The 57,142-nt window shown below is 42.6% G+C and carries 44 protein-coding genes and 3 tRNA genes (1 of these 47 running past the window's edge); 32 read left to right on the top strand and 15 right to left on the bottom strand.

Annotation, left to right across the window (positions count from 1 at the left end; genetic code table 11):
- Nucleotides 1-18: 18 nt before the first annotated feature.
- The 20 genes from ABYU67_RS02675 to ABYU67_RS02580 all read left to right on the top strand — a co-directional run bounded on the left by ABYU67_RS02675 (nucleotide 19) and on the right by ABYU67_RS02580 (nucleotide 21,736).
- Nucleotides 19-95: transfer RNA gene (locus ABYU67_RS02675), tRNA-Pro, on the top strand.
- Between the two features lie 94 nt (nucleotides 96-189).
- Nucleotides 190-266 (top strand) — tRNA-Arg (locus tag ABYU67_RS02670).
- A gap of 39 nt (nucleotides 267-305) precedes the next feature.
- Nucleotides 306-381: transfer RNA gene (locus tag ABYU67_RS02665), tRNA-His, on the top strand.
- 438 nt (nucleotides 382-819) lie between these two features.
- On the top strand, nucleotides 820-1,755 hold the full coding sequence (locus ABYU67_RS02660) for an AraC family transcriptional regulator (RefSeq protein ID WP_372843471.1): 936 nt from the start codon (nucleotides 820-822) through the stop codon (nucleotides 1,753-1,755).
- Between the two features lie 281 nt (nucleotides 1,756-2,036).
- The gene (locus ABYU67_RS02655; protein ID WP_372843470.1) at nucleotides 2,037-3,092 is read left to right on the top strand and encodes a hypothetical protein; all 1,056 of its coding nucleotides are present in this window, start codon (nucleotides 2,037-2,039) and stop codon (nucleotides 3,090-3,092) included.
- A gap of 79 nt (nucleotides 3,093-3,171) precedes the next feature.
- Nucleotides 3,172-4,374, top strand: a complete 1,203-nt coding sequence (gene gspF, locus ABYU67_RS02650; protein ID WP_372843469.1) for a type II secretion system inner membrane protein GspF — start codon at nucleotides 3,172-3,174, stop codon at nucleotides 4,372-4,374.
- A 479-nt stretch (nucleotides 4,375-4,853) separates the two neighbouring features.
- Nucleotides 4,854-5,321, top strand: a complete 468-nt coding sequence (gspG, locus tag ABYU67_RS02645) for a type II secretion system major pseudopilin GspG (RefSeq protein WP_372843477.1) — start codon at nucleotides 4,854-4,856, stop codon at nucleotides 5,319-5,321.
- Nucleotides 5,322-5,650: 329 nt separating this feature from the next.
- Nucleotides 5,651-6,211 (top strand): protein-disulfide reductase DsbD domain-containing protein, encoded by a 561-nt coding sequence (locus tag ABYU67_RS02640; RefSeq protein WP_372843468.1) that lies wholly within the window; start codon nucleotides 5,651-5,653, stop codon nucleotides 6,209-6,211.
- Between the two features lie 59 nt (nucleotides 6,212-6,270).
- Nucleotides 6,271-8,472 carry a protein-disulfide reductase DsbD domain-containing protein gene (locus ABYU67_RS02635; RefSeq protein ID WP_372843467.1) on the top strand — a complete coding sequence of 734 codons (2,202 nt, stop codon included), beginning with the start codon at nucleotides 6,271-6,273 and terminating at the stop codon, nucleotides 8,470-8,472.
- 460 nt (nucleotides 8,473-8,932) lie between these two features.
- Complete coding sequence (locus ABYU67_RS02630; RefSeq protein WP_372843466.1) at nucleotides 8,933-10,351, top strand: phospholipase A; 1,419 nt, start codon at nucleotides 8,933-8,935, stop codon at nucleotides 10,349-10,351.
- A gap of 42 nt (nucleotides 10,352-10,393) precedes the next feature.
- Nucleotides 10,394-11,185 carry a ComF family protein gene (locus ABYU67_RS02625; protein WP_372843465.1) on the top strand — a complete coding sequence of 264 codons (792 nt, stop codon included), beginning with the start codon at nucleotides 10,394-10,396 and terminating at the stop codon, nucleotides 11,183-11,185.
- 302 nt (nucleotides 11,186-11,487) lie between these two features.
- On the top strand, nucleotides 11,488-11,979 hold the full coding sequence (locus ABYU67_RS02620; protein ID WP_372843464.1) for a Tfp pilus assembly protein FimT/FimU: 492 nt from the start codon (nucleotides 11,488-11,490) through the stop codon (nucleotides 11,977-11,979).
- The gene (locus tag ABYU67_RS02615) at nucleotides 11,976-12,545 is read left to right on the top strand and encodes a prepilin-type N-terminal cleavage/methylation domain-containing protein (protein WP_372843463.1); all 570 of its coding nucleotides are present in this window, start codon (nucleotides 11,976-11,978) and stop codon (nucleotides 12,543-12,545) included. Before ABYU67_RS02620 ends, ABYU67_RS02615 begins: the two co-directional genes overlap by 4 nt.
- Nucleotides 12,545-13,645, top strand: coding sequence for a PilW family protein (locus ABYU67_RS02610; RefSeq protein ID WP_372843462.1), 1,101 nt, complete (start codon nucleotides 12,545-12,547; stop codon nucleotides 13,643-13,645). The genes ABYU67_RS02615 and ABYU67_RS02610 overlap by 1 nt, the downstream gene beginning before the upstream one ends.
- A 49-nt stretch (nucleotides 13,646-13,694) precedes the next feature.
- Nucleotides 13,695-14,543 (top strand): hypothetical protein, encoded by an 849-nt coding sequence (locus ABYU67_RS02605; protein WP_372843461.1) that lies wholly within the window; start codon nucleotides 13,695-13,697, stop codon nucleotides 14,541-14,543.
- 84 nt (nucleotides 14,544-14,627) lie between these two features.
- Nucleotides 14,628-18,572 carry a hypothetical protein gene (locus tag ABYU67_RS02600; protein ID WP_372843460.1) on the top strand — a complete coding sequence of 1,315 codons (3,945 nt, stop codon included), beginning with the start codon at nucleotides 14,628-14,630 and terminating at the stop codon, nucleotides 18,570-18,572.
- A gap of 1 nt (nucleotide 18,573) precedes the next feature.
- Nucleotides 18,574-19,146, top strand: coding sequence for a type IV pilin protein (locus ABYU67_RS02595; protein ID WP_372843459.1), 573 nt, complete (start codon nucleotides 18,574-18,576; stop codon nucleotides 19,144-19,146).
- Complete coding sequence (locus ABYU67_RS02590; protein ID WP_372843458.1) at nucleotides 19,146-19,619, top strand: type IV pilin protein; 474 nt, start codon at nucleotides 19,146-19,148, stop codon at nucleotides 19,617-19,619. Before ABYU67_RS02595 ends, ABYU67_RS02590 begins: the two co-directional genes overlap by 1 nt.
- Nucleotides 19,620-19,938: 319 nt before the next feature.
- Nucleotides 19,939-20,334 carry a prepilin-type N-terminal cleavage/methylation domain-containing protein gene (locus ABYU67_RS02585; RefSeq protein WP_372843457.1) on the top strand — a complete coding sequence of 132 codons (396 nt, stop codon included), beginning with the start codon at nucleotides 19,939-19,941 and terminating at the stop codon, nucleotides 20,332-20,334.
- Nucleotides 20,335-20,425: 91 nt separating this feature from the next.
- The gene (locus tag ABYU67_RS02580; RefSeq protein WP_372843456.1) at nucleotides 20,426-21,736 is read left to right on the top strand and encodes an O-antigen ligase family protein; all 1,311 of its coding nucleotides are present in this window, start codon (nucleotides 20,426-20,428) and stop codon (nucleotides 21,734-21,736) included.
- 43 nt (nucleotides 21,737-21,779) lie between these two features.
- Here the strand turns inward: ABYU67_RS02580 and ABYU67_RS02575 are convergent.
- Nucleotides 21,780-22,945, bottom strand: a protein-coding gene (locus ABYU67_RS02575; RefSeq protein WP_372843455.1) for an IS3 family transposase whose coding sequence is annotated in 2 segments (ribosomal slippage) — nucleotides 21,780-22,690 and nucleotides 22,690-22,945 — 1,167 coding nt in all. Because the reading frame shifts where the segments join, the coding sequence is not laid out codon by codon here.
- 253 nt (nucleotides 22,946-23,198) lie between these two features.
- Here ABYU67_RS02575 and ABYU67_RS02570 point away from each other — a divergent pair.
- Nucleotides 23,199-23,576 carry a prepilin-type N-terminal cleavage/methylation domain-containing protein gene (locus tag ABYU67_RS02570; protein WP_372843454.1) on the top strand — a complete coding sequence of 126 codons (378 nt, stop codon included), beginning with the start codon at nucleotides 23,199-23,201 and terminating at the stop codon, nucleotides 23,574-23,576.
- A gap of 106 nt (nucleotides 23,577-23,682) precedes the next feature.
- Here the strand turns inward: ABYU67_RS02570 and fdxA are convergent, their stop codons facing one another.
- Both fdxA and mutS read right to left on the bottom strand, forming a co-directional pair.
- On the bottom strand, nucleotides 23,683-24,006 hold the full coding sequence (gene fdxA / locus ABYU67_RS02565) for a ferredoxin FdxA (protein ID WP_057758216.1): 324 nt from the start codon (nucleotides 24,004-24,006) through the stop codon (nucleotides 23,683-23,685).
- 92 nt (nucleotides 24,007-24,098) lie between these two features.
- Nucleotides 24,099-27,200: a DNA mismatch repair protein MutS gene (gene mutS, locus ABYU67_RS02560; protein ID WP_372843453.1), complete on the bottom strand. Its 3,102-nt coding sequence runs from the start codon at nucleotides 27,198-27,200 to the stop codon at nucleotides 24,099-24,101.
- 360 nt (nucleotides 27,201-27,560) lie between these two features.
- On the opposite strand from mutS, the gene secA reads away from it, so the two are divergent.
- Nucleotides 27,561-30,341 (top strand): preprotein translocase subunit SecA, encoded by a 2,781-nt coding sequence (gene secA / locus ABYU67_RS02555; RefSeq protein ID WP_372843452.1) that lies wholly within the window; start codon nucleotides 27,561-27,563, stop codon nucleotides 30,339-30,341.
- Nucleotides 30,342-30,523: 182 nt separating this feature from the next.
- Entirely contained in the window at nucleotides 30,524-31,045 is a 522-nt protein-coding gene (locus tag ABYU67_RS02550; RefSeq protein ID WP_372843451.1) for a hypothetical protein, read from the top strand.
- 84 nt (nucleotides 31,046-31,129) lie between these two features.
- On the opposite strand, the gene ABYU67_RS02545 is transcribed toward ABYU67_RS02550, so the two are convergent.
- The 5 genes from ABYU67_RS02545 to ABYU67_RS02525 form a co-directional block, all read right to left on the bottom strand.
- The gene (locus tag ABYU67_RS02545; RefSeq protein WP_372843450.1) at nucleotides 31,130-31,783 is read right to left on the bottom strand and encodes a YsnF/AvaK domain-containing protein; all 654 of its coding nucleotides are present in this window, start codon (nucleotides 31,781-31,783) and stop codon (nucleotides 31,130-31,132) included.
- Between the two features lie 211 nt (nucleotides 31,784-31,994).
- Nucleotides 31,995-32,843 (bottom strand): DUF2382 domain-containing protein, encoded by an 849-nt coding sequence (locus tag ABYU67_RS02540; protein WP_372843449.1) that lies wholly within the window; start codon nucleotides 32,841-32,843, stop codon nucleotides 31,995-31,997.
- Nucleotides 32,844-33,220: 377 nt separating this feature from the next.
- The gene (locus tag ABYU67_RS02535) at nucleotides 33,221-34,402 is read right to left on the bottom strand and encodes an acetyl-CoA C-acyltransferase (RefSeq protein ID WP_372843448.1); all 1,182 of its coding nucleotides are present in this window, start codon (nucleotides 34,400-34,402) and stop codon (nucleotides 33,221-33,223) included.
- 73 nt (nucleotides 34,403-34,475) lie between these two features.
- Complete coding sequence (locus ABYU67_RS02530) at nucleotides 34,476-35,822, bottom strand: homoserine dehydrogenase (protein ID WP_372843447.1); 1,347 nt, start codon at nucleotides 35,820-35,822, stop codon at nucleotides 34,476-34,478.
- 204 nt (nucleotides 35,823-36,026) lie between these two features.
- Nucleotides 36,027-36,887, bottom strand: coding sequence for a DsbC family protein (locus ABYU67_RS02525; protein WP_372843446.1), 861 nt, complete (start codon nucleotides 36,885-36,887; stop codon nucleotides 36,027-36,029).
- A gap of 423 nt (nucleotides 36,888-37,310) precedes the next feature.
- Between ABYU67_RS02525 and ABYU67_RS02520 the strand changes: the two genes are divergently transcribed.
- Nucleotides 37,311-38,234, top strand: coding sequence for a DUF808 domain-containing protein (locus ABYU67_RS02520; RefSeq protein ID WP_372843445.1), 924 nt, complete (start codon nucleotides 37,311-37,313; stop codon nucleotides 38,232-38,234).
- A 138-nt stretch (nucleotides 38,235-38,372) separates the two neighbouring features.
- Here ABYU67_RS02520 and ABYU67_RS02515 read toward each other — a convergent pair whose 3' ends face one another.
- On the bottom strand, nucleotides 38,373-42,596 hold the full coding sequence (locus tag ABYU67_RS02515) for an Rne/Rng family ribonuclease (protein WP_372843444.1): 4,224 nt from the start codon (nucleotides 42,594-42,596) through the stop codon (nucleotides 38,373-38,375).
- A gap of 1,224 nt (nucleotides 42,597-43,820) precedes the next feature.
- Between ABYU67_RS02515 and ABYU67_RS02510 the strand changes: the two genes are divergently transcribed.
- Nucleotides 43,821-44,837, top strand: a complete 1,017-nt coding sequence (locus ABYU67_RS02510; RefSeq protein ID WP_372843443.1) for an RluA family pseudouridine synthase — start codon at nucleotides 43,821-43,823, stop codon at nucleotides 44,835-44,837.
- Between the two features lie 131 nt (nucleotides 44,838-44,968).
- Entirely contained in the window at nucleotides 44,969-45,676 is a 708-nt protein-coding gene (locus ABYU67_RS02505; protein ID WP_372843442.1) for an HAD family hydrolase, read from the top strand.
- Between the two features lie 100 nt (nucleotides 45,677-45,776).
- On the opposite strand, the gene yihA is transcribed toward ABYU67_RS02505, so the two are convergent.
- Complete coding sequence (yihA, locus tag ABYU67_RS02500; RefSeq protein WP_372843441.1) at nucleotides 45,777-46,562, bottom strand: ribosome biogenesis GTP-binding protein YihA/YsxC; 786 nt, start codon at nucleotides 46,560-46,562, stop codon at nucleotides 45,777-45,779.
- Nucleotides 46,563-46,978: 416 nt separating this feature from the next.
- Between yihA and ABYU67_RS02495 the strand changes: the two genes are divergently transcribed.
- The 4 genes from ABYU67_RS02495 (at nucleotide 46,979) to ABYU67_RS02480 (ending at nucleotide 50,065) form a co-directional block, all read left to right on the top strand.
- The gene (locus ABYU67_RS02495) at nucleotides 46,979-47,314 is read left to right on the top strand and encodes a cytochrome c5 family protein (protein WP_372843440.1); all 336 of its coding nucleotides are present in this window, start codon (nucleotides 46,979-46,981) and stop codon (nucleotides 47,312-47,314) included.
- 346 nt (nucleotides 47,315-47,660) lie between these two features.
- Entirely contained in the window at nucleotides 47,661-48,329 is a 669-nt protein-coding gene (locus ABYU67_RS02490) for a cytochrome c (RefSeq protein WP_372843439.1), read from the top strand.
- Between the two features lie 231 nt (nucleotides 48,330-48,560).
- Complete coding sequence (locus tag ABYU67_RS02485; protein WP_372843438.1) at nucleotides 48,561-49,703, top strand: hypothetical protein; 1,143 nt, start codon at nucleotides 48,561-48,563, stop codon at nucleotides 49,701-49,703.
- Nucleotides 49,691-50,065 carry an RnfH family protein gene (locus ABYU67_RS02480; protein ID WP_372843437.1) on the top strand — a complete coding sequence of 125 codons (375 nt, stop codon included), beginning with the start codon at nucleotides 49,691-49,693 and terminating at the stop codon, nucleotides 50,063-50,065. Before ABYU67_RS02485 ends, ABYU67_RS02480 begins: the two co-directional genes overlap by 13 nt.
- 52 nt (nucleotides 50,066-50,117) lie before the next feature.
- On the opposite strand, the gene ABYU67_RS02475 is transcribed toward ABYU67_RS02480, so the two are convergent.
- Nucleotides 50,118-50,534 (bottom strand): outer membrane protein assembly factor BamE, encoded by a 417-nt coding sequence (locus ABYU67_RS02475; RefSeq protein ID WP_372843436.1) that lies wholly within the window; start codon nucleotides 50,532-50,534, stop codon nucleotides 50,118-50,120.
- 322 nt (nucleotides 50,535-50,856) lie between these two features.
- Here ABYU67_RS02475 and fur point away from each other — a divergent pair, with 322 nt between their 5' ends.
- On the top strand, nucleotides 50,857-51,291 hold the full coding sequence (gene fur / locus ABYU67_RS02470; RefSeq protein ID WP_372843435.1) for a ferric iron uptake transcriptional regulator: 435 nt from the start codon (nucleotides 50,857-50,859) through the stop codon (nucleotides 51,289-51,291).
- 103 nt (nucleotides 51,292-51,394) lie between these two features.
- Here fur and ABYU67_RS02465 read toward each other — a convergent pair whose 3' ends face one another.
- Nucleotides 51,395-52,516, bottom strand: coding sequence for a PilT/PilU family type 4a pilus ATPase (locus ABYU67_RS02465; RefSeq protein WP_372843434.1), 1,122 nt, complete (start codon nucleotides 52,514-52,516; stop codon nucleotides 51,395-51,397).
- Between the two features lie 158 nt (nucleotides 52,517-52,674).
- Nucleotides 52,675-53,727 (bottom strand): type IV pilus twitching motility protein PilT, encoded by a 1,053-nt coding sequence (locus tag ABYU67_RS02460; RefSeq protein ID WP_372843433.1) that lies wholly within the window; start codon nucleotides 53,725-53,727, stop codon nucleotides 52,675-52,677.
- Nucleotides 53,728-54,078: 351 nt separating this feature from the next.
- On the opposite strand from ABYU67_RS02460, the gene ABYU67_RS02455 reads away from it, so the two are divergent.
- On the top strand, nucleotides 54,079-54,831 hold the full coding sequence (locus tag ABYU67_RS02455; protein WP_372843476.1) for a YggS family pyridoxal phosphate-dependent enzyme: 753 nt from the start codon (nucleotides 54,079-54,081) through the stop codon (nucleotides 54,829-54,831).
- A gap of 84 nt (nucleotides 54,832-54,915) precedes the next feature.
- On the opposite strand, the gene ABYU67_RS02450 is transcribed toward ABYU67_RS02455, so the two are convergent.
- Both ABYU67_RS02450 and ABYU67_RS02445 read right to left on the bottom strand, forming a co-directional pair.
- Nucleotides 54,916-56,193, bottom strand: a complete 1,278-nt coding sequence (locus ABYU67_RS02450) for a hemolysin family protein (protein WP_372843432.1) — start codon at nucleotides 56,191-56,193, stop codon at nucleotides 54,916-54,918.
- Between the two features lie 296 nt (nucleotides 56,194-56,489).
- A protein-coding gene (locus tag ABYU67_RS02445; RefSeq protein ID WP_372843431.1) for an NAD+ synthase crosses the window boundary here: on the bottom strand, nucleotides 56,490-57,142 show its 3' portion. Its footprint extends 1,051 nt past the window's final position; the window shows 653 of its 1,704 coding nt (coding positions 1,052-1,704); its start codon lies beyond the right edge, outside the window; it ends in the stop codon at nucleotides 56,490-56,492.

Here is a 57,142-nt window from a genome sequence, read left to right as displayed (position 1 = left end):
TCGTGATAATAGAAATTTCGGAGTGTGGCGCAGTTTGGTAGCGCATCTGGTTTGGGACCAGAGGGTCGTAGGTTCGAATCCTATCACTCCGACCATCTATTTTTAAGAGCCTTACAGGCTTTTTTTTATGTATAATGGTTTGGTTTCTGCTATCATAAACCGACCAAGTTATATAAAAGTCCTCTAAGAGCGCCTGTAGCTCAGTTGGATAGAGCATCTCCCTTCTAAGGAGGTGGCCGCAGGTTCGAATCCTGCCAGGCGCACCATTTAGCCTGAAAATCTTGCCTCATCAGGCAATAGTTATGGCGGTTGTAGCTCAGTTGGTAGAGCCCCGGGTTGTGATCTCGGTTGTCGTGGGTTCGAGTCCCATCAGTCGCCCCATATTTTATTCTGCATTATCCTCTTCTGGTATTACCTCATTAAAAAACCTTATTTCAAATAATACTTGCCATTTTTGGCTTTTCTTTGTGCCTGTGCCTGTATTGTATGGTGGGTTTTATCTCTTTTATCCTCGTTAATGAAAATTTTTAGATGTATCAGCATCTTTGATGCTCTATTAATATACTGGTCTTTTGTCTCATTTATTTTTATCATGGTTTCTTTTTCTAACAACTGGCTATCTCCGTAAGTGCTTTGCTAGTCTTTTACTGCTTTTATATGGCATCATAAAGCCAATATTGGCAGTGACGCATTATCATAAGGGCTAAAAGTCAGTTAAAACATACAATGAATAGATTAAGTAAGTCTAAGACGGTAGTAGGGATGCGCGTTTGTCTGAAATACGCTGCTACGGATCTTATATTATTGAGGATGTGATTAATGGATGCATTGAGCGTATTGCTACAAAACGTGCATTTGTTTGAAACCAAGTATTATCGTTTGAATGGGGCTGGCAATTGGTCTTATTCCCTCACTAGGCAAGATACGATTTTATTTTATCTCGTGATGTCTGGAAGTTTTTGTATCGATGTCGGCAATGGTTTGCGACAGGCACATGCTGGCGATATGATTATGATTCCAAGTGCCCATAAGCATGTGAGCTATGCGCTAGATCATCATGGTGATGAGGCGCTACCATTAGATGAGTTGCTGACTGACTGTAAGGAGAATACCCTTGATATCGATGGTGACGGGGATCCTAACTCATCTTTGGTACTGATTGAGTGTAAGTACGATAAAGAGATGATACGTCCTTTACTGTCTGTATTGCCTCCGATTTTGCCTGAAATAAATGATGAGTCTGATGGTCGGTTTGAAGTCATTGATGTCGAGATTAAATTACTGACCTTAGAAGCTGAGCGTGAGCGTATGGGCAAGACTGCGGTCATCAATCATTGGGCAAGTATTATGATGATTGAATGTTTGCGGGTTTATATAGAAAGTTTGCCTGAGGCCACAGAAAATTGGCTAAAAGCCATGAAAGACCCGTTTTTGACCAAGGCCTTAGCAGCGATGCATCAAGCGCCCAATCAAAACTGGACCCTTCATAATCTGGCTGAGGTGGCAGGGATGTCACGCTCAAGCTTTGCGCAGCGATTTAAAGATACAGTTGGTATGCCGCCATTGACCTATTTAATTGATTATCGCTTGCGCTTGGCTGCCCGATATTTACGCTTGCAGCAAAACAGTATCGGTCGAATTAGTGAGCTGGTTGGATACGCTTCAGACTCAACTTTTAGTCAAGCCTTTAAGCGCATTTATGGTGTATCGCCCAAAGTCTACCGCCAACAATATCAAAAACAAAACATCGCTTAGCATATCGTGAATATGCTCAAAAAGCGTTAAGGTTGCCATTAGCTCCTTAACGCTTTTTTTGTTTTTGCAGGTGGAGTAAAAGAGAATTATAAAGGTGTCTTATCTATTTTTGACAAGGAGTATTTTGACGATGGGCAGCTGACAATGTGCTTGCGTTCAGGTACTATGGAATAATGAGTCATCGAGGCGCAAACGCTTGTTTTTGGCGTAAGATATGTCACTGTATAGTAGTCATATCGTTTGGTCTAGGTGATGTTTATTTTTGCTGCTGATGGTATGTTATGACTGAACCGACCGCAAAGCCACGCGCAGGAGCCAAGAGTCAATCAGGCTCTGCTGTGTCCGCCAAAAAACCAAGCAATATCCATTCAAACAACGTCAAGCGTGGTCTAAAAGACAAGGCAGATGCGCCACTTGATAAAGCGATGTTATTGGCACTGTTTACACTCCCAGATCTTGAAGAAGCAGTTGCTAAAGGGCCAGTTGTTAAAGCCACTACGGATGAGTTGTCTATCAGCCATAGTGCCGTACAACAATCTACTATTAGCGAGGTTAATATTGCCGAGCAACGTGTGGCACTGTACCGTACCCAGTATGAGCGCACGCGATTACTATATATGGCATCTGCTGCCACGCGACCGACTTATTTGGTACAAACCCTCAAATCACAATTCGCCGAACATCAGCAGTATTTGCTCGCCCAGCAGCTCGATAAACGCGGCTTGATGGATACTGATGGGTTAGAGCGTCTTTGGCAACAGCTGCATGTGGTCGATGATATTATTGAAGATATTGTGCGCCATATGCCAGCTCAGCAGCCCGCAGGTTGGCAGCTAACCACTCAGGATGGGCATAATCCATTATGCTTTGCCACCGTTGGTAAACTAAAGCACAATAAGCCTATCCGCGATCAAGGCAGTCTAAATAGCTATGTACTTGGCCACTTTGGCGTGAGTAGTTTTACCTATGACCGCGGCTATTATATCGGACATGTGATTGGCTACTTATTCAGCTGTTATTTTTGCGCCCATTTATCCATTACCTATGGCGTGACAGCCCTCGCTCAGGATGTGGTGAGTGATTACGATTACGCCACTCTTGAAACCCCGCATATGGTCAGATTGTTACAAGGGCTGGATGGCTACTGTAAAAAACGCATTTATCAGTTGGCGGTTATTTGTGCAAGGTTGAGCGTCTTTGCCAGTGATAAGCGCATTGAGCGTATGCTAATCGCTGAAGTTAATGATTTTGATAAAAAATTGCAGCAGCAGCATTTGGATGTTTTATTATTGCAAGGTTTAATGCCCGATAGCAGTGATTCTACGCCGCTCTTCTAAGATATTAATTCTCTATCATTTATGTTAAAACGTCGATTTATCATCCTTTTTAATTGACCTTTTTAGGATACTCGCTGCTATGCCCGCTTATCATTATAAAGCGTTAGATGACCATGGCAGTGTGCAAAAAGGCTTGCTCGAGGGCGATTCTGCACGGCAAGTTCGCCAGCAGCTGCGTGATAAACACTGGACGCCCGTTGAAGTTACAGCCGTCAATGATAAACAAAGCCAACATAAAAACCGCTATAAAAAACCCTCTGCCTATGAGCTAGCATTGCTGACCCGTCAATTATCGGTATTACTGGCCGCTGGTATTCCCTTAGAGGAAACACTGGCCGCTGTCGCCAAACAATCACCAAAAACCCACATCAAATCACTTATGCTTGCCGTACGCTCGCATGTACTAGAAGGTTTGAGCTTAGCTCGGGCGCTACAGCAAGCCGCCAGTTTTCCACCACTATATATCGCGACCATTGCAGCAGGGGAAAAGTCAGGTCACTTGGATTTGATTTTAAATCAATTGGCAGATTACACCGAAAACCGTTTTGCATTGCAAAAGAAAATCCAAGGGGCGATGGTGTATCCGATTGTGCTGATGGTGATGGCAGTCGGAGTGATTATGGGCTTGATGAGCTTTGTAGTGCCCAAAATTGTCAAAGTCTTTGAGCAATCTGAGCAAGCGCTACCGCTCATCACCCAAATCGTCCTTAGCTTATCCAACCTTATTACTCAGTGGTGGTGGCTGATGCTGCTCGTGCTGGGTGGAATGGCGCTTTTGATTTATCGCTTTGCCCAAACTCAGGCAGGTAAATTGGCGATAGACAGTATGGTGCTAAGATTGCCAATATTGGCACGTTTATCAAAAGGACTAAATGCAGCGCGCTTTGCCAGCACACTTGCGATATTGGTACGCTCGGGGGTACCGTTGATTGAGGCGCTGCATATAGGCGCGGCGGTGACGACCAATTTACACATTCAAAAAACCATCATCACCGCAGCTGATAGGGTGACCGAAGGCTCAAGCTTATCGAGTCAATTAGAAAAGTCGCTATACTTTCCGCCGATGATGGTACAGATGATTAAAAGTGGCGAAAATTCAGGCGAGCTTGAAAACATGCTCAGCCGCGCCGCTAATATGCAAGAAGCAGAAGCGACCAACTTTATCAGTACTTTGCTATCGCTACTTGAGCCGCTGATGCTGGTCTTGATGGGCGTGGTAGTGATGATTATCGTGATGGCAGTGATGCTGCCGATCGTTAATATGAATGATCTGGCAGGGTAATGTACGATTAAATACTCTAAACGGATGTGCCTTCTATTTCTATTGTCGTCATCTTACGAAATCTTGCGTTAGGTTTCTTAATATTTTCTTACTGTTGTAGATTGTTGACTGAGGGCTGGTTTTACTAGGGTAAAACCAGCCCTCAAGCTATAGTAACCATCAGTCAAAGGTTATCCTAATAAACATCACGCATCATACCGTGGTTCATATTAAGGCTTATATAAGTAAAGGCGCATCACAATATACTGGCGGCGCTGGATAAAAATAAAATCATGGTTTATAGTGATAATCGTTTCAGTGCTCATTAATACGCCGATCATTACTGTGAATTGAGCGCCACTTTTCCTAGTTACATCACCCTGATGCCAAAAGCGATGACAAAATCGATGACTATAATTGATAAAATTCAAGTAAAGCCTATGTCAACAAGTGCTATGCCGATAAGTGCTATGAATGTTGACCAGTTTCAGGCAAGTAATATGAGTGCCAATAAATCAGCTTCTATGAGAGCCAGTCAGACACTGGGTATACGTCATAACCAGTCTGGATTTACGCTGATTGAAATCATGGTAGTGATTGTGATTTTGGCAATTCTTGCGGGTTTGGTGGTGCCAAAGGTGGTTGGACAAAGTGATAAAGCACGCATTAAAACCACTGAGACGGCGCTATCAACAGTATCCAATGCGCTGGATATGTATAAAGTCGATAACTCGCGCTATCCAACGACAGCTCAAGGTTTAGAAGCACTGACCACGCCTCCTGCTGATGCTAAAAATTATCCAGATGGTGGCTATATTAAAGGCGGTTATCCAACAGATGGTTGGGAAAATGAGCTGCAATACGTTGCCCCAGGTAGCGACGGTCGACCTTATGACTTATTTTCGCTCGGTGCGGATGGGGAGCAGGGCGGAGAAGGGCAGGATGCTGATCTCTATGCTCAGCTATAAGCTGTCGCCTAGCCAGCTATCAAGGTTTTGTTCATAATCTATACTGTAATAGATTCCTTAGAGCACGGTAGCTTTAATAATAAGGTAGCTTTAGTAACAAGATTTCTTTGATAAGAACGTTTATTTAATAAGAAGTTCTCTTTGAAAAGAAAGCTGCTTGTTAAGACCAATATATCAACCAATAACGCCTTATTGGTTGATATTTTTTATGAGTATTACTCATTGTAAATCCAGATAGAGGCTGCAAGACACTTATCCCAGTTTCGCTGTATCGTTTTAATAGCGATGGTAAAAAAACAGCTGTTCTTCAAGTAATCCGAGGTAATCATATGTTTGTCAAAACATCAACATCGAAAGCCATTATTATGAATAAACGAGCTACTAAAAAGCCTTATTTGCTGGCTATAACAACGACTGCTTTGATAACAGCTTTGTCAATGACGTCGGTTGCGTCTCAAGCTGCCGGTCTGGGGGATTTGTTTAGCAATAACAGTGCTCAGCAATCAAAATTCTTGCCCGTTGATAAGGCCTTTCAAGTGACCAGCAGTACCAAAGCGGTGGCTAAAGGTACGCAGTTATCAATCGCCTTTGATATCACACCGGGTCATTACGTGTATAAAGATAAGCTGACATTGAGCTTTCCAAAAGGTATCAGTGCTGCGCCATTTACCTTTAGCCAATCGCCAGTTTCTATTGATGACCCAACCTTTGGCAAGGTACCAGTATTTACGCAAAAAACTGTGGTAGCAACGACCATACTGTCAACCAAAAATGGCAAAGCGGCGAAAAATGTGCCGGTTGTGATTGGCTGGCAAGGCTGTTCGAAAGCTGGACTGTGCTATCCGCCAGAAAAGATAAAAACCACGTTAAATATTGCAGTCAAGCGTTAGTCATTTATAGATAGCGTCAGTAAGTTGATTTATAAAGTTGTTATAACAGGTAGTCCCTTATGTCCATCAAGACAGTAAAACGTATCTCGTCAGTTAAAGTGGTATCGACAAAAAAGCGATCCTTAGATCATTCGCCAGCAGTTATTAGTAAAGTGCCAAAGAAGCCCTATTTACTGGCATTGACGCTTGCAAGTAGCTCATTGTTTGCAGGATTGGCTGTGACGGCTGTGGCGCCTACGACGACGCAGGCGGCAGGACTGGGTGATCTTTTTAGCAGTAACCAAAGCGCTGAGCAGTCAAAATTTCTGTCAGTGGATAAAGCCTTTCAAGTTACGAGTAGCAGTAAAGCTGTCAAAGCTGGCACCCAGCTATCGATTAATTTTGATATCACTCCAGAGCATTATGTTTATAAAAATCAGCTGAAACTCACTTTGCCTAATGGCGTTAGCGCAGCACCATTTACCTTTAGCCAAACCCCTGTCCTCATTGATGACCCCACTTTTGGTAAAGTGCCCGTATTTGATCAAGCAAATATGGTAGCCACCACTGTGCTAAGTAGTAGCAAAGATATCGATAATGCAGCGCTGGTGATTGGTTGGCAAGGGTGCGCCAAAGCAGGACTTTGTTACCCACCTGAAAAAATAAAAACGACGATTGATATCGCAGCTACAACGCCGAAAATGACAGGAAATAGTAGCAGTACTTCTGAGCAACAGGCTGCTAATACCAATAGTCTGACCGATAATGAAAACATCGCCGAGTCAAATGCAGCGGCTGCTGATAGTCTGGCAGCAGAACAAGCGCCGACTGATGATGAAGTGATTGATTATGCGCTATTAGATGATGAAGCTTTAGATGCAGAGCTTGCTACCACCAGTATGATTTCTGGTGCAGATAATCAAGCCATCGATGACCCTGCAACAGGTGAAGTTTCTGCGACAACCAATGGTGCCGTTGCTGGAAATGATGCCACGGATAGTGATCCGTTTGGTTTAGCTAAGCATCCTTGGCTGGCATTAGGATTGCTATTCTTGGCAGGGCTTGGCTTAGCGCTTACGCCATGTGTTTTACCAATGCTTCCCATTGTCGCCAATATTGTTGCCCGTCAGCAAAACCCAACCGTTAAAAAGGGCGTTATTTTAACGACAAGTTATGCCGTAGGGGTAGCGATTGCTTATGGGATACTGGGAGCCGTCATAGCCGTATTTGGTGAGTCACTCGGCATCATCGGCTGGTTACAAAATCCCATTATTCTTATTAGTTTTGCAATCGTTTTTGTTTTGTTAGCGCTTTATATGCTAGAAGTATTTACGATTCGTCTGCCATATTTTATCAGCAGTAAAATGCAGGGCTTAAGCCAAGTAGGCGATAGTAAGCTTGGTAGCGCAGGCGGCAGTTTGGTCGCTGGTTTCTTATCGGCGCTAGTAGTATCGCCTTGTGTATCAGCACCCTTATTTGGCGCGTTACTGGCTGTCTCAACGATAGGCAGCCCGCTATTGGGCTTTGCTGCCCTCTTTATGCTGGGCTTTGGCTTATCAGCGCCACTGATTTTGATTGGTGCGACCCAGGGTAAAATTATGCCAAAAGCGGGCGAGTGGATGAACTGGGTTAAGCAAGGTTTTGCCTTATTATTATTTGCTGTAGCATTACTATTAATAGAGCGCCTCTTTATCTCACCTGTGATGCTGCTGGTATGGGCATTGTGGTTTATGGTTGTGGCCACATGGGCGTGGAGCTGGCATGGTAAAGGCCGCATGCTATCACAAGCCATCGGTTTGATTGTTGGTATCTGGGCTACTACGTTAGTGATTGGCGCCGCGCTTGGTAATGATGATAGCCTACATCCGCTGGCTTCATTAAGTGCTGCTCCTACGTTGTTACAGTCAGCTGATGCTCTAGCTGGTGTTCAGAGTAGTGCCACCAATAACACAGATAAGCATATCACTACCTTGGCAGAATTAGACCTTATCACTGCTGCCAATCCTAAGGTTTTGGTCGATTTAACCGCTGATTGGTGTATTGAATGCCGCATTATGGATAAAAACCTGTTTACCAATCGCCCCGCACAAATGCAGGACTGGCAATTGGTCCGACTTGATATTACTGAAACCACAGCAGATTCTAAGGCGATCTTAGCGCGTTATAAACTGTTTGGACCGCCAACCTTGCTCTATTATCAAGACGGCGAGCTGGTGCAGAAGCAAGTAGGTGAGATAGGTCGTGCAGAGTTTGAACAGACGTTGACGGCCTTAAATAAATAAGTGCCGTAGCGCAAATCTTTGTTTTAGCCTTTTAAACACCTTAATACGATATAAAAAAGCCAACGTACTAACACAGTAGGTTGGCTTTTTTGCGTTGGTATCAGTAGAACAATATCTTAGTATTATTTCGCGCTAAATAGAGGGGTTTTACTTTGAAAGCTTTATCAGTAAGATACCTAATAAATGATGCCTCTTTTATTTTATACCTATTATAAGCATTTGGTTTTACGCGACTTATCGTTATTTAGCCGTGTTTTATATGGCAATAAAGCTAGTATAGTGTGTACATTTTCATTACAATAAAGCAACATTGCTAAATGCGTCCTATACAGCATGATAGCAACTCTTTAGCGCCAAGTTATATTGATTTTTTGTGTCCGATTAGCGTCGATGCTAATGGTTATATCAATCACCTCATATATTCTATTGACAGTAATGATCAGTGGAATAAAGGATATTTATGTTTTCCCATATTACTTTGCAGCGCCCATCGGTAGATAAGCTTGAAATTTTAAAAAAAACAACACTGCAAACGACTAAGTGCTCTTTACATATCGCCGTTGGCGCCGCCCTCACTTTTTTTACCATGCAAGCACAGGCTGCGGATGAAGATCAGACGAAGAGCTTACCGCCTATCAATACCATGATCGCTGAACAAAATGGCAATGCTGTAAGCGAAGATTTTGTCGCTCAGCAGACCGCATTGTTCTTTGAATGTACTCAAGTACAAGTCAGCGCTGCCCGCTTGGCATGCTTTGATAAGGTTGCAGAACAAGGCAAGACACCAAGCTATGTCACAAGCAAACAGCCAGTAGATTTGGCAAAAACAGTGATCAGTACGCTGTCAGGTAAACCGCAAGTCATACTCGCTGAAGAAACCAGTACCATTACTGCCAATGGCAATGTCATTGCTAAAAAGGTTTCAAGCAATTATCCACAAGATAGTGAGACAACTGCGCCCGCTGAAACCGAAAGTTTAGATACAGTTGGACTGACGCAAAGAGAAGCAGAGGTATTAGAAAGTGTTGGGGTGACTCAGGCCGATATTGAAAAATATACGCCGCTAAGCTTGGCATATGATCTTGATAAAAACAGTGAACGGGGGACATGGACGGTCAGACCTTATCGTCCAACTTATCTTATGCCGCTGTTTTATACCTTTGATCCCAATTTAAGCCCAAATACACCTACTAGACCTCAACCAGAAAAACCTTTTACGTCTAATGACACTCGTAATACGGATTTAAAGTTTCAATTGTCATTAAAGACCAAAGTTGCAGAAGATTTGTTTAATACCAATGCTGACTTATGGTTTGGTTATACGCAAGAGTCGCATTGGCAGGTTTATAATGAAGACAATTCACGACCATTTCGAGCAACCGATTACCAGCCAGAGATATTTTTGACTCAGCCTGTGACAGCAAATCTGCCTTTTGGTGGACGACTACGTATGCTCGGAGCAGGGGCTATACACCACTCAAACGGTCAAGATGATCCATTATCGCGCTCATGGAACCGTGCTTATGTGATGGCAGGGGCAGAGTGGGGCAAGTTATCTGTCATACCACGCCTATGGGCGCGCGTAAATAACGAAGACAGTAGCAGCGAAGACAATCCAGATATCGAAGATTTTATGGGTTATGGTGATATCAAGTTCTTATATGATTTGCCGAGCCAGCAAAGCCTAAGTGGTACGCTTCGCTATAATCCAGGCACCAATAAAGGCGCGGCGCAAATCGATTATATTTATCCATTGACCAAAAACGTTAATGGCTTTGTACAGCTGTTCCAAGGGTATGGCGAGTCTATCGTTGATTATAACCATGAGAATACCGCTATTGGCTTTGGTATTGTACTCAATGATTGGAAAGGGCTCTAATATTAGCGTTCTAAACAAGGGTGTCTATAGTGGCAGCAAGTCATGCATCACTTAGCCCCTTATCAAGCCGGACTATGGCTGGCAGAGTATCTCAATATACGCTGCCAGTTATGTGCCGTTTATCGTAGTACCCCGCAATCGAAGCTCTCACCAACTCAATCATTATTACGTCCTTCCTTATCAGATCAGCATTCATCTTTTACCAAGATCATTGAGCAATTTCATCAACGCTTTAGTAGCGGACTGCTATGCACGAGCTGCCATAATAGTATTACATGGTTGCCTAAACCATTCGAAGTGGATATTACTGCTGGTAGGACGCTTACCATTCGAGCAGCGACCTATTACGATTATCCAATACGTCAAGCTATTAGAGCCTTTAAACATCATGAGGATATGACCAAACTGCCGTTATTGTTGCATGTGCTGCGTCAGCTACCACGGCCTCATGGTTGCCATCATGATAATAGTGTGATTGTCGCTATGCCAACGACCGATGAGCGTCTTATCAAACGTGGTTTTGATCCTGTCAGTATTTTAGCCGCGCATTTATCTAAGCACTGGGACATTCCTCTATGGAAAGGTGTCAAGCGCATTGATAATACCGTCAGTCAACAAGGACTCACCCGTGCTGAGCGTTTAAGTAATCTAGACAACGCCTTTACCTTATCAGCACCTGCTGCCGTTAAACGCCTTATCTTATTTGATGATGTGGCAACGACGGGGGCAAGTCTACAAGCTTTAGCTCGCACTCTGTCAAATGATCCTTCAATATCTTCTAATAATAAATATCATCTATGGGCTTATGCGCTAGCGCATGGTAGTCAGTCATAGATGCTAATAAAGCTTATTGGCAATGACTATTATGTTGCTATTATGTTGCTAATGATTTACTCCCGCGTTATATTAACTATGACATAGATTATAAACATAGGTTGCCTATAGCCGTTAACTAGCCTGATTTACGGGTATAGCAGTAAAGCCTTTGCGCTGACTAGACAACTTACTTTGTGGAACAAAAATTGCATGGCTATAGTTAACTATTTTATATTAAAGCCTGCTTAACTCTTAGGTAGCCATTACGACTGTAAAGTCAGTCCTGATTGAACATGCCAGCAGCTATATAGGGATTTGACGTGAACGCATCGGGTAAGTATCTACCACAAAAATTACGTATGACTGACTCAGGGTTTACCCTCATTGAGCTGATGGTAACGGTTGCTGTGCTTGCTATTATTGTCGGTATTGCTGCGCCTAGTATCAGTACTCAGCTTGCGAATCAGCGAGTTAAGTCGACGGCTTCAACCTTAGAAAATGCACTGAAAGAAGCGAAGGTAGAGAGTATTATTCGTCGTCAGCCATTAACAGTAATCTTAGATGTTAGTAAAAAGACAATTAAAATTCAGCATGTAGTTTCTAGTGAAGTAAAAAGCACTCTCTCAAGCTATAAATATAGTATCAGAAGCACTGTCAAATCAGATAGCAGTACCACCCAATTTAAGCCAAATAAAGTTGCAAACGCTACTGTCTATACTATCTGCGATAGCAGTACTGCTGCTAGCCCTTTAAAAGTAGTAGTAAGTGCTACAGCAGTTATTAGTATTAAGTCAGAGGGAACATGTACATGAATATGTTTACTAAACAAAGTGGCGTCGGATTGGTTGAGGTTATGGTAGCTTTGCTACTGTTGGCAGTTGCTGTCTTAGGTTTTAGCGCATTAAATATGGTGTCAGTGAAAGCCACAGACGATAGTGTATTGATTGCAAATACTAATACGGTGATGCGCGGACTATCTGAAGATTTACGACTAAACCCCAATAATATATCAACTTATCAACAGGATATCCAAAGTGTTTTAGGCAAAGTATCTGCTTCAAAGACTTATTGTATAGCTGTCCAAGAATACAGAGCTGGTAGTGCTACAAAAAACTGTGATAGTGAGTCATGTACGGCAGAACAGTTGAGTAAATACAATAGCTGGAATGCCATGCGACAGGCTTGTGATAATAGTGTCTTATTGAATATGGTTACTTGCCCAAATACCTTAAACAAACAACTGCGTCAATGCATTATTACTTCATGGAATGGTACGCAGCCAGTTTTAGGGACTAGCTCAGATAGTAATAAAACTTGTGCTGATGCATCTGGTATTTACCATGCAGGTTCTGACTGTTTGATTATGGAGTCATACTAATGCAGCCAAAACATATCCAAAATGGCTTTTCATTAATTGAACTTATGATTTCCCTAACCTTGGGTCTTCTCATCTCAGCGGCAGTAATGCAGGTTTATTTGACAAGTATAAAAACCAGTAGCATACAATCGGGCGGTTCAGATATATTAGAAGCGAGTATTTTCGGTATTCAAAATATTGAAAAAAGCATCAGGCTTAGTAATTTAGGAATGGCGGATAGCAATAATCCTCTTACCCCTTTAGCTGGTGTGGTTATGACCAGCGATACCAGTCTTGTGAATCCAGCCCAAACAGACAAATCTAAAAACAATATGAACGGCATTAAAATGGGTGGTACAAAAACCTCTGCCGGTAGTCTTGATATTACAGATCAATATCTAACTAAAAGTGGAATCCAAACCAGTAATATTGTTGATATAAAAAGCTCGCAATTAACTATCCAATATGAAGCTCCACAAGATATGTATGACTGTGAAGGGACTTTAGTTCGAGGTCCTATAGAGATAGATCGTGATGGTCGTTTAGAGATAATACCTGGACAAGTTATTATTCAAAGATATTTTTTGAGTGAGGTAGCTCAGGGCGATAAGGCTAAATATGAATCTAACATCAAAAGCTATCAGCTGCGTTGTGATGCAGGAAGATATGTAAAAGAGAGTTTAAACTCAGCAGAGCTGACTCTGCAAAGCGTTGATGATAATGCGATATTGAAGGATAGTAGAAATATAAGGGATTTTGGAGATGCGGGAGAAGTGGTTATTCCGAGAGTGGATCATTTTGATGTCCTATTAGGTGTGGAAGTTGTAAATACATCAACTCCTTCAGTTGCTTTAAGATACTTTACGCCTGAACAATACATAATATTTTTAAAGAGTTTAGCAGTTGACTCAGCCATTACGACGAACATTATATCTGTAAAGCTATCTGCTCTAGTACGAGCAGAACGTCCACTAACAGGAGAAGCTGGGTCGTCACAATTTGAAATTTTTGGCGTCAAACGAGCTTTATCTTCGAATACCTCTAACGCTTTTATTCGCAGAGTATATGAATCAAATATAATGTTAAGAAACTCAAGAGCTATTAAAGAAAATGCCATATGAGGTATCTAGTATGTTTAGTGTGTAAGCTAACTGAAAGAGGGTTAATGAGATGAGTAAAAAATCACAGGAAGGCGTTACTCTTATCGTCGTACTATTATTCCTAATGCTGATTACTTTGGTAGGTATCATAGCGGTTAAGAGAAGTACAACTGACCTAAAAGTGGCCACAGCTGATCAAGTAGATACCTTTCTATTAAACTCATCGGATAGTGCTAATAAACGTATTGAGAAAATTTTCGATAATGATACAGATCAGGATTATAAGGATGCAGTCATCAAAGGTAGTGGGATGTTTGGTTACTATCTTTCTGAAATCGGTAGTACAAATCGAGACGACCAGTATGTTTTTTGTTATAACCCGCGCCTAGCTAGTTTTGCTCAATTGAGCCAAGCCAGTATCGTAAAGCCTAATGGTAATCTGGTTATGACATCAAGTAGCGGCTACTGTGACATATCAAAGTCCGAGAGCTATGCTAGTGCCCGCAGTAATGTGGTCACACAGGTCAATATCACTCGTCCATCAAGAGCAGTCGTAGGTCAAGGGGGGTTTAAGTCAGTGACACAAGGATCTGGCATACAGGCTAATAAGCCTGCAAATCAATCCGCTGTTTTTGATATTCGTTCTACATCCATATTACCCAGCATATCGAACGCTAGTAAAAGTCAGATAAATAACTGTTTGAAAAAGCCCATTGCTCCTAATGATGGTGGCAATACTAAATCTATGGATGAGTGTATGAAAGATGAAGGTATCGCTGCCAAAACACTAGTACAGCAAGCTTATGTAAAGAATGTCATTGATAATACAGTTTGTTATGGATTTGGTGTAGGCAACGGCAAAATAGATGAAGGCTGTCAAAAGTTAGTAGGTGTTGATGTTAATGGTAGCCCTAAATAGGGTAGGGCTGATGAGAAAAATCAGTCATAGATAGCTTGGACACTTAATCACTTTAATATCTGTTATTAAAAGAGAGTACTCATTATGATTTTAAAAAATAATATAAGCCAACAGTTACGGTGCTCTAAACTTAATCAGATTGTTAAGCCTTTGATGTTGCCGTTATGCTACGCAGTTGCGCTCTCCCTGATCACCATACCTGTCAACGCTGGTAGAAATAATCTTGGGGATTTGGAGATATATAAAGCAGCAGAATCGGGCGGTGCTGTGCTGACTCTGATGCTTGATACTTCAGGATCTATGAGTACGGTAGATTTTGGTACGCAATCTCGTCTCACTATCTTGAAAAACTCTTTAGTCGAACTGCTTGAAAAAAAAGATAGTAATCAAAATTATATATTATCAAGCAACAATATGATTGGCTTGGGTCAGTACTCTGTTGATAAAGACGGTGATGGAAGTGTCGATGGTAAAGCAGGTAGTATTCTTGTACCAGCACGTAAGCTTGATGAGGCTCAACGTAGTTTACTGATTAATGCTATAAGAGGTTTTAGGGCGAGTGGTAATACACCAGCTGCCAATGCCTATGCAGAAGCAGGGGCTTATATGATGGGTACAAGTACGATTACTAGTGTAGAGGGTACGCAAAATGTCTATAAAGTGCTGGGAAGAATAACCAAGATTAGAGGAACATATGTTATAGAAAAATGTGATAGCAACTCTTCTAATGTAACAACCCTTACTTCCAAAAGTACCACTGCCACTATTCCTATTCTTAATTGTAATGAGGGCAGCTATACCGAACTTAGTGCTGCCATAGATCAAAGAGATGAATCATCCGTAGCTAACGATAATATGGCTAAAAGTATCATACCTGGAGGGGTTGATGACTTTTGGACAGAACAGAACCATGTCCGTTATTACCTTAAAAAGAATCAGAAGGTCACCGTAGTAAAAGATACTGCTGAGAGTGGCTATATAGCGTCAGCTCAAAATACTAAAAACTCAGACAATAATTTTCTTAATTATAAAGCACCTATCTCAGACTCACAATGCAGCGGTTATGGTATTTACTTTTTAACTGATGGTGTGCCTAATGCTTCATCAAATAAGATCTCCTCTGATTTGATGAATTTAAGTCTTACAGGAAACGGTAGCTCATTAAGACTAGATCAAAGCTGTTCTGGAGGCTTGTCGAATACTAATGCTAATAGCGCTTGGTCATGTATGGGAGAATACTCTAAGCTACTACGTAATGTTAACAACCCTGCCAAGCGTTCCATATTGACTGCAACTGTAGGCTTTGGCAAAGAGTTTGCTGGAATTAAGACCTCAGTAGATAGCGCCGGAAAAACAGTTTACTATTGTGATACGCCTGAGGTTCCTGGAAACAGTCTCTCTAATGACGTAAAGAATTTATGTAAGTTGGGTAGTGAAGCATACGGTGGTGGTGGCTTTTATTATACGACAGATGCAGACAGCCTCGCTGCCAGTGTAACTAGTTTTGCGGCTAAATTGACTCAAATCATAGAGACTGCTCCATCAGGCACTATCACTATTCCTAACGATCCGCTCAGCTCTACCAATCTACAGCCTTTTGCTTATCTACCTATGCTTGAGCCAAAAATAGCAGACTCAAAATACGTCTGGCCTGGTAATTTAAAGAAATATAACGTCTATCAAGGTACTTTATATGGTAAGTCCACATTCCCATTTACAGAGTCTTCTAGATTGTATGTAGATGAAGATAATGATGGCTTCCCAGATGACTTGAGTAAAACAGCTCAGGATTTATGGAGTAATCAAGATTATAAAAATGATAAAGGCGCTAGCGTCAACAATGCGATTTATGCAGGGGGTGCTTATGCACGCCTAAAAGCACCAACTGCTGGAACTAATGCTAATAGTACCCGTAATGTATATGTTGAAAGCGGTACTGGCAGCAGTGCTAAGTTGGTTAATATCAAAGTAGAGAACGGTAATGTACAAGGGTTTGAGCAACTAGATAGTGATTATGGTGTTAAAGAAAAGTTATATTTGTTATCTTTTTTGGGTTATAACGTCCCAGTAGATGCTGAATCAACTATTACTGCTTTGACAACAGTAGCTACACAAGCAGCAGCGTTTAATACCATCGTGAAAACTCCGCCAACGCAAGAAGTAAAAGTACTAGGTGGAGTAGTGCATTCAAAGCCAAAACAGGTATCTTATGGCGCGACATTTGACGATAATGGAGAAATATCCAATGATGAGTCTAAACGTGATGATTACATCATGTTTGGTTCTATGGATGGTGCATTGCACTTAGTATCCGCAGAAAAAGGCGAAGAAGCATTTGCTTTTATTCCTAAAACTATCATTAAGGAACAGCTAAAGGCACTCAAAGCAGATAGTGAAGGGGCTGTAGGTAGGACGGTATTTGGTGTTGATGCACCGTGGACGAGTAGCTCAGTGTTAGAGTATGACTTTTCAGGCACCACGAAAAAAGTAAAAGCAATATCTGTAAAGGCTTATGGCGGTCTGAGAATGGGTGGCAAAGGAATATATGGCTTAAATCTTAATGCATCTGATAAACCCACATTTTTATTTGCTAAAACCCCAAGTAACTCTGGGTTTTCTCGTTTAGGTCAAGTATGGAGTGAACCTACGGTTGCAAAAATTCGAGTCAAGAAAGGAACGAAATATGAGTCTAAAGAGGTGGTTATCGTCGCTGGTGGCTACGATATGTGCTATGAGAATCCAAGTTTCACATTAAGAACTAATGGCAATAACACTAGCTGTGATTCTAAAAAACAGGCTGAAGGCAACGCAGTTTATATATTAGATGCTAGTGATGGCAGTATCATATCGTCTATCTCAGGTAGTAGTGATGACACTGGTTCAAATCATACCAAGGTTGCAAGTATGAATCATAGTGTAGTTGCTGGAGTCACTGCCTTAGATCGCGATGATGATGGCAATATCGATCATCTCTATTATGCCGACTTGGGCGGTAGTGTTTATCGTGTTGATCTGAATACAGGTGTGGCGAATGCTAGTCTGATTAAACGAGTGGTCAGAGTACTCGATGCGAGTTCTGGACAGACACTGCCTTATCGATTTTATGAAAGACCCATTGTTAGCTTCTACACCAGCCCTTACCAAGAGATATTTGCGTCGGTGACAGTAGCATCGGGGGATCGGAGTACGCCGCTATCTATGTTAAGAAATACAACCACTCCTAATTATCTGTTCAATTTATTTGATTATGATATTGCTCAATCTGGCTTATTTAGATATACCGATTCAGAACTAATTACAAGAGAAAAAACAGCTAATGATTTGCTCAGCTTACCTTTTAAACAAAATAATACGCTGAAAAATTTGACAAATCGCAAGACAGTGCTTGAGACAATCGCTAAGGGTACATATAACACTACTAGTAAACGTTATCTTTATGACAATGCAGGTTGGCGCTACCCCCTGACGAATTTCGACGGCTATAGTAACTTATCAGGTATTAAATCGGTCGGAGAGCCTTTAGCTTATGGTAATCGCTTATATACCACAGCCTTCAGTCCTGAAATGGTTTATGATCAGACTGACAACTGTTCTGCTAGAGTAGTGGGAGGGTCAGAACGACAAGTATACTGTATGCCTTATGGAGTATGTGAAGATGAGAAGTCACTTGATGGAACGGCAGGATATACGCGTGCTGGCAAAGGAATACAAGAGCTAACATTGGGTGCTTATAGTAAAGACAAACGCAACGTGAAAATGCTCATCGGCAACCAGTCGTTAGAGGAACAGGTCAAAGTGGCAAATCGTAATGATTATGATGCTGGTTCGGGCGGGCTTAATCAAACTAATAAAGCAGGTCTACAAGTTACTAATAATACAATAGTAAATGATGGCACGACAGGAAGTGGTGGTAAATCCAATAATGTAGTCGCTACTAACGGTAAAGCAACGAGTGATAGTACGCTTGGATATGAGAAGTACAAGTTTATACCGAAAAGATGGTATGAGATGTACGAAAAGGACAAGTAATATGAAAGCGTACTTAAAGAAATCTACTCTTAGGCTACCATCATCCTCATCAGGCTTTACTTTGATTGAGCTGATGGTAGTAGTCGCTATTATAGGCATACTAGCAGCTATTGCTATTCCAAGCTATCGTCGCTATGCCGTCCTTAACGCTGAGCGTGAGGTACAAGCAAAAATGCTTCAATTACAAATTCAGTTAAATCGTTGGCGAGCATCAGCATTAACCTATAAAGGCTTTAAACCGCCAGTAGTTTCTAATAATAGTACGGTAACTTATAAGTATGACGATAGTAATAAAACTATTTATGTACCTCAGGGAAGTGATTCGACAAATTATCGTTATCAGATTACCTTAGTAGATGGAGCTAATACTGGCAGCTCATTGGTACCTACTAGCGCTACAGATATTGATAATACAACAGGTAGAAGCTGGAAAATGCTTGCTGAACCAAAGGATTCTGGCATTACTAAAAATGCTAATTATTTTATGTTATCTAGTATGGGTCTAAGCTGTCAAAATACCACTAAGGTAAAGATAAGTGATGATGACTGTGGAACCAATCAAGGAGAATGGTGATGAGTACTAATAGCGAGGCAACACTCTTTCTAAATCAGCCACAGCGTGGATTTACTTTGATAGAGCTGATGATCGTCGTCGCTATTATCGGTATCCTTGCTGCTATTGCTTATCCTAGGTATCAACAATATGTTATTAAAACTAAGCGTGTTGACATGATGAATGAGATGCAAAATATTGCTTCAATCATACAGAGCCGCAAGTTAGCACAAGGGAGTTATAGCAATATCAGTACCAAAGTCAAAACAGATTTTGCTAAGGCGTATCCTATACAAGGGATTGCATTATATGATGTCACTATCAACCCTATACCATTATCCCCACCTAACAACGAACTGACCTCTAAATGGATCATTACGGCTACGGCTAAAACCAATCAGCAGATGGCAGGTGATGGAAATCTTACTTTAGATTATCAAGGATTAAAATGCCGAACAACTATTACTCCTTGTACAGGTGAGAACTGGAACTGATTATTCAAATTAATATTATTTAATAATGAATTCACCTGACAAAAATTGTCAGGTGAATTTATTATTAAGCACCAATTTTTATATAAAGTGACAAATTATAGTAGGGAACCCGTAACATCTAGTGTCAGTTATCATGGTAATAGTAACCTATTAGGCAGGAGTAACAAGTTTAGCGGGCTGATTAAGGTACATATATACTATAAGGGATTATTTTGGCATGCTATATGCATTAATTATAATAAGAGAAAAATAGATTATATCCTTAAAGATAAAAAGCGCTATTAGCCAATTTTCTTTATATACCCAAAAAGGAGTTCATATGAACACTGCTCAAAAAGGTTTTACCTTAATCGAACTAATGATCGTTGTTGCTATTATTGGTATCCTAGCTGCAATCGCATTACCAGCTTATCAGAATTATACTAAAAAAACTCGTGATGCTAGCTGTTTGTCGGAAATGAAGTCGCTATCGAGCTTAGTTGTAACAGAGAAGATTGCAGAAACTCCCAATGCAGCAAACATCCCAGTTACAGCTGACTTACCACATTGTGGGACTATCAGTTATAAAACGGCTGCTGCCGCTGCAATCACTGCTCCTTTGACTGCTACTACTGTCAAAACTGTTGCAGTCGCTGAATCAACGCCAAAAGATGGTACAGGAAAGAAAGTTATTTGCGATGTTGAAACAAGTGCATCATGTAAGATGGAAAGCTAGCATTTAGTAACGCAAAATCTAGTATAATTTTTAAAGGCCAAACATAAAGTTTGGCTTTTTTTATAATATTATTAATGTTGAATCAAATTATATGCTTAGAAAAATTTCTCTTGACAGGAAGAAAAACTTACAATCGATTCGTGAACACATTATCCCGCTAATAAATAAAGAGCTGCTGATAGCCCTATATTTATTAGTATTTGTATTTGGTCTTACCACACGTAGTGACTATACGTTTTATAATGAATATAAATTTATTCAAATAATCCTATTATTAGTGTTGGGATTGAGTACCTTATCTTATAATCGTCTTTCTATCTCAAAAGTCGAGTTATTTTTTTTAACCTTTATTGCTATCGGTAGTTTATTTTGGGCGCAGCCTGCTTTTGTTATTATTGAGTTGCTCTTAGCTTACCTTTTATACCAGTGTTTTAAGTTTTTAGACTATCGCCAGCTCACTAGTAAAATAATCGTTTTAGCAAGTTTGACGATGTTTATACAACTGCCTTTTTCTCTATGGGACTACGTTAATACAGGTGCTTATCAGGCTATTTGGTATCCATTGACATGGAATATTCGCGTTTACGATAGTTATTTTTTGATCGTGTCTATTTTTGCTGTTTGGTTCTTTATGACTAAACAAGCTTACCGTTACTTGTACTTATTATTATTATTTTTGGCTTTTTTTGCTATTCTTTTAGATGGTGGGCGCTCGGCAACTATCGCTTATACGCTATTTATTGCGATAGTGAGTATTGCATATCGTCAGGTACGTTGGCATTTTATTTTTATATATGCAGCATCATGGCTTGCCTATCTATCAGTCACTTATGTTGCTAGCTTCGCTAATACAAGCGGTGGTAATGGGATGAGTTTACAGGTTGCTCGTGAATCGTCGAGTGGACGGATTGAACTCTGGATGAATGCTTATGAGTGTTGGTTACAGCATCCAATCATAGGCTGCGGCTTTTATCAGTTAGAACAGCATCCAAACTTATCTGCCCATCCTCATAATCTATTTATCCAAGTATTAACCGAAACGGGGCTATTAGGTTTTGGGTTTTTAATTTACGTCGTCTTGATGATAATAAAACAAATTGACTGGTCACAATCTCAGCGTTATTTCGTTATGGCTGCACTTCTAGCAGTTAGTACGGATTTATTCTTTTCAGGTGTATATGTTTATCCGGTCACTCAAATGGCACTCTTATGGTTATCTATTTTCTTATTAAAAAACCCTGCGTTTTCTTATTCTAGTGATTTTAATCAGATAATTAAGCAACGACAGAGTGTTACGCATCACCTACTACCAGTGCTAATTTACTTGGTAATAAGTATCTGGTTCATTTATATTTTAAGTAATACTAGTGCTTTATCATCAGAGACACCCATCACACCGTGACCACTGTCGTCAAATCCGTAGAACCAAACTTGGGAGATTTTAATTACGCAGCTTGACGATAATAATCAAACCACACCTGTCTTGGCGATTTATAACCCAAACCCTTTTGAATTCTAGTCTGATTGTAGTACAGCTCGATGTATCTAATAATATCGTTGATCGCTGCAAATCTAGTCTTATAATCCTGATGATATACCAGCTCGTTCTTTAAAGTGCCCCAGAAGCTTTCTATGGGTGCATTGTCGAAGCAATTACCTTTAGCGCTCATTGAGCCTGTAAATTGATGCTGTTTAATGATCTTATGATACGCATGGCTACAGTATTGACTACCTCTGTCTGAATGCACAATTAATCCTTTATTAGGCCGTTTGTTTTTGATTGCCATACTTAGTGCTTTGCAAACTAAGTCAGCAGTCATGCGTTTGTTGATAGCGTAACCGACCAACTCTTTGGTATATAAATCTTTCACTCCTGCTAAGTACAGCCAGCCCTCATTTGTCCAGATATAAGTAATATCGCTCACCCAAGACTCATTAGGGCGCTTAGCATCAAACTGCTGATCCAGCACATTCGGATAAACTAGCTTGTTGTGATTAGAGTCGGTGGTCACTTTAAAGCGCTTATGACGACGACATTTAATGCCGTGTTGCTCTTTGATGCTTCTTACCATATACAGGCTAATGTTGTGGCCTTGCTCGCTTAGATGAGCATGCAGTCGATCTACGCCATAACGTTCTTTCGTTTCACTGTGAGCCGCTTTAACTAGTAATTCAGACTGGTTGCGATGTATCTGCTGGTCACTGATGTCACGACTAATCCAGTCGTAATAGCTTGAGGGCTTAACCCTTAACACACGGCACATAGTGGTTATGCTAAATATCTTCTGGTTATCCTTGATAAAGGCGTACTTCACTAACTGTGCTTGGCAAAGTACGCCGTCGCCTTTTTTAAGATCTCGCGCTCCTCTTCAGCCACTTTAAGCTGCCGCTTGAGCTGCTTTATTTCTTGAAGAGCACTCATAAGATCAGGATCATATTGATCTGTGCCGACAAGCTTGCCTTGATTGGCTTTGTTATGCCAATTTGAGAGCGTTTGCATGGCAATGCCAAGCTGCTTTGCGGTAGCCGAGATATTGCCATTATTGTCTGATATCTTCTTGACAGCTTCTGCTTTAAATTCGTCACTGTAGGTTCTTATTTTCTTGGTCATGATAAACTCCGATTAATACGCTTAGTTTACCAAGTTTAGTTGTACGGTTTCTTCAGCATAGCTCACCGCCGCGTTTTTGGGTATATGGTTATCAGTTATAAATTGGGATAAATTTATAACATAGCGTAAAGATTTATTGATGGGGATATTGCGACACAAAGTATCAGCTCTATAGCCCTATAAGTAATAGAATATCAGTGGCATAGTATATGCAATGTTAAGGTATCTTTTAAAATACTGATTGGTGGCTATAATGTTATTACCTTTGGATCGCCACCTTAGTAATCAGTCAGGGTTTACCTTGATCGAGTTGATGATTGTGATTGCCATCATCGGAATACTAGCAGCCATTGCTACACCTGCGTATCAGGTTTACTCAAATAAAGCAAAAGTTAATGCTTGTTTATCAGAAGCAAAAAGTTATGGTAATGAGGTTTTTATTTTATTGAATGATGAAGATAACAATACTCGTCCTACATCTCCTAATTTAAGTTCTTGTCAATCTATTACTGATGCTACAGGATGGACATTAAAGAATTGGCGAAAGATTGAGGCTGTTGCAAAAGTACCTTCCAACGCTCGTATCGAATGCGATATTCCTAGTGGCACACCTTGCTTAATATTACCTTAAGTTCTAATTTTATTTTCGTACGTACAATAAAAAAACCACCTAGCAGCACATCGCTATTAGGTGGTTTTTTATGATCTAAATATATCTATGTGTTTTAAAAAATTAACTATTTCTCTAAATACTGAATTTTACCCTCGACACCATCCCACTTTTCAGCTTCAGGCATCTGCCCCTTCATCTCTGTGATATTTGGCCATTTTTGCGCCAGCTCCTCATTTAGCTGGGTGAACATCTCTTGTCCTTTTGGCACTTCATCTTCTGAGAAGATCGCATTAGCAGGACATTCAGGCTCGCATAGCGCGCAGTCGATGCACTCATCAGGATCGATGACAAGGAAGTTCGGGCCTTCATAAAAGCAGTCCACAGGACAGACTTCCACACAGTCGGTGTATTTGCAAAGAATGCAGTTATCTGTAACGACAAAAGTCATAGTACTGTCTACCTGTTATTGGATTGGGCGAAATAGAATAGATTAAAAATAAGGCATATTTTAGCGCTTTTGAGTTAATTTAACAATTCCCTTTAGTGACTAATGATTTTCTTCAAATGATAGAGTAAATCATGCGCTTGCTTTGGTGTTAGGTTGTCAGGGTTGATTGCTTTTAGCTCATCCTGCAAGTTAAATAGCTGATTTTGCTGTGGAATATCAGTCGTTATTTGAGATTGGTTGGTACGGCTCCTATTATATTTATCTGTTCTATGACAATTGATATGATCGCATTTATCATTTACTGACTTAGCTAATTCATTTTTGTCATCAAGAGTTCTCACGTTTTCTACTTTAATAGGGTCTAATGTTAAGTTATCTGCTAAGTAGCGCTTGGCATCATCCAGTACTTGTGTAGGAATCCCTGCCATTTTTGCCACATGCAGACCAAAGCTAGAACTTGCTGCGCCTTCACGGATTTGGTGCAGTAGTAATAACTGACCATCGACTTCACTAGCAGCGACATGGACGTTGCGAATATTGGCATGATTGCTTGCATTATTTTCTATATTCTTTTCTGCGTTATTTTGCGCCAATTTTGTCAGCTCAAAGTAGTGAGTGGCAAATAATGTCAGGCAGCCAATATCAAGTAGTCTGTTGACACAAGCATGGGCAATCGCTAGTCCATCAGTAGTAGCGGTGCCGCGTCCGACTTCATCCATAAGTACGAGCGATTTATTGGTTGCTTGATTAAGGATATTAGCGGTTTCAATCATCTCAACCATAAAGGTTGATTTGCCGCCTGCCAGATCATCAGCTGAGCCGATACGGGTAAAAATACGGTCGATATCACCGATATGAGCGCTGGCTGCGGGCACAAAGCTGCCGCAATGAGCAAGCATGACAATCAGGGCGGTTTGACGCATATAGGTCGATTTACCGCCCATATTAGGACCAGTAATCATTAATAAGCGCTCAGGGTTCGTATGACTGCCAAGCGCACAGTCATTGGCGACAAAATGGCTACTATGCTTAGCAGGAGTATTGCTATGGGTATGCACAGGATTTAGCGCTGCTTCGACAACCACATGACGACCTGCTTTAATGTCGATACTGGTCTGGCTGTTAATTTTTGCATAACTGTCATTTTTTGAGTCATTGCTCATCACTGGTCGCTGCCAATTATAAATAATAGCAAGCTGCGCCCAATTACTGAGCACATCTATCTGCGCGATAGCAGCGCTCAGTTGTTGCAGTTCGGCTAGATGGTTACCGAGTTCAGTTAAAATTTGGTGATATAGCTGTTTTTCGCGAGTCAACGCTAAGCTTTGCGCGCTTAGATATTCAGTTTCGACTGCCTTTAGCTCATCAGTGATAAAGCGCTCGCTACTTTTTAGCGTTTGCCGCCGAATAAAATGCGCTGGTGCATTCTTTGCCTGCGTTTTGGGTAATTCAAAATAAAAACCGCTGACTTTATTAAAGCCAACTTTTAGGCTAGGCAACTGGCTCTCCTGACGCGCGCGTTCTACCATCTCATCCAAGGTTGCTTGGATATTGTCATGCAAATGCGTCAAGCGATCAAACTCAGCATCATAGCCAGCTGCTAGCATACCGCCGTCACGGATATGGGCAGGTGGTTCTATGATAATGGCGTGCTCAATCAGCTCGGCTATGGATTGTACAGCAGGCAGTTGCGCAGGTAATTGCTGCATCAGCATGGGCAGCAGTCCTGCCTGCTCGTGGCTAATACCTGCAGCTACCAGTAAGGTATTAAGCTGGGCGCCACTAGCAATACCATCAGCCAGTTTACGCAAATCACGCGGCTTGGCACTCATCAGCCCGATACGGCTACTAATACGCTCAATATCACCGATGGTATTCAAAGTTTCGCGCAGGCTAGTGACTAATGAAGTAATTTCTAAGTTTTCATTAACCTGCTTATTTGCGCCAGATTGACTATTTATCTGTAATAGACTAGCTATCGCATCCAAACGCAGATTAATACGCGCATGCTGACGCAAGGGGCGTTTCATTTGCTGCACCAGTAGGCGACGACCCATCGGCGTTTGACAATGATTGAGCACTGATATCAATGACGTGCCATTGCTGCTAACGGGGGTAAATAGCTCAAGATTTTGCTGACTATTGGCATCGATGATTAAATAATCATCGCTATATTCAACGATCAGCTGATTGAGCTGTGGTACATGGCGCTGCTGAGTTTGCTGCGCATAATGTATCAATGCGGCACAGCTAGATTGTGCTAGGGGTGCGTCATGGATTCCAAGTCCATCAAGGCGTTGGACGTCAAACTGCTGGCAAAGGGTGGCGCTGGCATGTTCACGATGAAAGTCACTAACCGCCACTTCGATAATAGGGCAGTCAAGATGTTGCCGTAGCCACAGTAGCCAGTTTTCACTCTTGCTAGCATCACTATTAAAACTACTATCAAAACCGCTTCCAAGTGCCTCACTAATGATACATTCACTTGGCGCAAAGCGTGCCAGCACCGTGAGCATTTGAGTTTGCAAACCTTCAATATCACCATGATGCGCGCTAAGTGTTTGGGTGGTCAGCGTGCCAGCGGCCAAGTCCATTTGGCTAATGGCAGCTTGCACAGGTTGTTTGCTGTTCGATTTAGGGATGTCGATATCAATGGCAACGACGGTCGGGGTGTGATTGGGCGCAATTAAAGCATCATCAGTAATTGTCCCAGCGGTCAGGGTTTTCACCACTTCACGGCGCATGATAGTGCCAGCAGCAGATTTACTCTTATCTTTTTTCTGTTTATCGCCCATAGTCGGAGCTGTAGACGGGTTATGTGCATTGGCCACGTCAGTGGCGGATTCGTCAATTTGCTCACAGACTACTACCGTTTGACCAGCCGCAATCAGCCGTGCCATATAGCTATCAGCAGCATGGAACGGCACACCCGCCATCGCAATGGTATTGCCAGCTTTATCGGTACCACGGCGAGTCAAGGTAATGTCTAGTATTTGTGCCGCGCGCTTGGCATCATCAAAAAATAACTCATAAAAATCACCCATGCGGTACAACAGTAGCGCTTGTGGATAGTTGGCTTTCATGGTGAGATATTGCACCATCATCGGCGTATGATCCGCCAAGTGATAAATAGCATCACCGATAACTAACGGTTCAGCTGAATGAGGATTTTGAGCGGATAGCTTAACGGTCATGCAGGGTCTCTTATGATGCTTAGATGGATTTATTGGGAGAGATAGTTATTTTTATAAGAATAAATGGCGGATAAAGATGATCAGTTATCCTGTTAGATAGGGTATTAAAAAGCTTAGAAGATTCAATCTATGAGCGCTATTTTAACACGTTCGACTAGGTTTTTACGTCGGCAAATATCTACTCACTGCCCTTGTATCCATCAGCGTCATAACCATATATAATGACGTCACACTGAATTGGGCGATACTTCATTAGGCGATACTTCATTGTGTAGCACTTAGCCGGATGATGAAAAGACGGCGTGAAAGACGTTGGCTAATGCGCACTAATTATCGAATATTTCCATAGGTCAAAAAATTATGTTATCAAAGATTATAGGCAGTGTCGTTGGCACCAAAAATGAGCGCGAACTCAAACGTATGCGCAAAGTGGTCAGCAAAATCAACGCACACGAGGCTACCATACAAGCCCTGTCTGATGAACAATTACAACAAAAAACTGAAGAATTTAAAGCTAGACACCAAAATGGCGAAAGTCTAGATGCTCTATTACCAGAAGCGTTTGCGGTCTGCCGCGAGGCGTCATTACGTGTTAACGGTATGCGTCACTATGACGTGCAGCTGATCGGTGGTATCACCTTGCACGAAGGCAAAATCGCTGAGATGAAAACCGGTGAGGGTAAAACCTTGATGGGCACCTTGGCGATGTATCTGAATGCCATCAGTGGTAAAGGTGTGCATTTGGTGACCGTCAACGATTATTTGGCGGCACGTGATGCTGAGTTAAACCGTCCGCTATTTGGCTTTTTGGGCATGACGGTTGGCGTTATTTACTCACAGCAACCCCCACAAGAAAAGGTCGATGCTTATCAAGCGGATATCACTTACGGTACCAACAATGAGTACGGTTTTGATTATCTGCGCGACAACATGGTCTTTAGCTTAAAAGAGAAAAAACAGCGCCCATTGAATTTTTGTATTATCGATGAGATTGACTCGATCTTGATTGATGAAGCACGTACGCCGCTGATTATCTCAGGTCAAGCTGAAGATTCATCACGCATGTATGCGCTGATTAATACTATTATTCCTGTGCTGATTCGCTCAAAAGATGAAGAGGCCAATAAGAATAACGAAGATGAAGATTTTTGGATTGATGAGAAAAACCGCCAGATCGAGATTAGCGAAAAAGGCTATGAGAAAATCGAGCGCTTCTTGATTCAAGTGGGCGAGCTTGGCGAAAACGAAAGTCTTTATAGCCCCAGCCGTTTGCCGCTATTGGCTCACGTCCAGGCAGCGATTCGCGCCCACCATGTCTTTGTTAAGAATATCCATTATATTGTTGACGATGGCGAAGTGGTGATCGTTGATGAAAATACTGGTCGTACGATGCCTGGCCGCCGCTGGTCAGAAGGTCTGCATCAAGCGATTGAAGCCAAAGAAAATGTTGAGATTCAAGCTGAGAACCAAACTCTTGCAACGACAACATTCCAGAACTACTTCCGCCTGTATGACAAGCTGTCTGGTATGACGGGTACTGCGGATACCGAAGCGGCAGAATTTAAATCAACTTACGACTTAGATGTCATCGTGATTCCAACGCATGAGCCGATTGCTCGTATCGATATGGATGATCAAATTTTCTTAACCAAATTGGGCAAATATAAAGGCATTATTCGCGAGATTCAAGAAATTCAAGCCAAAGGCGCGCCCGTCTTAGTCGGTACGGCGACGATTGAAGCCAGTGAAGAATTGTCTTACCTGCTCGACCAAGAAGGCGTCAAGCATAACGTACTAAACGCTAAGCAGCATGAGCGTGAAGCTGAGATTATTGCACAAGCAGGTAGCCCAAAAGCGGTGACGATCGCGACCAATATGGCAGGTCGAGGTACCGATATTATCTTGGGCGGTAACTGGCAATCATTTATCGAAGATGTTGATGCGGTCAGCACCGAGGAGATGGCGCGCCTAAAAGCTGAGTGGCAAGTCAAGCATGACCAAGTCGTTGCAGCTGGTGGTTTGCATATTATTGGTTCTGAGCGACATGAATCACGCCGTATTGATAATCAGCTGCGTGGTCGTGCCGGTCGTCAAGGTGACCCTGGGATGTCACGTTTCTTCTTATCGCTCGAAGATGATTTGATGCGTATCTTTGCCGGTGACCGCGTCGTCAATATGATGCGTGCCATGGGTCTCCAAGAAGATGAAGCCATTGAACATAAAATGGTCTCAAAGTCGATTGAAAACGCTCAAGGTAAAGTAGAAAGTCGCGATTTTGATGCCCGTAAAAATCTGTTGAAATATGATGATGTTGCCAATGAGCAGCGTAAAGTTATCTATGGTCAGCGTGATGATCTGCTGGCAGAGATGGATTTGCTTGAAGCTATTGAGATTATGCACGAAGAAGTCTATAACGCCATGATTAACCAGTTTATTCCGCCAGGTTCTATCGATGACCAATGGAATATTGATGGTCTAGAAGACGAGCTTGAAAATGAGTTTAAGATTACAATGCCTATTAATGACTGGCTTGATGAAGATCGCCGCTTAGATGAAGAAGGCTTACGTGCCAAAATCATCCAAACGGCTATCGACCACTATCATAGTCGCCGTGAGCAGATGGGCGAAAAAGATGCTGCCCAGCTTGAACGTCATTTTATGCTACAAAGCTTAGATAAGCACTGGAAAGAGCATTTGACCCAAATGGATCAGCTGCGTAAAGGGATCCATCTGCGTGGTTATGCGCAAAAAAACCCTGAGCAAGAGTATAAGCGTGAGTCATTTGAGCTGTTCCAAATGATGCTAGGCGCCATCAAGTCTGAAACCGTACAAGACTTATCACGTGTCCATATCCCGACCAAAGAAGAGCTAGAGGCATTAGAGATACAGCAACGTGAAAATGCCGCTCATATGCAGATGCAGTTTGAGCATAGCGATATCGATAATATGGATGGCGGTGTAGAAAAAGCTGCCGTGCAAAGCCGTAATGTCGCTGGCGCTGCCGCAGGTTCTGGCATAGCAGGTGCGATGGCAGGTAGCGATAATGGTGCCGACCCCTATGCTGGTATGAACATCAGCCGTAATGCTCCTTGCCCATGTGGTTCAGCCCTAAAGTACAAACAGTGTCATGGCAAAATCTAAAGCTAGCTAATCCCATTCCTTGATTAAAGAGTCCTTATCGACATAGATAGGGGCTTTTTTATGCCCTGAAGATTGATTGCTCAATAAAAGTATTGTTTAGCTTGTATTGATTACTTACAAATTCAATGTAGGCGCGCATTTGTGGACACGCTATAGTGTTTAGCATAATTATTTGGGAGAGCATGATGAATGTAGCGTTATTAAAACAGTGGCGTCACTCTTTGGTTGTGACGGCATTATTGGCAGGAGCCCTGTCTATAACTGCCTGTCAGCCAAAGCAGGAAACAGAGCCAAGTCTAGAAGAGAGCATTAGTGAAGAGCAGGCGGTACCTATGTCTGCTGAACCTGCTGAGCCAAGTGATGTGGTCGTCGATGCTCCGGCTAGCGAAGTCGCCGATGATACCGTAGCTACGGTGAATAGTGGCGTCAATCAAATAACGTATTTGTGCTCTCCTGAGCTAGAAGTCGAAGCAACCTATAAAGACACAAACCAAGTGATGCTTGCGACGGCTAAAGGCTCAGTCACTTTGACAAAAACCAATGAGGCTACCAACCCTGAAGTATTTGAAGGGGCAACAGCCATCGATGGGACTGCAGGTTTTGTACAGTGGCGCGTTGCCCATAAAGACCGCGAAACAGGTGTGATGCGTACCGCTGGCGCTGATACCACCAACGTCACTACTTATGAATGCAAAAAGACCTAATAATGTCTATAACATTGATGGGTCACTAAATATAAAAAAGCAACGTTCGCGTTGCTTTTTATTTTTTAAATATAAATGTATTATTTATCTTTTATGAGCCTTATGTTGATCATGCGCCAAAAACCCTTCTTCAGTAACGTCAAGCTCTTCATGTTTTAGCTCTACTTCTATACTATCAGTATGCGTATGGGTAGTCTTTTCAATGGCGACTTCTTGGACGACGTAGGTATCTTTAGTAATAGTTGCAATTTGACGTGACAAAACAATTTCGATGGGTGCATCGCCAATCTCAACTTGGTTGCCATTGATCGTAACGACGGCTTTACTATCTAATGATGGCTCCACATGGCGCAGTATGTCTTTATCATCATAGTTTTCTGATAATAAATCCTGACTTTGCGTATCTTGATACTCTGTACGTACGGTGATGTATTCTTCTATTAGCTCAATAGGCACATCGATAGTTTTGGTGCGAAAATGTTTGGTAACGGTGACTTTGCCCACATCCAAACGCTCTTTATTGACCACTGGTCGCTCTTCTAATAATTCTAGGTAGCCACCATCGCGGTTATTAGTATCGGTTGAATTTTCTAAAAGAGGGTCTTGTTGCTTACCTATTATTGATTGCTTTTGACTTTGCTCAGATAACGTTGAATCATCTTGAGCATCGCTTGCGGTCGTAGCTGTAAAGTCAGGATAGTTGGCATTCGGATAGTTATTTTCATTATTAGCATTCATGGTCATTGTCCTTATTGTTATATATAAAAAAAGACCAGAGACGAGCTCTGATCTTATCTACTGAGTAAATGACTCAGCGGCTAAAGGCTGTCGTATGGTATTGATGAAAACAGGTGTATAACCAAATAGTGTAAAACTAGTTACAAGTACTACTTAATAAACATTATTTAATAAAACCTTAGAAGATAGCACCATACGTGTGCCATGCCTGTTACATACCACGAGCGCGGCGTACATCTTCAGCGGTAATATCATCACGGGTAAACAAATTACCATCACGATCAATCACATTACCATCATTATCGACATCTAACTCTTCACGCTGAATGGTATCTACAATAGTCTCAGTATGGCGCTCTGTCGTCTTACCAACATTCACCTCTTCTGTGACATAAGTCTCTTTATTAACATGAGCACGCTCAGCCTCTAGCTCAACTTCGATGGTTTCACGGCCATCGATATCACCGATACGGCGGTCTGTCGGACGATTGACATTGGTACGTTCAATGTTGGCATGCTCTTCTTCTAAATCGACATTGACATTGCGCTCTTCAGTCACGACATGTTTACCGACTTTTACCAAGCCTGCTACGATGCGATCTTTATTAACCGTCAAACGCTCTTCTAATAATTCTAAAGTATTTGGCGCATCATAATTATGGTCGGCGATTTCCATACGCTCAGCTTCTGGAACGCTATCTGCGACAAATGCCTGACGGTCTCGCTCATATTGCTCTTTATAGCTATATTGATAATCATGGTCATAGACTTCCATCGCTTCTACCTGCGACTTAGTCAAACTATCAAAGAATACGTCATCACCAACAATACGTGCCAAACCCGCTGGGACAAGGACTTCTTTTGAGCTAAACCAGCCACCTGCATCAACGATCAAGTAGCGAATACGACCAGTAGTATCTTCTACCAAGGCACCTTCTATTTTGCCGATTTTTTCTTCATTAACACCAAAAGCTGTTTTGCCAGTTGGATCGTAATAGTCATCACCAATTAAATCACGATGCGTTGCTTGGATATCTCTTAAACGAATAAGTTGGCTCATTATTATCTTCCTTTTGTATGAGTAAATTTGTTTTTATAAAATAGATTGTAGATATTCTTATATGAACCTTGGTCAACAAACGGTTCAATCATATTTATATAGCCAGTCGCGCTCTCGACTTGTTATTATCCTAACAGGACGATTTAACGCGAGATATATAAGCAAGGTAGCAAAGTGTGCGCTTGACGTAATGGTGTGTAAGAGGCTGTAAAGGTCATACTCACTATATAACCTTAGGTTAAGGCTTTCTTACGCAGACACTCTTTTAGACGGTTGGTCATCTCTTGGACATAAAAAACCGTATTGCTGTTAGCAATACGGTTTTTAGATTTTGAAGTAGATTAAATACTTATAGTATATAAAAGCTTTAAAATAACTTAAGCAAGCTCAATTGCTACGGCTACGGCTTCACCGCCACCGATACATAGGGTAGCAACGCCTTTTTTACCGCCAGTACGTTTTAGAGAATTGATCAGTGTTACTAGGATACGCGCACCTGAACAGCCAACTGGGTGACCTAAGGCACAAGCACCGCCTTCGATATTTACCTTAGCATGGTCGATGTTTAGCTCATCCATCGCCGCCATCGTAACCATAGCAAACGCTTCGTTGATCTCCCATAGATCGACGTCAGCAATTGACCAGCCAGCATTTGCCAATACTTTTTCAATCGCACCAACAGGGGCAATGGTAAACTCACTTGGATGACGAGAGTTAGAGGCGGTCGCAATGATACGCGCCTGATAATCTAGACCTTCTTCTTTGGCTTGTGACTCTTTCATCAGTACCACGGCTGCTGCGCCGTCTGAGATAGAGCTGGCATTTGCTGCGGTGATGGTACCGTCTTTTGCAAAGGCAGGACGCAGAGTAGGGATGCGTTCAGCATTGGCAAGAGCTGGCTGCTCATCGGTATCAACCGTTTGCTCACCTTTACGGGTCTTGAACGTAACTGGTTCAATCTCATCTTTAAAATGATTGTCTTTGATAGCTGTGAGGGCACGATTTAGTGACTCAATAGCAAAATCATCCATTTTCTCGCGCGTATAGCCTTTTTCATCTGCCATTTCTTGCGCAAATTGACCCATCAGCTTACCGGTATCAGCATCTTCAAGACCGTCTAAGAACATATGGTCTTTGACTTCTTTATGTCCCATACGGTAGCCGCCGCGCGAACCTGGCATGATATAAGGCGCGTTGGTCATTGATTCCATACCACCCGCGACAGCAACTTTAAAGCTGCCGGCTTTGATACCGTCATGCGCTTGCATGACTGCTTTTAGACCTGAACCGCACAGTTTATTGATCGTAACGGCGCCCGTTGCATCAGATAAACCTGCTTTACGCATTGCTTGACGCGCAGGACCTTGACCCAAACCTGCGGTTAGGATACAACCCATAATAACTTCATCAATATTATCAATATTGACGCCTGAACGCGCAACGGCTGCTTTGATAGCAGTGGCGCCCAAATCGGTGGCGCTTACGTCTGTTAGTGCGCCTTGAAAGCCGCCCATTGGGGTGCGAGCGCCGTTTAAGATTACAATTGCATCATGTGACATTGTTCTTTCCTTTTTTAGGTATTTTAATCCAAACTATCTGACTGATTAAAGAGCGTCTATTTAAAGAGCGTGTTTATGCCAGCTCATCTAAGCGGATGCGTACTACTTTATCAGTAATGGTGTCTAACTTTTCAATTTTTTCGATGGCAAGATTCATCTGACTCTCAACCACCGGCAGCGTTAAAATAATCACTGGTACTTGCCCAAGCTTATGCGCAGGTTTTTGTAAAATAGCATCGATATTGATACCAGCATCACTTAAGATGCGAGTGATATCTGCCAATACCCCAGGGCTATCGTACGCATGGACACGCAGGTAGTATCCGGTGATCATTTGCTCAGCACGCAATATCGGCGTATCTGACAGTTTTTCAGGAATAAAAGCTAAGTGCGGTACGTGATGACCATTGCTGTTTTGTTGGTCGGCATCTTTACATCCTAATACCCGCACCAAATCCATCACATCTGCCATCACTGCAGAAGCGGTTGCGCCAGCACCTGCACCATCACCGCAATATAACGTTTGCCCAAGAGGGTGAGAGTTCACCAACACCGCATTTTTTACGCCATTTACATTGGCAAGTAGGGCGTTTTGTGGAATCAGTGTAGGGTGTACGCGCAGCTCAATACCGGCACTATCGTCACCGCTGCCATTGCCCGCACGGCGAACAGCGAAACCTAAATGCTTGATACGATAACCAAGCTCTTCAGCGTAATTGACATCTTGTAAAGTAATACCCGTGATACCTTCACAGTAGACTTTATCGAATTGCAGTGGGATACCAAAGGCGATAGAGGCAAGGAGCGCCAACTTGTGCGCAGCATCGATACCTTCAACGTCAAACGTAGGATCAGCTTCAGCATAGCCAAGCGCTTGTGCTTCGCTCAGTACATCGGCAAACGGGCGACCTTTATCGCGCATCTCTGTCATGATAAAGTTGCCCGTACCATTGATGATACCAGCCAGCCATTCAATTTTGTTAGCAGCCAAGCCTTCACGCATGACTTTAATAATTGGAATACCGCCTGCTACCGCCGCTTCATAGGCGACATGGACGTTATGCTGTTCAGCAAAGGCAAAAATCTCATTGCCATGCTCAGCGAGTAACGCTTTATTGGCAGTCACGACATGTTTGCCGTTTTTAATGGCATGCATGATCACGTCTTTTGCAAGGGTCGTACCGCCAATCACTTCGATGACAATATCGACATTGTCACTGGCAGCGGTTGCCATCAAATCACTGTTTTGCATAATATTAGGATCAATATCATCACGCTGACGACGAATACCAACTTCGGTAATCACAATGTCGCGTCCGCTACGACGTTTTAGTTCATCTAAATTATCATTGATTAGATTGACCACACCCGTTCCGACGGTGCCTAAACCAAGTATCGCTAGTTTGATGGATTTGCTCACAGGATCCTCAAGAGATTAAATAGTGGGATAAAAAGCGCGGTTATGAAGGATCTTGAAACGACAAGAATCTCTAACATAAAGAAGCGCTTATATAGAAACTATATGGCTAAGCTTGCCTAGCGCTTTATCCTATCATACCGATAAGCAGTTGTGACGTCTACACAAACTCACTGTCGCCAAAGTCAGCAATATCAGGGAAGATAACTAGCTTGCATCAATCGCTGTTTGTGCCAATTGCGCAGCTGGTAAATACCCACCGATTTGCTGTCCCGACTCAGTAAAGATAGCAGGCGTACCATTGACGCCAAGGCTTCTACCAAGTGCCATTTGCGATTGTACAGGGCTGTTACAGCTAGGCGCTTGTACGTTGGCGCCAGCCTTCCCCTGATCCATAGCAGCCTTACGGTCTTGACTGCACCAAATAGCCTCCATCTTTGGCACCGACTCTTGACTACGTGGCCATGCCAAGTAACGTACCTCGATACCGCGCGCATTAATATCAGCCATCTCTTCATGGAGCTTGGTGCAATAAGGACAATCTGCATCAGTAAATGAATAAACAACCGCTTTAGTCGTGCCTGTTGCCGGATAAATCACCATATCCTTTTTGTCGACTGCTTTTAGCGCTTTTTGAGCGGTACTGGCCACCAGTGGGGCACTAATATCTACCGGTGTTTCTGCGCCAACTGCGATGATTTGCCCTTGAATAATATGTTTGCCCGCCTTATCGGTAAAAAAAGAAGGCAGCCCTTCAGCCGTGACCCAATAGATATCAGCCATATCGGTTGGTACCGCTGAGAGGATAGTCTCTTCAATACCAGAGGATTTTAAATTGGCTTGCAAAGATTTTACTACCTTAGCATCGCTGTCCTTAGAAACCGCAGCAGCGCTGTTTTTGGCTTTGCTGCTATTGACAAGATCTGTATTGCTGGTCGCATCCGCTGCATTATTAGAGCAGCCGGCTGCAATGATAACCAGTAAGGCTGCACTCATAACGCGCGTAAGAGGACTGCGAGAGAATTTATCACGGTTAAGCTTGGTTTTAGAAAAAGGCGCTAAGAACATAGGATGTTTCCTTTAGGCGGTCATGCCTAATCAAGATTTTGGTAGCAAAAAATACGGATGGTTGTTGGAGTCTTAATCTAATATGTCGACTAGATCGAGTCATAAATGGTGCTAAATTTAAATCGCTGTTTACAATTTATTGATCATACACGATAAGCAGTCATCAGCCCCATACTAGCATATTTTTCTAAATAACCGCGAAAGCCTATATCAGCGGCTTATTAAATACACAATTTGTAGCTATTCGTTAAGAAAATATAAATAAAATACATTTGTGCTATGTCATATCATTTTATGTCTAGGTAGGCTACTGCTTATAACTGTATTTTTTAACTGTACTTTTTGATGGACCCACTGTTATGACAGAGTGATCTGTTATTTGAAAATTTACTTATTGAAGCAATGTTCGCTTAAGGAGCAACTATGGCAGGTGCCAGTTTATTAACCTTACTTGATGATATCAGCGTAATCTTAGATGATGTCTCAGTCATGACTAAACTTGCTGCTAAAAAAACAGCAGGGGTACTGGGTGATGATTTAGCGCTTAACGCTGAGCAAGTCTCAGGCGTCAAAGCAAACCGTGAGCTTCCCGTTGTTTGGGCGGTTGCCAAAGGCTCATTTATCAATAAGCTTATCTTGGTGCCAGCGGCGTTACTGATCAGTGCTATTTACCCGCCATTAATTACGTTTTTATTGATGTGTGGTGGGTTGTTTTTGGTATATGAAGGGGCGGAAAAAGTTATTCACCGCTTTTGGCCACATGCTTTGCCGCATGATGAAGAGCAAGAAGCTCGTCGTAAAGCCAATGCGGACGAAAAGGTGGATTTGGTTGCTTTTGAAAAAGAGAAAATCAAAGGGGCAATACGTACCGATTTTATTTTATCAGCAGAAATCATTGTGATTGCACTGGGGGCAACGGCTAGCGCAACCTTGCTAGAGCGCAGTTTGGTACTGTCTCTTTTAGCGGTTGCTATTACGGTCGGTATCTATGGTTTGGTGGCAGGCATTGTCAAGATTGATGATGTCGGTCTACATATGATGGAGAAAGACGGCGCATTTACGCAAAAGGTCGGTAAGGTTTTATTTGCTGCAGCGCCCAAATTAATGAAATTTTTATCTATCGCTGGTACTTTGGCGATGTTCTTAGTTGGTGGTGGTATTTTAGTACACGGCATTAATTTCTTACATCATGGTGTTGAAGACATTGCCCATCTGACAGGTATCTTTGAAAGCTTTACTACCGCCTTGTTAAATGGTGTGATTGGCTTTATTATTGGCGCGATTATCGTTGGTCTGTTAACGGTTATTGGTAAAATGCGCAACAAAGATGAATCGGCAGCACATTAATAACGGTCTATGGTTTCTATGACTACCCATAGCTCATCGATGCTTAAATAATCAGCTTTATTTACATGATAATGATAAAAAGCCCCAAAGTTGCTAACAACTTTGGGGCTTTTGCCTTTTAGACAGAGTAATTAACCATTAGCTCTCTGTATCTGAAGTATCAGATTCTATCTTTTCAGCTTGCGTCGGCTTTTTATGCTCAGCTTTTGGCTTGCGCGCGCGCGCCTTTGGCACTTTAGGCGTTGTTAAGTTGAACATGCCTTTTTGTGGTAGCAATTGCTCCGCCACATTTTCGATCATGTTTTTATAACTGGCGATGGTCGTTTTTGACTTAGCTGCTTGACTGTCCTCTTTCAGAGAAGTCGCTCCTGTTGATTCAGCATCTTGCACAGTTCCACTTTGCTCAGCAGTCACCTTTGTCACCTCAGCCGCGTCGATATCAGTACCTTCGACATTAGCTTGCACGGTATCTACGTCTGCAAGCGCTTGCTCGCTCTCTAACAGCTGCTTGCTTTGATCGCTGACGGCGTCTGTCTGAGCTTCATTTGCTAGCGCATCGGCTTCAGCTTCTGGTGCAGCACTATCGCTCACAGTTTGCACCAACGCATTTTTGACATCATTAGCAACAGTTGTTAATGCCGCTGATTCCTTATAGTCAGGATGCTGACCACGTGGATCATTGCTGGCACGCTTGCTAATAGCTCGTGGCTCTACAGTAGTTTTACCTTGAGCTGCGGCAAATTGACTAACGGCTTGTGTCATTGACTTAAAACGTTCGATGTAATCCGCTGCCAAAGGCTGATAGCCATAGTTGCTAAAATTAAACTCACTATGGGCGATGGGTTGAATAGTAGCTTTTTGGTCAGCCTTACCTTTAACCTGCGTCTGCTTTAGATGCATAGCGATAGCCGCGTTAAAGCAGCTGATGACGCCATCTGTCGCTAAGCGATTTTCTGCCTCTGCTAACGTTGCACGGATAAACTCACCAACCGTGCCACGAATGATTGGCGCGCTCACAGTAGCTTGCGCATCCTGCTCATTTGCCTGAGACGCTTTAACATTAGATGATTGCACCTGTTTAAGACGTACCACGCGTGGGTCATTACTGGCTTGACCAAACTTATTGGCTGTGATGTAGCGTTCAGCAAATAAATCATCATGGCTAAGTTTAAGCGCTACCTGACTGCTACTATCCTCAGCAGCAACTTTATGAGAGGCGACGACCACGTTATCCTCTGCAGTATTGGCAGTAACATCAGCTTTCTGATTGCTCTCAATAGGCGCCACTTTTTCTTCTTGTACCGCCAGCACCTCTTGAGCTGATACAGTAGTCTCAGCTTTACTGCTCGTGCTGCTATTTACAGTCGCTTGCTCATCTACAGTAGCTTTTTTATCAGCAGGTTTGGCATTGCTAGTGCCTTTTTCTATCTTATCAACCTGAGCCGTATCGACTTGGGCTTTGGCTATGCTTTCGTCCGTAGTCTCAGCTTGAACATTGCTTTGCTGGGCTTTGTCAGCGTCGTCGCTGCTGATATCGGTAGGCTTAGCGATATGCGGTGCTGGTTTTTCGTCAACTGATTTTTGCTGATCCACCCGCTGCTCATGAGTATTTTTTGGATACTCTTTTTCAGCATCAGCAGGCTTCTCAGTTGCTGCTTGCTTACGAGTCGCTTGGCGTGCGCTAGACTTGCTGTCATCTAACGACAAGTGGACAACCTCTGGTGATTTAAGCTCACTAGCCGCTTCATTCACCTGCAATACCACTTCATTAGGGTCTTGGCTGCGTCGCGCATTAGCTTGATTTTTGCTAGCGTTAGCATTTTTAGCGGCATGGTCACTATTTTGCTTCGAGTCAGTGGCGGTTAATGTTTCACCGCGCTCAAGCTTACCGCGTGATCCACGTTGGCTGTTAGATTTGCGTTTAGTGCGCGTTTGGTCATCATTCACGTTATGAGTGCTGTCAGCATGACTGCTATCACTGGTACTGCTTGTACTAGCACTGCTCATACTAGCATTGTCTTCACTGGTATGGCGATTGCTCTGTTGACGGTTGTTGCGATTACGATCGCTATGACGTCTGTTATCCTGCTGACGTTTATCTTGGTTATCAACTTTGTCAGCTTTGTCATCAGAGCCAGCGCTGCTGTCAGTCGTATTGCTAGTAGCATTACTGGCAGCATTGTTGTCAACATCATCAGCCTGCTCTTTTCTGTGGCGCGGCTTAGAAGGTCTTGACTTACGCGGCTTACGCTTTCTTCTCTCTTCAGCGTCGCTATTATCGTCAGCATTACTCTCAGCAGGACGTGGCTGTTGACGATTCTGACTGTTTTTCTGATTACTGTCTTGCTGAGGAGCTGCCGTAGTGTGGCTATTGTCATGGTTCGCTAAAGCGGTATTATCCACTTGACCGAATGAGCCTAGACTTTGTGCTCCCGTATTGACCAAGGCTTCGATAGCTTCAGCCGCGTCGCGGCTACTGACACTTGAGGTGGTTTGAGCTTGCGGTGCTTGGGCAAATAAATTAGACAACCAAGCAACGGCTTGCGGCTGCGCAGTAGCCGTAGGCTGTGGTGTTACTGGTGCTGCAGAGCTTGCTGTATTTTGAGAGCTACTAGCTTGCTGAGCTTGCGGGGCACGCGCTGATGTCACATCGCTATTATTACTACGATGCTCATTGCTGTGACTGATATTATTCTGCTGCGGCTTAGGCGTGCTTTGAGGCACGTTACTACGAGGCTGCGCTTGACTGCCAGTGTTGTTATCAGAACCTTGACGCGGCTGACGGGTTGGCTGCTGCTCAGGGCGCACTGAATCAGCCGTTTGCCAATCAACGTTATAACCAAGCTCGCTATGCTCTTGTAACTGGGTATCGGTGATACGCTCATAGCTCGATGGGGCAAAGCCATCACGGTTAAAATGTAGTTTGAAGTTTGGTGATTCTAAATGTGCATGTGGCAAGATGGTGATACGCGTACCACTGTCTTGCTCTAGATAGACTAGGCTATCGCGTTTCTCATTTAACAAGAACGCTGCGATATCAGTCGGCACTTCAGCTTGTACTTCACCTTGACGCTCTTTTAGCGCAATTTGCTCAATCTGACGCATAATTGATAATGACAATGAACGCAAATCACGAATCATGCCGTTGCCATGACAGCGAGGGCAGATATAACCGGTTGATTCTTCGAGTGACGGACGCAAACGCTGACGGCTCATCTCCATCAAGCCAAATTTTGAGATATCACCAAACTGGACGCGGGCGCGGTCATATTTGGTCGCATCAATCAGACGCTTCTCAACCTCTTTTTGATGCTTGTTATCATTCATATCAATAAAATCAATGACAATCAAGCCACCCATATCGCGCAGGCGCAATTGACGGGCAATCTCGTCAGCGGCTTCTAGATTGGTATGATAGGCGGTTTCAGCAACGTCTGAACCTTTGGTTGATTTTGCTGAGTTGATATCGATAGACACCAAGGCTTCTGTCTGATCGATGACGATTGAGCCACCTGATGGCAGACGCACTTCACGCTGATAGGCGGTTTCAATCTGTTTTTCGATGTTAAAGCGTGAAAACATCGGCTCATAATCAGTATATTTACGCAGCTTTTCAGCCTGTTTTGGCATCACAGCATCGATAAAACCCGCCGCTTCAATATAAGCGTTTTCATTATCAATCCAAATCTCAGAAATATCATCACGTAGATAGTCACGGACAGCACGCGTTACCACACCTGCTTCTTGATGGACTAAGCGCGGTGAAGGATATTTTTGATTTTGTTCTTGGATGGCTTGCCAGATGTTTAGCAAATGGTTTAAATCATGCTGCAAGTCTTCTTGGGTTTTACCGATACCAGCGGTACGAATGATGACACTCATGCCTTTTGGCAGATCTAAACTGCCAAGCATGCGCTTCATATCTTCACGCAGTTTGCCCGAGATTTGACGCGAGATACCACCGCCGCGAGGGTTGTTTGGCATCAATACCAGATAGCGACCAGCCAATGACACATAAGTGGATAAGGCAGCGCCTTTATTGCCGCGCTCTTCTTTTTCCACTTGGACGATGAGCTCGTCACCTTCTTTGATCAGCTTTTTGATGTTCTCATCACGTGGATTGCCGCTTAAATACTCGGCAGAGATTTCACGAATCGGCAAAAAACCTTGACGCTGTGAGCCATATTCGACAAATACCGCCTCAAGCGATGGCTCGACACGGGTCACATGACCTTTATAGATGTTGGATTTTTTCTGTTCGCGGGTACGGTTTTCAAGATCGAAATCGTACAGATGATTGCCTTTACAAAGGGCAACACGAATTTCTTCGTTTTGGGTAGCGTTGATTAAAATGCGTTTCATAATAGTTTCCTATGAGTACGCATAATAACGACAGGACAGGCTTTAGGGCTAATTGGCAAGCGCTGCTAATAATAAAACTAGCATGAGCAGATGTTGGTTAACGGCAGAACGTAAAGTAAGAGTATAAAGCACATAAAAGCTTAACTCTGAACCAGTAGTGCTGATAGGGATATAAAAAGGATAGGGTGTAAGGCTATGTCTATATCTCAAAGTCAGCAGGCTTGTTATAAAGATCAATGCATAAGCAGGTTAGTGATTGTTTATTATCAGTATTTGGAACCAGTTGGATGGTCAGCACACTTTGCTTTTACGTCATAGCGGCGGCTGGTTACTGATATATAAAGGCATTACTGATACCAAAAAAGCATCGTGCTGTCACATCATCAATCAAGGTCTAGCAATCATATCGCTGTCGGCTACATATAAAATAAAACTCTATAAAATAATACAGCTCAGCGGTTATCCATCTAGGTCAAGCAATTGGTCATTCTTTATTTATCGTTCTTTTGGTTATAACGTTAACAATATCTTGGGTGTCTCAAAGCGAGTTCTTGCTGCGTTAGTCATCAGCGGGGCGTACTTGGCAAACAGAATAAATGACCGGCTTATCGGCACGGTGTCTCATGTTTATCCTACTTATCGTCCTCTGTTTGACCGCCAATACTCAGGCAGTTATCGAGATGCTTAGTGCTGATTCTCGATTGCGCTCTTAACCACCCATACTTGCTCAACTGCGCGCGGCTAAAGAACTGTTAGATAATAAATCATCAAATCAAGTCGTTATCATGCGGGTAGTGAGTAAAGGGTATCGGGTTGGTTATCGCTTAATAAAGAGCTAATGCCGTATTTATCAAGTCGATATTATCTATCTATTGTCACAATATTCTGTAAGAAATGCTTTATAACAATAAACAATTGGTACTAAAAAATAATTTTTTACTGATAAATATCAGTCATGTTCTTTCAATCTATCAGGTATTATAAAGTATATCTGTTGCTATAACACCCTTAAAATCAGATGAAGCGCCGAGCTTGCATAGGTTATATGAGTCAGTCGATTGTATGGACAAGGGATTAGCTAGCCATAAAATCGATATTTTCCACCGAAAACAACAATTTATTAGCAATGAATTATTGTTCCAGCCTCTGCTTAATTGGCGCTCAACATGCTAAACTATAACAAATCTTTATGTAATTGCCTAACTAAAAATGACGAACTCAAAAATGACAAACGACGAACCTATCCACGAAGCGCCAGCCATCTTTAATAGCAAAACGCGCCCACAAAGTGCGGATGATGAGATTAGCAACTTCGGTAAGGTTAATTACCTTGAAGTCACGCGTCATCAGCACGACCAGCGCTTGGACAATTTTTTGCTGAATCGCTTAAAAGGGCTGCCAAAGCCGCATATTTATAAAATGATTCGCTCAGATGAAGTGCGTGTCAATAATAAGCGCTGTAAAGCGCATGACAGAGTGCAGCGTGAAGACGTGGTACGGATTGCGCCAGTGGTACTTGCTACGCGCGAAAAACCTATTATCAGTACCGAATTTGCCAAAAGTTTATTGGCGCGTGTGGTCTATGAAGATGAAGGCTTGATTGTGCTCAACAAACCATCAGGTATCGCGGTTCATGGCGGTAGTGGTCTTGATTTTGGCGTCATCGAAGCCATGCGTGAAGTCACAGGCAAAAAATATCTAGAGCTTGTGCATCGTATCGACAAAGACACATCAGGTCTGTTGATGATCTCCAAAAAACGCTCAGCGCTGAAAGTATTGCAGCAGCATCTGGTTGATAAAACAATTCAAAAGCATTATTTGTGTATTGCAAAAGGTCAGCCTGCGCTCAATGAGCAGCGTATTGATGCCTCATTACTGCGTTATACGCTGGCAAGCGGTGAGCGCCGCGTCAAAGTAGATACGCAAGACCCGCAAACCAAAGAGAGTCAGACTGATATCGTCGTTCATGGTCGCTTTATGATTGCTGAGCAGCCTGTCAGTCTGATCGAAGCTAAGCCGCTTACAGGACGTACCCATCAGATTCGGGTGCATTTAGCCCACATTGGTCATGCTATCTTAGGCGATGATAAATATCATGTGCATGACAAATCTGGTGTACATCGTCTGTGCCTACATGCGTGGCGTTTGGATATTCCTGGTTATGAGACCATCACAGCGCCTTTACCAGACGAGATGCTTGATTGGCTGCCAGAAGATATCAAAGCCAACTTACCTAAATAAGCTTTGCTTACACACGCTTTATTTAGATGCTGTTCAGAGTAAGCATCAGTCCCAAACGTCACGTTGGCTTATGAGATATAAGCCAGCGTGACGTTTTGCTATTCACCATTTATTATTTTGAAGGTTAAATTATGAGCCAATCAGCTGCAATGACAATCCCTACTAATACATGCCAATCAGCTAACACGCATCATTTAGCTGATAAGACCTTAATCATATTTGATTGGGATGGCACCTTGATGGACTCGATTGGCTTGATTGTTGAATCTATGCACATAGCGGGCGAGGCACATGGTTTTACAACGACTGATAAAGCCGTCAAAGATATTATCGGCTTAAGCTTAATGAAAGGCATTGAGCTTTTATATCCACAAGCGAGCGCTGAGCAAAAGCTGCTCATTCAGCAAAGTTACGCCGATTACTATATTGCTAATAGTCAGCGTACACCGTTTTTTGCGCCGATAGAGAGCATGCTACAGACCTTGCAGCAGCAAAATCGTCAGCTTGCGGTCGCCACCGGCAAAAAACGCAAAGGGTTAGATCGGGTATTGGACGCCTCAGACAGCCATCATTATTTCGTTATGACGCGCTGTGCTGATGAGGCAGGCTCAAAACCTGACCCGCAAATGTTGACAGATATCTTGCAACATACCAAGCAGCAAGTCTCTAATGCCGTCTTTATCGGTGACAGTATTTATGATATTCAAATGGCAAACCGTCTGGGCATGACCAGTATTGCGGTCAACTATGGTACTGCCAGCAGCGCTGAGCTTGCCGCACAGCAGCCCACGTATCAGGTTGATACGCCGCAAGCCTTGGCTGAGTTATTGTGTGCTTAAATAAAAATCCATCTGAATAAAAAATGGCAATAAAAAATAGCAATAAAAAAGAGTTTATCGATCATAACGATAAACCCTTTTTTATTTAAGGTACTAAGACTTATTTACTTTGTTCTTGCGAGCTGTCTTTTTCGATAGGATCTTGTTGAAGCGCATCCTGTTGGATGGCATCTTCTAGCTCAGCGCCTTCTAGCAATGCAAACGAGGACTCGATAATTTTGTCGGCTTCAAGCTGATACTCGTACCAGTTGCCCATCACGCCTGCTAATTCATCGAGACCTTCTTTTTTTAAGGCTGAAAACAGCTGAATACTACAGTTTAAACCTAGCTCTTTGAGTCGTTTACGGGTATTCAGCAGCGCGTTTTTAGAAGCACCATACTTTAGCTTGTCTGATTTCGTTAATAAGATATGAACTGGCAGCTCGCCATCTTTCGCCCAACGTAGCATTTGCTCATCAAAGAACTTTAATGGATGACGAATATCAGTCATCAAGACCAGACCTGCAAGGCTTGAGCGCGATACCAAGTACTCTTCTAGCTCAACCTGCCATTCTTTTTTCATCTCAATAGGTACAGCGGCATAACCATAACCTGGCAAATCTACCAAGCGTCTGTCAGCATCACCGACATTAAAAAAGTTAATCATCTGCGTACGACCAGGCGTTTTAGAGGAGCGTGCCAGTTGGCGCTGGTTGGTAAGCGCATTGATGGCAGAAGACTTACCAGCGTTTGAGCGGCCAGCAAATGCCACCTCTAAGCCTATATCGGCAGGGCACAGACGAAAAGTTGGTGCTGACATCATAAATTCAGTTTGCTGAATGCGCTGACGGGCTTTGGTATTAAAAGCCGCATGTTTGGCGGCGACATCATTGAACGGGGTACTCATAAATGACTCATTACGGTTAAAATTTAGATACTTAAAAGTTAGATACTTAAAGTTTATATAAAATAGCAAAATATTTGCCATTGATCGGTCAATAGCACAGCGTCTTTGGCTACTGACAATCAATCATTATTCTTTCATAAAATAAGGGTTTTGAATTACTGACTATTCTATACTATTAATGCGCTTAGTTATTGAATTAACGACTATTAGCCGCATATTAATTACATTAGAGATAAATTCGTATAAGACAGTATTCACGTCTTTATCAAGCGGTAGTAACAAAGTTAAACTATATTCATATATATTAATTTGACATATATTGTTACAATCTCTAGCAGAATAGCTCTATTTACAGATGTTAAAACACAGAAGTAATGACGTTTGCGTCTGGGTGAATAAGCTAATGGAGGTGTCTTATGTTATCAATGACTATGATTTTCGCTAAAGGTAAACGCTTTTTGGCCAGTAGTGTCAGCGTGCTTATTATAAGTGCAGCAATGATCACTGGAGCAGGGGCAGCTGATATTGCAACGACTTATAATCAATCCTGTGCTGCATGTCATGACAGCGGTGCCCTAAATGCGATCAAAAAAGGCGATAGTGCCAAATGGCAGCAGCTGATAAAGCAAAAAGGCATGCCTGCACTGATTAGTTCGGTTAAAAACGGTATGATTCAGATGCCAGCTGGTGGTCTTTGTGACAAGTGTAGCAACGATGACTATCGTAAGCTGATTGAGTATATGAGTAAATAGTCAGTGATGTATATGTCTATCAAGGCTTGATTGGTCATACACCGAGAGACATAACTAAGGCGCAAAGGTCTTAACCTCTTTGCGCTTTTTGTTTTTTATAAAGCTCATACTGAGCCTATGAGTAGGAAAACTATCCAATGCTACGATTAAGTAGGCAAATAGTAAAAAGTCTTGCTATAATAATCCAAAATAAACCCTGATATTAGTAAGTACTTTCGGGCTGCTTGTGATGAAGACGGTAAGATATAGGACTTAGCGACTCAATAATGGCTTTGTGAATATAACGCGTCTAAATAATCCAACCACTCTAAACAATGCTTACATCGAGTTAGTAGGATTTGTATCAATGAAAAAGTTAATCGCTGCCGCCAGCTTATGTGTTGCAAGTTTCAGCGTACAAGCTGCTATCACTGTTCCTGAATATGATCTTAATGCTGGCAAACAAATCGCAGAAACTGTCTGCGCTGCTTGTCATGGTGTTGATGGCGTAAGCCCTGTACCAGCTCAGCCAAATCTTGGCGGTCAAAACGTCAAATATCTATATAAGCAATTGGTCAACTTTAAAGCAGGTTACCGCAAAAACGGTATCATGCAGTCGCAAGTGGCCAATTTGTCGCAGCAAGATTTAGCCAACGTCGCAGGTTATTACTCAAGCCAAAAACCTTGGGGCGTGGCATTTGGTAATCCTGCAACCACGCAAGAAGCCAGTAAGTTGTTTTTAGGTGGTGATAAGTCGCGCGGTGTTATTGGCTGTGCTGGTTGTCATGGTCCAGACGCAGCGGGTAACGTATGGGCAGCATTCCCACGTTTGGGTGGACAGCATGCTGAATATATCGCCACTCAGTTAAAGCTTTTCCGTGCCGCAGGTCGTGTAGACGATATCGAGAGCGACGAGCAAAAGCGTGTCAACGATGCAGCCAAAGAAGGCGAGATGGGCATGATGCAGACTGTTGCTTCTAAGCTGTCAGATCGTGATATTCGTATCTTGTCAGATTATGTGAGTGCTATTCACTAATAACAGCTAAAGCCGGTGCGCTTTACTGCTAGTCTTAGTAAAAGCACCGTCTATATTGGTTTTAACTAAGCTATTAAACCCCGATTTCGGGGTTTTTTTATAACTGTCAGTCCTTATATAATGGCCTATTAGTAGAGTTTTATTTTTTAAAAATAAATCGGCTATATATTAATCTGATGCTTAACTAATATGACTCAATGTCACTCACCTTGAATCGCTTGGATGTAAATTATGATGATTCGCTATGCTTCTTATTTTATTGCAGCGCTGCTACCATTATTGCTATTTCGCTGGTTTGCACCGGCATCAATTGGTGAGATTGATTTCTGGCTATTGTGGTTATTAGCCATGACACTGGTTTCCCTGCCTGTCATTTATGCCGAGATAGCATTGGCTTATCGTAGTGCTGAAGCACCTTTAGCGGGCATGCAAAAGCTCACTCGAGAGGCAGATGCCAGCGCTTTATGGCGTGGGTTTGGTTGGCTTGCGGCGCTGGTATCTGTCATCATTGCTGCGCTTGTCATATCAGCAGCAGGCACAGGCATATTAACGGCGCTCACAGAGTTAAATAGCGCCCCTGAGATACCAAATTTTGCTATTGCGGCAGGTTTGATGTTTATTGCCGTGTTGTTAAGCTTATTGGGTGTCACGCCTTTGCCGATTGGTTTAGGTCTAATGCTAGTTGGTTTAGGTTTTGGGCTAGCAAATGGTTTGCCTACTATTACCTTTGCAGTGACCAATGTCAGTCTGGGCGAGTGGGCACGAGCCGTTGCACTGGCGCTCGTCAGTGTTGGCGCTGGTACAGGCTTATATTGGTTTGGTCAAAACCTTGTCACCAAGCAAACGACAACGGCGGTGAGCAGTGATTATCATGATGCACAGAAACCATCTCGTGCTGATAGCGTGACAGAGTACCGTGCAACCAAGTTGGTACTGCCAATTTGGATATTGCAGTTACTCGTTGGTATGGTGGCTTTATTTATTAGTGGTATGGCGCTGCCGCCGATCGGACAGTTACTATATTGGTTAGGGGTGTTGTTTGTCGCCAGCTACTTGCTACATTATAGTACGCAGCAGCTAGCGCATAAGTTTGGACTATTAGTCAGCTTGGTCATAACAGCTGTCATAGCGATAGCATTGGTGGTGATCATTCCAACAAGTTGGCTAGTGGGTCTACTCGTCATCATCAGTACCATTGCCGTATTATTGCTGTCTATTTTTGCAGGCTGGCAGATGAAAATTAGTCATTTGCGTAAGTCGTTAAATTTTGGCAATGAAGCTTTTTATAATTTATGGCGTGTAGCGATACGTTTGATTGTACCGGTAGCCCTGTTATTGGCCTTGATAGGTTGGGTGACGCAGTGGTTAAATTAACAGCTGATGACAGTAGAGCTGATAAGCTGGCTCATGCTACACAGACTGCTATGATAACGGTATACCTAGCTTATGCAGAAGATGAGCAGAAGCAGCATTATTTAACTTTACAAGTCTCTGATGGCACCACTTTGTATGCAGCACTAAAACAAGCTGGATGGTTAACGCAGTTTAAAGAACTAGCGATCTGGTGTGATGAGATGGCAGAAGTAGCAGTGCCAATAGCCAAACGTTGGCACGTTGGCGTCTATGCGCAAAAGCAGCCGCTCAGCTATCAGTTGCAGCCGTTTGATCGGGTAGAGGTCTATAGAAGTCTAAGCGCTGATCCGATGTCTCAGCGCAAAAGCAAATATCGAGTATAAGAAGAAGCTCGCTATGGCAGCGGTTATTCAAAAACAGTCTATGTGAAAAGGATTATTTGGGAAGAGACTCTAAACCCTGAATGCTCGTCACGATGCCATTTTTATCAAAATAAATCTTTAGGTGTTGACTGGCATTTTTGACATCAGCGATACCTTTACGTTGACCTTCAGTACCTGCCTGATAGTCATAAATATAGTCCCAACGGTTTGGCTCTAGGGTATCTCTAATTGCTGGGCTACCAAGCAGATAAAGCACCTGATTTTGATTCATACCCACTTGTAATTTTTGTGCTTGGGTTTGAGTAATAGGGGTCCCTTGTGGCAAATCAATCTTATAAACACTCAGTAGCGAGCAGCCAGACATAGTAACAGCGGCACCCAATATACTGGTAATAACAATCTTACGTAAGGTACTTGCAAAATGAAACGGACGTAAATGTAGGGTCTTTATCATGGTAAGATGACTCATAAAAAATGGGTTGGGTACGGCCAAACACAGTAGATACTGGTCTTACCGACAATCTTGGATAAATGATACGTCATTTACTTGCAATTGCCTACCACTTACGACATTATTTACCAAGCGCTCTCTGGCGTCATGTATTATTTATATTTTAAATTCATAGGCTTATGGTCATTTTTTAGAAAAAATGTGCTGGAAATACATTTGATAGTGACTGATTTTGTATGAGTATGATTTTTTGTAATGACCCATTCATCACGACTGATGATGATTCACCTTATGTTTTTTGAACCTATTTGCTAAGACTTTCATAGTCAGAAGGGATATTATGGCTTCTTTTACCAACCAAGATTTACGTAGAGCGGGACTAAAAGTAACGTTACCGCGTATCAAAATTTTAGAGCTGCTTGAGAGTGCAGAGCTGCATCATATGAGCGCAGAAGAGGTTTATAAAGCACTGATTGAGCAAGGCGAAGATGTGGGTTTGGCAACCGTTTATCGCGTGCTGACTCAGTTTGAACAAGCTGGCATTGTCGAGCGCCACAACTTTGAAAACAATTTATCAGTGTTTGAGATTACCCAAGAAGAGCATCATGACCATCTGGTTTGTGACAACTGCGGTAAGATTGTCGAATTTCATAATGAAGTGATTGAAGAAGAGCAGCTTAAAGTCGCAGCAGAGCATGGCTTTAAACTATCTGGCCACTCATTGGTACTATACGGTATCTGTGATGACCAAGCCTGTAAAGACAGTGTCAAGTAACCATTAAAATCTCGATAAGATAAAAAAGCCCTCATTATCTGTGAGGGCTTTTTTAATGGTTTTTTAGGTATAGAAAATGCTGGCTGTGGCTACAGATATCTCATTAGGTAATATCTAATGATAAGCTATCCGCACCTTCATCTAAGTTTGCGCTACCATTTTTGCTGCTCAGTTTAATTTTTAAGCGCAGATCATTAGGCGAGTCTGCATGGAGAATCGCTTCTTTATAAGTAATCTCTCCGTTTTCATATAAATCAAACAGCGCTTGGTCAAATGTCTGCATACCGCTATCACGTGAGCGTGTCATGACATCTTTGATTTCGTGCACCTCACCTTTACGGATATAATCGCTGATCAGCTGTGAGTTTAGCAAGATTTCGATAGCAGCGCGGCGTCCTTTGCCATCAGGCGTTGGAATCAATTGTTGGGCGATAATGGCTTGTAAATTCAGCGATAAATCCATAAACAACTGATTGTGGCGACTGGTTTCAAAAAAGTGAATAATGCGGTCGATTGCTTGGTTGGCGTTATTGGCGTGCAAGGTTGCAAAGACCAAATGCCCCGTTTCAGCATACTGAATCGCATAACTCATAACCTCGCGATTGCGAATCTCACCAATCAAAATAACGTCAGGTGCTTGGCGCAGGGTGTTTTTTAGACCGGCTTCAAAAGAGTGAGTATCGATACCGACTTCGCGCTGAGTAATAATACAGCCGCGATGCTTATGAACAAACTCGATAGGGTCTTCTATGGTAATGATATGACCGTGAGAGTTTTGATTGCGGTGTCCTATCATGGCAGCAAGGGTGGTCGATTTACCCGTACCAGTTGCACCAACCAATAAAATAATACCGCGCTTCTTCATTGCCAGCTCTTTTAATGCTGGTGGCAGGCGCAGCTCTTCAACCGTCGGGATTTTGTTTTCGATTTTCCGTAAAATCATTCCTGCCATATCGCGCTGTATAAAGGCGCTTACTCGAAAACGGGCTTGCTGCGCCTGATCAGTAATCGCAAACTGACACTCATTGGTCTCATCAAACTCTTTTTGCTGATTGATAGTCATAACGCCTTTGACCAGCCTCATGGTTTGTTCAGCCGTCAAAGGTGTTTTACCAACGGGCAGTATTTTGCCATTGATTTTCATAGAAGGGGCAACATCAGCAGTAATAAAAAGGTCGGAGCCGTTTTTATTAATCATCAATTGTAAAAGCTTATCAATGTCCATAACGTACCTATAGGTGCCAGAGAATGTGCCATAAATAGCGTGAAACCCACTGCAATAAACTTTTTTGCAAAAGATGACCATTAACCTAAAAAATGATTGCTTAGATAGCGGCAATAATTAGTATATGCCTTTAGTCAGAATACCTGATAATATTTATATTATAAAAAGGCTTCAGGCTGCTTGGCATAAGGTCGTGCAACGTCTTTACTGATTGTGCCTCTTGCTACAAGATTTTTAAGGGTTTGATCGAGGGTGATCATGCCATCACCAGCACCGGTTTGGATAGCAGAATACATTTGGGCGATTTTATTTTCTCGTATCAAGTTACGAATAGCGGGTGTCCCTAACATAATCTCATGAGCGGCAATTCGCCCGCCTGTCTGGCGGCGTAGCAGCGTTTGCGAGATGACTGCTTGCAACGATTCTGATAACATCGCTCGAATCATGTCTTTTTCAGCCGCAGGGAAGACGTCAATAACACGGTCAATAGTTTTGGCAGCAGAGCTGGTGTGCAACGTGCCAAAGACTAAGTGACCGGTTTCAGCGGCGGTCAAAGCTAAGCGGATGGTCTCAAGGTCACGTAGCTCACCGACTAGGATAACGTCCGGATCTTCACGCAACGCTGAGCGCAGAGCTGGCTCGAACCCTAAAGTATCGCGGTGGACTTCACGCTGATTAATCAAACTCTTTTTGGAGTCATGAACAAATTCAATCGGGTCTTCAATGGTTAAGATATGCTCTTTACGATTTTCATTGATATAATCAATCATGGCGGCAAGCGTGGTTGACTTACCTGAGCCGGTTGGACCTGTGACCAATACTACGCCACGTTTGAAGTCTGAAACACGCTTAAATACGTCGCCCATACCTAGATCTTCCATCGTCAAAACTTTGGATGGAATGGTACGAAAAACCGCGCCAGCGCCGCGATTTTGGTTAAAGGCGTTAACACGAAAGCGGGCTAGATTTGGAATCTCAAAAGAAAAATCGGTTTCAAAAAACTCTTCAAAGTCGGCTCGTTGTCTATCATTCATGATGTCATAAATGAGCTGATGCACCACCTTGTGGCTCATCTCTGGCATATTAATTCGCGTCATCTCGCCATCGACTCGAATCATCGCAGGCATACCGGCTGAAATATGTAAATCTGAAGCCTTATGCTTGACGGTAAAACGCAGCAGATCTTCAATGCTTAAATTTTGTTCAGCCATAATCGGATATTCCTATCAATAAATAAAGTGTGCCAAAATCAACATAGAGAGTAGACGACAAGCAAGGTTATATGGCAGTGTTTGAGCCAACCTCATTAAGGTAGGTTAGCACTCATCATGATTGTTACTGTTTTTAAAGATATTAGTAGTATATGTTAAACCATGTAACAATATCATAACAAGACTGTACCGATTTAACCATCTACTGTCTGAAGAAAATGCAAAAATAGACTGACTGGTTTTCTACGCCGAAATGTAGCAACGTAGCAATGTAGCAATGTAGCAATAAAACCTCGATACAATTTACGCTATTTTTTTGGACGCATTCTATCAATAAGAGTTTTTATGACTATGTCTTCTCAGCAAATACTCAAACAAGCCGCAACCACATTGACCACCAATGATAAAGCAGAGAGCGATCATCTGACTGACAACTGGCAGCAGGTAAAGGCGCAAGTGCTACAGGCGTGTGCACAAATGACAAGGCAGCCTAATAAAGTCACCTTACTGGCGGTCTCAAAGACCAAGCCTGCTGAGATGATTGCGACATTAGCGCGGCAAGGGCAGCGTGATTTTGGTGAGAACTACTTGCAAGAGGCTATTGAGAAAATACAAGCTTTACGAGAACGACCGGAAGGCAAATCTATCGTTTGGCATTATATCGGCAGTATTCAGCGTAATAAGACCCGTGATATTGCTGAGCATTTTGATTGGGTGCAAACGCTTGAGCGTGAGATTATTGCCAAGCGTCTTGATGAGCAGCGTCCAGCTGAGCTGCCGCCGCTTAATGTGCTGATACAAGTAAATATTGATAATGAAGATAGTAAATCCGGCTGTTTGCCAGCTGAATTGCCTGCATTGATATCTGCCATTAAACATTACGAGCATCTGCAGTTGCGTGGTCTGATGATTATTCCAGCAAAAGCCAATACCGATGCCTTTGCTCGAACCAAGCAGTTATTTGAAGATATCAAGCGTGAGCATCCAGAACTGCCACAGTGGGATACGCTGAGCATGGGCATGAGTGATGATATGAGCGCAGCTATCGCCAATGGCTCGACTATGGTGCGCGTCGGCACGGCAATATTTGGTGCGCGTGCCTAATTTTGAGTTTGTGATTAATTAACGGTTAAATCCTTAAGCCCATGCTAAATCAAATTATAGAATACTAAATATTAGCTGCGCTTATTATTTAACCACTTCTTCAAGTTTGGTGACCAGTAGCTGGGTAATTTTGAGATTGTCAGTAGCGATAATCTCAAAACGATAATTGGCATATTCGATGGTATCGGTTTTTTTAGGAATTTTGCGCAGCATATACATCATAAAGCCGCTGATGGTTTCATAGTTCTGACTGCGCGGCAAATTCACAATATCGAGCGCCCGAATAACGTCTTCAATCGGCGTCATGCCATCGATAAGCCAAGAATTATCCGTACGCTGCACGATAGGTTGCTCTTCAACCGTCACCAGCTCACCCATGACAATACTCATCACATCGCGTAGGGTAATGACGCCAACCACCAAGCCATATTCATTAACGATAACCGCAAAGTCAGCGCCGGTCGATTTAAACATCTCTAAGACTTCAAATAAAGACAAGGTATCGGGTACAAATAACGCCGGTTTTAATAGCGCTTTGTCAGTTAGATTAACTTCTTGTTGGTTAAGTACCAAGGCTAAAAAGCTACGCGACTCTACGTAGCCGATAATCTGCTCTAGATCGTCTTCCTCACAGACCAAAAACTTATTATGCGGCTGCGCAATCATCACCTTGACCACTTCTTCTGTGCTGGTCTTGCTATCAAAATAGACGATATGTTCACGCGGATTCATCACTGAGGTGACGGTACGCTCTTGCATCTCAAAGATATTTTCGATCAAATGGTGCTCTTGCTTTTTGAGCACCCCAGCTTCAGCGCCAGCGTCCATGACTGCATAGATATCTTCTGGAGTAATGTCATCTTGGCGAATGGTTGAGATGTCAAAAAGCTCGAAGATAAGGTTCGCGGCGCCATCAAAGACCCAAATAACCGGCTTAAAAATAAAAGTCAGCGCCATCATCGGGCGTACCAGTCGCACAGCAAAGATTTCTGCATTAGACATCGCCAAGCGCCTAGGCATCAAATCAGCCAGTAGGGAAAATAAACTGGTAATAAGCACGAATGAGATGATAGATGCCGCCGCTTCATGCTTGATGAGCAGCTGCAAATAAGGGCTAATAGCGGACTCACCAACTGCACCGGCAGAAATGGCGACGGCGTTCAGCACAACTTGCACCACCGTAATAAATCCACCAGGACTTTCTTGCATCTGAAGGACATCAAGGGCGCGGACTTCGCCTTCTTTTGCCATGATTTGTAGCTTAATCTTGCGACCAGCAGCGATGGCAATCTCGGCGGCAGAGACAAAGGCACTCAGGGTGAGTAATAAAAGAAGGAAGACAGTAGCGGTGATCAAACTCATGACGGACTCGGATAAAAATAGGTAGGGTAGTTAAATGAAAAACAGTAGTTAGAATAAGGTGAGGTAAGAGATTATGTATAAAAATTTAGGGCAAGTAGCAGAAGATTATTTATCAATAAAAACTAAAAAAGCTGGGTAAGAAGCACCCAGCTAATGATAAAACACTTAAATAATATTATATAAAGCTATATAAAAACTTAAATTTATCCAACCTTTTAGTGTATCATTTAAATAGATTTTATTCTAAAAATAACGGTATCTCTAAAAGGTCGTAACGATAAATCAGTGGGTAAAGCTTAGCCTTTTATGGACCATTTATTCACCAGTGGGAAACGACGCTCGCGACCAAAGGCTTTATGGCTAATCTTAGTGCCAATCGGTGCTTGCGAGCGTTTGTATTCGCTGTTATCAACCATCTTGATAACCTTGGCGACCAAGTCAGCATCAAAGCCTTTATCGACGATATCTTGATAGCCCATATCTTCATCGATATACGACATTAAGATACCATCTAAAACATCATAATCAGGCAGGCTATCTTGGTCTTTTTGGTCAGGGCGTAGCTCAGCCGATGGCGGACGCGTAATCACGCGCTCAGGGATAACTGGCGTATCTTCTAAGCGGTTACGGTAGCTTGCAAGCTTATAAACTTGTGATTTATACACGTCTTTTAGCACATCAAAGCCGCCAGCCATATCACCATATAAGGTTGAGTAACCAACCGCTAACTCTGATTTATTACCCGTCGTGATAACCAAATGACCAAATTTATTAGACAGTGCCATCAGTACCACACCGCGTGCGCGCGCTTGGATATTCTCTTCGGTAGTATCAGCAGGCGACTTGTTAAATAATGGCGCTAAAGTATGGCGAATACCTTCAACCGCATCGAAAATCGGACAAACGGTATAAGAAACGTTTAAGCGACGTGCCTGTGCTTGTGCATCTT

This window comes from Psychrobacter sp., from assembly GCF_041554015.1.
Classification (GTDB): domain Bacteria; phylum Pseudomonadota; class Gammaproteobacteria; order Pseudomonadales; family Moraxellaceae; genus Psychrobacter.
Note: the sequence above shows the minus strand (reverse complement) of the source record. Positions and strands in the feature narration are given on the sequence as shown.

Coding starts and splice junctions, on each gene's coding strand:
- ABYU67_RS02660 (WP_372843471.1), top strand. CDS start 820: ATGGATGCATTGAGCGTATTGCTACAAAACGTGCATTTGTTTGAAACC.
- ABYU67_RS02655 (WP_372843470.1), top strand. CDS start 2,037: ATGACTGAACCGACCGCAAAGCCACGCGCAGGAGCCAAGAGTCAATCA.
- gspF (WP_372843469.1), top strand. CDS start 3,172: ATGCCCGCTTATCATTATAAAGCGTTAGATGACCATGGCAGTGTGCAA.
- gspG (WP_372843477.1), top strand. CDS start 4,854: ATGAGTGCCAATAAATCAGCTTCTATGAGAGCCAGTCAGACACTGGGT.
- ABYU67_RS02640 (WP_372843468.1), top strand. CDS start 5,651: ATGTTTGTCAAAACATCAACATCGAAAGCCATTATTATGAATAAACGA.
- ABYU67_RS02635 (WP_372843467.1), top strand. CDS start 6,271: ATGTCCATCAAGACAGTAAAACGTATCTCGTCAGTTAAAGTGGTATCG.
- ABYU67_RS02630 (WP_372843466.1), top strand. CDS start 8,933: ATGTTTTCCCATATTACTTTGCAGCGCCCATCGGTAGATAAGCTTGAA.
- ABYU67_RS02625 (WP_372843465.1), top strand. CDS start 10,394: ATGCATCACTTAGCCCCTTATCAAGCCGGACTATGGCTGGCAGAGTAT.
- ABYU67_RS02615 (WP_372843463.1), top strand. CDS start 11,976: ATGAATATGTTTACTAAACAAAGTGGCGTCGGATTGGTTGAGGTTATG.
- ABYU67_RS02610 (WP_372843462.1), top strand. CDS start 12,545: ATGCAGCCAAAACATATCCAAAATGGCTTTTCATTAATTGAACTTATG.
- ABYU67_RS02605 (WP_372843461.1), top strand. CDS start 13,695: ATGAGTAAAAAATCACAGGAAGGCGTTACTCTTATCGTCGTACTATTA.
- ABYU67_RS02600 (WP_372843460.1), top strand. CDS start 14,628: ATGATTTTAAAAAATAATATAAGCCAACAGTTACGGTGCTCTAAACTT.
- ABYU67_RS02595 (WP_372843459.1), top strand. CDS start 18,574: ATGAAAGCGTACTTAAAGAAATCTACTCTTAGGCTACCATCATCCTCA.
- ABYU67_RS02590 (WP_372843458.1), top strand. CDS start 19,146: ATGAGTACTAATAGCGAGGCAACACTCTTTCTAAATCAGCCACAGCGT.
- ABYU67_RS02585 (WP_372843457.1), top strand. CDS start 19,939: ATGAACACTGCTCAAAAAGGTTTTACCTTAATCGAACTAATGATCGTT.
- ABYU67_RS02580 (WP_372843456.1), top strand. CDS start 20,426: ATGCTTAGAAAAATTTCTCTTGACAGGAAGAAAAACTTACAATCGATT.
- ABYU67_RS02570 (WP_372843454.1), top strand. CDS start 23,199: ATGTTATTACCTTTGGATCGCCACCTTAGTAATCAGTCAGGGTTTACC.
- fdxA (WP_057758216.1), bottom strand. CDS start 24,006: ATGACTTTTGTCGTTACAGATAACTGCATTCTTTGCAAATACACCGAC.
- mutS (WP_372843453.1), bottom strand. CDS start 27,200: ATGACCGTTAAGCTATCCGCTCAAAATCCTCATTCAGCTGAACCGTTA.
- secA (WP_372843452.1), top strand. CDS start 27,561: ATGTTATCAAAGATTATAGGCAGTGTCGTTGGCACCAAAAATGAGCGC.
- ABYU67_RS02550 (WP_372843451.1), top strand. CDS start 30,524: ATGATGAATGTAGCGTTATTAAAACAGTGGCGTCACTCTTTGGTTGTG.
- ABYU67_RS02545 (WP_372843450.1), bottom strand. CDS start 31,783: ATGAATGCTAATAATGAAAATAACTATCCGAATGCCAACTATCCTGAC.
- ABYU67_RS02540 (WP_372843449.1), bottom strand. CDS start 32,843: ATGAGCCAACTTATTCGTTTAAGAGATATCCAAGCAACGCATCGTGAT.
- ABYU67_RS02535 (WP_372843448.1), bottom strand. CDS start 34,402: ATGTCACATGATGCAATTGTAATCTTAAACGGCGCTCGCACCCCAATG.
- ABYU67_RS02525 (WP_372843446.1), bottom strand. CDS start 36,887: ATGTTCTTAGCGCCTTTTTCTAAAACCAAGCTTAACCGTGATAAATTC.
- ABYU67_RS02520 (WP_372843445.1), top strand. CDS start 37,311: ATGGCAGGTGCCAGTTTATTAACCTTACTTGATGATATCAGCGTAATC.
- ABYU67_RS02515 (WP_372843444.1), bottom strand. CDS start 42,596: ATGAAACGCATTTTAATCAACGCTACCCAAAACGAAGAAATTCGTGTT.
- ABYU67_RS02510 (WP_372843443.1), top strand. CDS start 43,821: ATGACAAACGACGAACCTATCCACGAAGCGCCAGCCATCTTTAATAGC.
- ABYU67_RS02505 (WP_372843442.1), top strand. CDS start 44,969: ATGAGCCAATCAGCTGCAATGACAATCCCTACTAATACATGCCAATCA.
- yihA (WP_372843441.1), bottom strand. CDS start 46,562: ATGAGTACCCCGTTCAATGATGTCGCCGCCAAACATGCGGCTTTTAAT.
- ABYU67_RS02495 (WP_372843440.1), top strand. CDS start 46,979: ATGTTATCAATGACTATGATTTTCGCTAAAGGTAAACGCTTTTTGGCC.
- ABYU67_RS02490 (WP_372843439.1), top strand. CDS start 47,661: ATGAAAAAGTTAATCGCTGCCGCCAGCTTATGTGTTGCAAGTTTCAGC.
- ABYU67_RS02485 (WP_372843438.1), top strand. CDS start 48,561: ATGATGATTCGCTATGCTTCTTATTTTATTGCAGCGCTGCTACCATTA.
- ABYU67_RS02475 (WP_372843436.1), bottom strand. CDS start 50,534: ATGAGTCATCTTACCATGATAAAGACCCTACATTTACGTCCGTTTCAT.
- fur (WP_372843435.1), top strand. CDS start 50,857: ATGGCTTCTTTTACCAACCAAGATTTACGTAGAGCGGGACTAAAAGTA.
- ABYU67_RS02465 (WP_372843434.1), bottom strand. CDS start 52,516: ATGGACATTGATAAGCTTTTACAATTGATGATTAATAAAAACGGCTCC.
- ABYU67_RS02460 (WP_372843433.1), bottom strand. CDS start 53,727: ATGGCTGAACAAAATTTAAGCATTGAAGATCTGCTGCGTTTTACCGTC.
- ABYU67_RS02455 (WP_372843476.1), top strand. CDS start 54,079: ATGTCTTCTCAGCAAATACTCAAACAAGCCGCAACCACATTGACCACC.
- ABYU67_RS02450 (WP_372843432.1), bottom strand. CDS start 56,193: ATGAGTTTGATCACCGCTACTGTCTTCCTTCTTTTATTACTCACCCTG.